At 66.3% G+C, this 55,478-nt stretch carries 45 protein-coding genes, 1 tRNA gene, 2 pseudogenes and 2 riboswitches; of the genes and pseudogenes, 16 read left to right on the top strand and 32 right to left on the bottom strand.

Features of this window, described 5'->3' with window-relative positions; genetic code table 11:
- Together A3A5_RS45100 and A3A5_RS45785 are read left to right on the top strand one after the other, a co-directional pair.
- Window positions 1–256: hypothetical protein (locus A3A5_RS45100; protein ID WP_035813556.1), on the top strand; the 256-nt coding region annotated here is incomplete at its 5' end.
- A gap of 53 nt (window positions 257–309) precedes the next feature.
- Window positions 310–1,377 (top strand): annotated as a pseudogene (locus A3A5_RS45785) (recombinase family protein); the annotation flags it as partial.
- 513 nt (window positions 1,378–1,890) lie between these two features.
- On the opposite strand, the gene A3A5_RS0123525 reads toward A3A5_RS45785, so the two are convergent.
- Window positions 1,891–1,966: transfer RNA gene (locus A3A5_RS0123525), tRNA-Arg, on the bottom strand.
- Between the two features lie 460 nt (window positions 1,967–2,426).
- On the opposite strand from A3A5_RS0123525, the gene A3A5_RS0123530 reads away from it, so the two are divergent.
- Complete coding sequence (locus A3A5_RS0123530; RefSeq protein ID WP_018312947.1) at window positions 2,427–3,320, top strand: cytochrome c5 family protein; 894 nt, start codon at window positions 2,427–2,429, stop codon at window positions 3,318–3,320.
- A gap of 73 nt (window positions 3,321–3,393) precedes the next feature.
- Here A3A5_RS0123530 and hemN read toward each other — a convergent pair whose 3' ends face one another.
- Complete coding sequence (gene hemN, locus A3A5_RS0123535; protein WP_026201044.1) at window positions 3,394–4,875, bottom strand: oxygen-independent coproporphyrinogen III oxidase; 1,482 nt, start codon at window positions 4,873–4,875, stop codon at window positions 3,394–3,396.
- Window positions 4,876–5,070: 195 nt separating this feature from the next.
- On the opposite strand from hemN, the gene A3A5_RS0123540 reads away from it, so the two are divergent.
- Window positions 5,071–6,216, top strand: a complete 1,146-nt coding sequence (locus tag A3A5_RS0123540) for an ABC transporter substrate-binding protein (RefSeq protein ID WP_018312949.1) — start codon at window positions 5,071–5,073, stop codon at window positions 6,214–6,216.
- Between the two features lie 2 nt (window positions 6,217–6,218).
- On the opposite strand, the pseudogene A3A5_RS42135 reads toward A3A5_RS0123540, so the two are convergent.
- Window positions 6,219–6,462: pseudogene (locus tag A3A5_RS42135) on the bottom strand (ATP-binding protein); the annotation flags it as partial.
- Between the two features lie 62 nt (window positions 6,463–6,524).
- On the opposite strand from A3A5_RS42135, the gene A3A5_RS0123545 reads away from it, so the two are divergent.
- Window positions 6,525–6,710 carry a hypothetical protein gene (locus A3A5_RS0123545; protein WP_018312950.1) on the top strand — a complete coding sequence of 62 codons (186 nt, stop codon included), beginning with the start codon at window positions 6,525–6,527 and terminating at the stop codon, window positions 6,708–6,710.
- Window positions 6,711–6,934: 224 nt separating this feature from the next.
- Here the strand turns inward: A3A5_RS0123545 and A3A5_RS0123550 are convergent, their stop codons facing one another.
- Entirely contained in the window at window positions 6,935–9,031 is a 2,097-nt protein-coding gene (locus tag A3A5_RS0123550) for a UvrD-helicase domain-containing protein (RefSeq protein WP_018312951.1), read from the bottom strand.
- 280 nt (window positions 9,032–9,311) lie between these two features.
- Between A3A5_RS0123550 and A3A5_RS0123555 the strand changes: the two genes are divergently transcribed.
- From A3A5_RS0123555 to A3A5_RS0123600, 10 genes are all read left to right on the top strand, one after another.
- Window positions 9,312–9,539: a glycine zipper 2TM domain-containing protein gene (locus A3A5_RS0123555; RefSeq protein ID WP_018312952.1), complete on the top strand. Its 228-nt coding sequence runs from the start codon at window positions 9,312–9,314 to the stop codon at window positions 9,537–9,539.
- A gap of 72 nt (window positions 9,540–9,611) precedes the next feature.
- A riboswitch (glycine riboswitch) is annotated at window positions 9,612–9,699 on the top strand.
- 21 nt (window positions 9,700–9,720) lie between these two features.
- Window positions 9,721–9,847, top strand: a riboswitch (glycine riboswitch).
- Between the two features lie 97 nt (window positions 9,848–9,944).
- The gene (gene gcvT / locus A3A5_RS0123560) at window positions 9,945–11,072 is read left to right on the top strand and encodes a glycine cleavage system aminomethyltransferase GcvT (RefSeq protein WP_018312953.1); all 1,128 of its coding nucleotides are present in this window, start codon (window positions 9,945–9,947) and stop codon (window positions 11,070–11,072) included.
- A gap of 100 nt (window positions 11,073–11,172) precedes the next feature.
- Entirely contained in the window at window positions 11,173–11,553 is a 381-nt protein-coding gene (gene gcvH, locus A3A5_RS0123565) for a glycine cleavage system protein GcvH (protein WP_010812169.1), read from the top strand.
- A 127-nt stretch (window positions 11,554–11,680) separates the two neighbouring features.
- Entirely contained in the window at window positions 11,681–14,593 is a 2,913-nt protein-coding gene (gene gcvP / locus A3A5_RS0123570; protein WP_018312954.1) for an aminomethyl-transferring glycine dehydrogenase, read from the top strand.
- Window positions 14,594–14,683: 90 nt separating this feature from the next.
- Window positions 14,684–15,220: a DUF421 domain-containing protein gene (locus A3A5_RS0123575; protein ID WP_018312955.1), complete on the top strand. Its 537-nt coding sequence runs from the start codon at window positions 14,684–14,686 to the stop codon at window positions 15,218–15,220.
- 63 nt (window positions 15,221–15,283) lie between these two features.
- Window positions 15,284–16,660 (top strand): L-serine ammonia-lyase, encoded by a 1,377-nt coding sequence (locus tag A3A5_RS0123580; RefSeq protein ID WP_018312956.1) that lies wholly within the window; start codon window positions 15,284–15,286, stop codon window positions 16,658–16,660.
- 72 nt (window positions 16,661–16,732) lie between these two features.
- Window positions 16,733–17,470, top strand: coding sequence for an MBL fold metallo-hydrolase (locus A3A5_RS0123585; protein ID WP_018312957.1), 738 nt, complete (start codon window positions 16,733–16,735; stop codon window positions 17,468–17,470).
- Between the two features lie 27 nt (window positions 17,471–17,497).
- Window positions 17,498–17,971 carry an OsmC family protein gene (locus A3A5_RS0123590; RefSeq protein ID WP_018312958.1) on the top strand — a complete coding sequence of 158 codons (474 nt, stop codon included), beginning with the start codon at window positions 17,498–17,500 and terminating at the stop codon, window positions 17,969–17,971.
- 10 nt (window positions 17,972–17,981) lie between these two features.
- Complete coding sequence (locus A3A5_RS0123595; protein WP_026201045.1) at window positions 17,982–18,845, top strand: alpha/beta hydrolase; 864 nt, start codon at window positions 17,982–17,984, stop codon at window positions 18,843–18,845.
- Window positions 18,846–18,983: 138 nt separating this feature from the next.
- Entirely contained in the window at window positions 18,984–19,487 is a 504-nt protein-coding gene (locus tag A3A5_RS0123600) for a YMGG-like glycine zipper-containing protein (protein WP_018312960.1), read from the top strand.
- Between the two features lie 24 nt (window positions 19,488–19,511).
- Here A3A5_RS0123600 and A3A5_RS0123605 read toward each other — a convergent pair whose 3' ends face one another.
- From A3A5_RS0123605 to A3A5_RS0123720, 25 genes are all read right to left on the bottom strand, one after another.
- Window positions 19,512–20,627: a YbdK family carboxylate-amine ligase gene (locus A3A5_RS0123605; RefSeq protein WP_018312961.1), complete on the bottom strand. Its 1,116-nt coding sequence runs from the start codon at window positions 20,625–20,627 to the stop codon at window positions 19,512–19,514.
- On the bottom strand, window positions 20,627–21,853 hold the full coding sequence (locus tag A3A5_RS0123610; RefSeq protein WP_018312962.1) for a cation:proton antiporter: 1,227 nt from the start codon (window positions 21,851–21,853) through the stop codon (window positions 20,627–20,629). The genes A3A5_RS0123605 and A3A5_RS0123610 overlap by 1 nt, the downstream gene beginning before the upstream one ends.
- Before the next feature lie 166 nt (window positions 21,854–22,019).
- Complete coding sequence (locus A3A5_RS0123615; RefSeq protein WP_018312963.1) at window positions 22,020–23,984, bottom strand: tetratricopeptide repeat protein; 1,965 nt, start codon at window positions 23,982–23,984, stop codon at window positions 22,020–22,022.
- A gap of 174 nt (window positions 23,985–24,158) precedes the next feature.
- Window positions 24,159–25,310 (bottom strand): branched-chain amino acid ABC transporter substrate-binding protein, encoded by a 1,152-nt coding sequence (locus tag A3A5_RS0123620; RefSeq protein ID WP_018312964.1) that lies wholly within the window; start codon window positions 25,308–25,310, stop codon window positions 24,159–24,161.
- Between the two features lie 156 nt (window positions 25,311–25,466).
- The gene (putA, locus tag A3A5_RS0123625; protein ID WP_018312965.1) at window positions 25,467–29,432 is read right to left on the bottom strand and encodes a trifunctional transcriptional regulator/proline dehydrogenase/L-glutamate gamma-semialdehyde dehydrogenase; all 3,966 of its coding nucleotides are present in this window, start codon (window positions 29,430–29,432) and stop codon (window positions 25,467–25,469) included.
- Window positions 29,433–29,626: 194 nt separating this feature from the next.
- Window positions 29,627–31,948, bottom strand: a complete 2,322-nt coding sequence (locus tag A3A5_RS0123630; protein WP_026201046.1) for a primosomal protein N' — start codon at window positions 31,946–31,948, stop codon at window positions 29,627–29,629.
- A 524-nt stretch (window positions 31,949–32,472) separates the two neighbouring features.
- Entirely contained in the window at window positions 32,473–33,564 is a 1,092-nt protein-coding gene (gene hemE, locus A3A5_RS0123635) for a uroporphyrinogen decarboxylase (protein ID WP_026201047.1), read from the bottom strand.
- A 52-nt stretch (window positions 33,565–33,616) separates the two neighbouring features.
- On the bottom strand, window positions 33,617–34,567 hold the full coding sequence (locus tag A3A5_RS0123640) for an alpha/beta hydrolase (protein WP_018312968.1): 951 nt from the start codon (window positions 34,565–34,567) through the stop codon (window positions 33,617–33,619).
- 50 nt (window positions 34,568–34,617) lie between these two features.
- Window positions 34,618–35,058, bottom strand: coding sequence for a CoA-binding protein (locus A3A5_RS0123645; protein WP_018312969.1), 441 nt, complete (start codon window positions 35,056–35,058; stop codon window positions 34,618–34,620).
- Between the two features lie 339 nt (window positions 35,059–35,397).
- Window positions 35,398–35,718, bottom strand: coding sequence for a hypothetical protein (locus tag A3A5_RS43570; protein ID WP_157637289.1), 321 nt, complete (start codon window positions 35,716–35,718; stop codon window positions 35,398–35,400).
- Between the two features lie 42 nt (window positions 35,719–35,760).
- Window positions 35,761–36,177, bottom strand: a complete 417-nt coding sequence (locus tag A3A5_RS0123650; RefSeq protein ID WP_010811262.1) for a F0F1 ATP synthase subunit epsilon — start codon at window positions 36,175–36,177, stop codon at window positions 35,761–35,763.
- 97 nt (window positions 36,178–36,274) lie between these two features.
- Window positions 36,275–37,678 (bottom strand): F0F1 ATP synthase subunit beta, encoded by a 1,404-nt coding sequence (gene atpD / locus A3A5_RS0123655; RefSeq protein WP_018312970.1) that lies wholly within the window; start codon window positions 37,676–37,678, stop codon window positions 36,275–36,277.
- Window positions 37,679–37,711: 33 nt separating this feature from the next.
- A complete protein-coding gene (gene atpG / locus A3A5_RS0123660) occupies window positions 37,712–38,587 on the bottom strand; it encodes a F0F1 ATP synthase subunit gamma (protein WP_018312971.1) in 876 nt (291 codons plus the stop codon).
- Between the two features lie 74 nt (window positions 38,588–38,661).
- The gene (atpA, locus tag A3A5_RS0123665; protein WP_018312972.1) at window positions 38,662–40,203 is read right to left on the bottom strand and encodes a F0F1 ATP synthase subunit alpha; all 1,542 of its coding nucleotides are present in this window, start codon (window positions 40,201–40,203) and stop codon (window positions 38,662–38,664) included.
- A gap of 38 nt (window positions 40,204–40,241) precedes the next feature.
- Entirely contained in the window at window positions 40,242–40,787 is a 546-nt protein-coding gene (locus A3A5_RS0123670; protein WP_018312973.1) for a F0F1 ATP synthase subunit delta, read from the bottom strand.
- Between the two features lie 2 nt (window positions 40,788–40,789).
- Window positions 40,790–41,260, bottom strand: coding sequence for a F0F1 ATP synthase subunit B (locus tag A3A5_RS0123675; protein ID WP_018312974.1), 471 nt, complete (start codon window positions 41,258–41,260; stop codon window positions 40,790–40,792).
- Between the two features lie 99 nt (window positions 41,261–41,359).
- A complete protein-coding gene (atpE, locus tag A3A5_RS0123680) occupies window positions 41,360–41,626 on the bottom strand; it encodes a F0F1 ATP synthase subunit C (protein WP_013958389.1) in 267 nt (88 codons plus the stop codon).
- A gap of 61 nt (window positions 41,627–41,687) precedes the next feature.
- Complete coding sequence (atpB, locus tag A3A5_RS0123685) at window positions 41,688–42,554, bottom strand: F0F1 ATP synthase subunit A (protein ID WP_026201048.1); 867 nt, start codon at window positions 42,552–42,554, stop codon at window positions 41,688–41,690.
- A 244-nt stretch (window positions 42,555–42,798) separates the two neighbouring features.
- Complete coding sequence (locus A3A5_RS0123690) at window positions 42,799–43,302, bottom strand: ATP synthase subunit I (RefSeq protein ID WP_026201049.1); 504 nt, start codon at window positions 43,300–43,302, stop codon at window positions 42,799–42,801.
- A gap of 357 nt (window positions 43,303–43,659) precedes the next feature.
- Window positions 43,660–44,562 (bottom strand): ParB/RepB/Spo0J family partition protein, encoded by a 903-nt coding sequence (locus tag A3A5_RS0123695; RefSeq protein WP_018312977.1) that lies wholly within the window; start codon window positions 44,560–44,562, stop codon window positions 43,660–43,662.
- Between the two features lie 14 nt (window positions 44,563–44,576).
- On the bottom strand, window positions 44,577–45,350 hold the full coding sequence (locus A3A5_RS0123700) for a ParA family protein (RefSeq protein ID WP_018312978.1): 774 nt from the start codon (window positions 45,348–45,350) through the stop codon (window positions 44,577–44,579).
- Window positions 45,351–45,434: 84 nt separating this feature from the next.
- Window positions 45,435–46,136, bottom strand: coding sequence for a 16S rRNA (guanine(527)-N(7))-methyltransferase RsmG (rsmG, locus tag A3A5_RS0123705; RefSeq protein WP_018312979.1), 702 nt, complete (start codon window positions 46,134–46,136; stop codon window positions 45,435–45,437).
- Window positions 46,137–46,157: 21 nt separating this feature from the next.
- Window positions 46,158–48,116, bottom strand: coding sequence for a tRNA uridine-5-carboxymethylaminomethyl(34) synthesis enzyme MnmG (gene mnmG / locus A3A5_RS0123710; protein WP_018312980.1), 1,959 nt, complete (start codon window positions 48,114–48,116; stop codon window positions 46,158–46,160).
- A 210-nt stretch (window positions 48,117–48,326) separates the two neighbouring features.
- Window positions 48,327–49,199: an N-formylglutamate amidohydrolase gene (locus tag A3A5_RS0123715; RefSeq protein WP_018312981.1), complete on the bottom strand. Its 873-nt coding sequence runs from the start codon at window positions 49,197–49,199 to the stop codon at window positions 48,327–48,329.
- 3 nt (window positions 49,200–49,202) lie between these two features.
- Window positions 49,203–50,198, bottom strand: a complete 996-nt coding sequence (locus A3A5_RS0123720) for a tripartite tricarboxylate transporter substrate binding protein BugE (protein WP_026201050.1) — start codon at window positions 50,196–50,198, stop codon at window positions 49,203–49,205.
- 153 nt (window positions 50,199–50,351) lie between these two features.
- Between A3A5_RS0123720 and A3A5_RS0123725 the strand changes: the two genes are divergently transcribed.
- Window positions 50,352–51,287 carry a LysR substrate-binding domain-containing protein gene (locus tag A3A5_RS0123725; protein ID WP_026201051.1) on the top strand — a complete coding sequence of 312 codons (936 nt, stop codon included), beginning with the start codon at window positions 50,352–50,354 and terminating at the stop codon, window positions 51,285–51,287.
- A gap of 259 nt (window positions 51,288–51,546) precedes the next feature.
- Here the strand turns inward: A3A5_RS0123725 and A3A5_RS0123730 are convergent, their stop codons facing one another.
- Genes A3A5_RS0123730 through A3A5_RS0123740 form a run of 3 tightly spaced genes read right to left on the bottom strand, consistent with a single transcriptional unit; the run spans window position 51,547 to window position 55,197 of the window.
- On the bottom strand, window positions 51,547–52,290 hold the full coding sequence (locus A3A5_RS0123730) for an ABC transporter ATP-binding protein (protein ID WP_018312984.1): 744 nt from the start codon (window positions 52,288–52,290) through the stop codon (window positions 51,547–51,549).
- Between the two features lie 9 nt (window positions 52,291–52,299).
- Window positions 52,300–54,141, bottom strand: a complete 1,842-nt coding sequence (locus A3A5_RS0123735; protein WP_018312985.1) for an ATP-binding cassette domain-containing protein — start codon at window positions 54,139–54,141, stop codon at window positions 52,300–52,302.
- Window positions 54,142–54,144: 3 nt separating this feature from the next.
- Window positions 54,145–55,197: a branched-chain amino acid ABC transporter permease gene (locus tag A3A5_RS0123740; RefSeq protein WP_018312986.1), complete on the bottom strand. Its 1,053-nt coding sequence runs from the start codon at window positions 55,195–55,197 to the stop codon at window positions 54,145–54,147.
- Between the last annotated feature and the right edge of the window lie 281 nt (window positions 55,198–55,478).

Here is a 55,478-nt window from a genome sequence, read left to right on the forward strand (position 1 = left end):
ACAATTTCACGGGTGCAGTTGGTCGAACAGCAGCATGTCCAGGCGACAAACGATCGTCTTGTCGATCAAAGGGGCCCGCGTCACGGTGCGCCTAGTCAAGGCATATATGGAGAGTCGTCTCCTTCCCGGTGAGCGGGAGATATTCATCGCTCTATTAACTCAATACTCGCGTGCACTCGAAAAGTGCGGTGACGATGTCAAACAGCCGTCAAGTGTCGAATCGACTGAATCGACTGAGGAAGTGGATGAATTGTGACTCGCCGCCTTGCGCCAGAGCACAACTACGGAAATCTCATAACGGAGACTCAAATGAAAGCCGCAGTATATGTCCGCGTTTCGACGGACCGGCAGGCGGAAGAAGGCATGTCGATCGGTGACCAGTTAGCTGCCTGCAAAAAATGGTGCAAGGAGCACGGCCATACAGTCGTAGAGATTTTTCAAGATCAAGGTTCTGCATATTCTTTCGCAAAGACGAGACCTGAATTTGAACGAATGATTAATACCGCGCTATCCGACGAGAAGCAATTTGAGCTCATTGTTGTTCTTATGCAAAGCAGATTTTATCGCCGAAATGCAGAGCGGGAGATTTTAGAGCGAGAGTTAGAAAGCCATGGCGTTCGCGTCGTAACGCTTGGCCAACAACGTCCCGACGACGACTTGGGCGCGTTTATGGTGCGAAACTTTACTGGCGTGTTCGATGAAATCTCTAGCCGCGTAAGTGGGCAGCGCGTCGCGGAATGCATGATTGCAAACGCTAAGGCAGGCTACTTCAACGGATCTCTACCACCGTTCGGATATCAAACTCAGGCGACGAACATCCCCTCGCGCAGCGGTGTAAAGAAGATACTCATCGTCAACGAAAGTGAAGCGGAGGTAGTTCGCGAGATTTTCGCACTATCCCTGTCTGGGAAAAATGGATTGGTGATGGGCCTGAAACGGATCACGGAAGACCTGAACGAACGTGGGCTTTTGCACCGGGGCGTAACCTGGACAATGGGGCACGTGGAAAAGATCCTCAAAAATACTGCTTATATCGGAAGACTAGTTACATTTCAGCGAGACACCCAAAAAGGGGGCATGCATCCGCAGTCGGAGTGGGTTACTACAAACGTTCCCCCAATTCTAAATAAAAGCATCTTTGATGAAGTTCAAAAGAAACTGGAAAGCAGAAGGCCTCCCAACACGGAGGATCGCGCCGCCCAGGTTCCCACGTTATTGACAGGTTTGCTCGTGTGCAATATCTGCAAGAAGCGCTTTGCTGTTACTACCGGCAAATCCGGGAAATACAAATACTACAAATGCCAAACAAAGGTGAAGGTCAGTCCGAATGCGTGTGCCAGCCCCAATCTCCCTAAGGAAGAAATGGACAAGCTAGTTCTCCAGGCTGTTGTTAATCACGTACTTAATCCCGAGCGCATAATACTCATTTGCGAAGAGCTAGCGCAGATCTGGAAAGAGGTTAAAAAGCCAGACCCGAAACGCGTCCAAACTCTGCAGACGCGAGCGGGCACGTTGCGAGCGGCCTTAGGCCAGTTTTACAGCGGGGTATATGAGGGCCGCCTTGCTCTCGATTCCACATGCCAGGACTTCATCCGAGCAAAACAAAAGCAGCTCGAAGGCGTCGAGGAGGAACTGCGCGCGCTGAAAGCGAGGCTGCACCTGCCTCTTCTGAAATTCGGTCCAAGCCAGATTGAAAAATTTGTCGCAGCCGCAAAGGCTGCATTCCAAGATCCGACGACCCCACTTGCGCGGCAGTTCCTTCGGACGCTAGTGACAGACATTCGAGTTGATGCCAGGAAATGCCGTATTCGTGGCAACCGAGCCCAATTGGCGTCAGCCATTTCGCACTTCAAGGGGAAGCCCGGCGAGGTGCCCAGCGACGTATCAGATTGGCGCGCCCGGCTGGGATCGAACCAGCAACCCCTGCCTTCGGAGGGCAGTACTCTATCCATTGAGCTACGGGCGCACAGGACGGTTTTGCAACCGGTTTGTGGGTACAGCGGTTGCGGCGGGCGAGTGCCGCCGCAGGAAAGTCGCATAGGATACCGCTTTTGCCCCGCGCCGTCCATGCGGGCGCGCCATGGGCTTCAGGGAACGTCTCGCAACCGCCGCTTTTTGGCACTGGCGGGGGGCCTTTGGCGCTATAATCGCCAGCTATTTGCGTCAAATCGTGCCCGCCACACCGCCGGTGCAATGAGTCGACCGGGGTCAAGGCCGAGCGGCTTGTTGTCGGCGACAATCAGGCCCGGTCCGGGAGACAGTCCGCAGCGCGCAAATAGCGACAGACCCAAGTCAGGCAAGGGCCGCAGGCAGCACGGGCGGCCCGGATGGGGCCGGACCGCGGTCAGCGAATGACCAGGCCGGGCCAGAATAAGCAAGCCGAGCGTAAGCGGCCAGAAGGTTTCCTGCAAAACTGAGAGTTCTGTATGAGCGACGTCCACAACGAACACGACGAACACGAGTCTCCCATCAAAACCCCGAAGCAGCTGATCGCAGTCGTGGTCGCGGCTTTCCTGGTGCCGATCATCGTGATCATTCTGCTGGTCAACTTTGTCGGACACGGCTCGACTGAAAGCGCCGGAGCTGCCACCACGGCGGAAGCCGTCAACGACCGCATCAAGCCGGTCGCCTCGCTCGAAATCAAGGATCCCAACGCGCCGCGCGTCTTCAAGACGGGCGAGCAGGTCTATAAGGAAATCTGCGCCGCGTGCCACGCCACCGGCGCCGCGGGTGCACCCAAGTACGCCAACGCCGGCGACTGGGGCGCGCGCATCGGACAGGGCTTTGACGGCCTGCTGAAGTCGGTGATGAACGGCAAGGGCGCGATGGCCGCGCGCGCCGGCACCACGCCGGACGACTACGCCGACTACGAACTGGCCCGTGCCGTGGTCTACATGGCCGACGCCGGCGGCGCCAAGTTCCCGGAGCCGGCTGCCCCGCCTGCCGCCGCGCCGGCGACCGCCGCGGCCCCTGAAGCCGCCGCCGCACCGGCCGCTGCCGCGCCGGCACCGGCAGCTCCGGCTGCTGCGGCCCCGGCAGCTGCTGCCGCCGCACCCGCTGCTGCGCCGGCCGCTGCTTCGGCCGACGTGGGCAAGAAGGTCTACGAGCAGGTCTGCGCCGCCTGCCACGCCGCCGGCGTGGCAGGTGCGCCCAAGTTCGGCGACAAGGCCGCCTGGGCGCCGCGCCTGAAGGAAGGCATGGACGCGGTCCACAACTTTGCGCTCAAGGGCAAGGGCGTGATGCCGCCCAAGGGTGGCTACGCCGGCCCGGACGCAGACGTGATCGCCGCCTCGGACTATATGGCCAACGCCGCCAAGTAAGTCCGCCCGCACCAAACGAAAAGCCCGCGCACATTGCGCGGGCTTTTTTTCGTCCGTAGCGCCTGCGCGGCCGCTACACCACCCGCGAATACCGCGCCCGCGGCACAAAGCGTACCGGCTGCGCGCCATCGTTGGCGGCAGCGGCCTGGGCGGCAGGATCCGGCCGCACGGCATCCTCGCGCAGGTAGCGGTCGAACACCATCGCCACGCGCCGCACCAGCAGCCGGCCCAGCGGCGTCACGGTAATGCGTTCCGGCGCGCATTGCACCAGCCCGTCCGAGCCCAGTGCGGCGAGGTCGGCCAGCTCCGGCGCAAAGGCCGTGCTGAAGCGGATGCCGTGGCGCGCTTCCAGCGCCAGGATTTCGAGCACCCCATTGCACATCAGGTCGCCGATGATCTCGCGCCGCAGATGGTCGTCGGCGTTCATCGCCACGCCGCGCGCCAGCGGCAGGCGGCCGTGGTCGAGCGCGCCGTAGTACTCGTCCAGCGTGCGCGCATTCTGCACATAGCGCCCCGCGATCGCGCCAATCGCGGAAATGCCGAGCCCGACCTGGTCGTAGCCGGCATGCGTGGAGTAGCCCTGGAAGTTGCGCTGCAGCCGCCCTTCGCGCTGGGCCACGGCGAGGTCATCGTCGGGCAGCGCGAAATGGTCCATGCCGATATAGACATAGCCCTCGGCGGTCAGCCGCTCGATGGTGGAAACCAGGATGTCGAGCTTCTCGCCGGCGGGCGGCAGGGCGTTTTCGTCGATGCGGCGTTGCGGCTTGAACACGTGCGGCAGGTGCGCGTAGCTATAGACCGAGACCCGGTCGGGACGCAGCGCCAGCACCTGCTCGATGGTGCGGCCAAAGCGTGCCGCGGTCTGGTGCGGCAGGCCGTAGATCAGGTCCAGGCTGACCGAGCGGAAACCCAGCGCGCGCGCGGCATCCACCACGGCGCGGGTCTCTTCGAAGGGCTGGATGCGATGGATGGCCTGCTGGACCTCGGGATCGAAATCCTGCACGCCCAGGCTGACGCGGTTGAAGCCCAGTTCGGCCAGCAGCGCCATGCGGGCGTGGTCGACGCGGCGCGGATCGATCTCGATCGAATGCTCGCCCTCGGCCGCGAGCTCGAAATGCTCATGCAGCAGCGCCATCACGCGGCGCATCTCGCCGGGGTCGAGGAAGGTCGGCGTGCCCCCGCCCCAGTGCGACTGCAGCACCTGGCGGCGCGGCCCGAGCCGGCCTGCCACCAGCGCCATCTCGCGGCCCAGGTAGCTGACGTAGCGGGCGCTGCGGCCATGGTCGCGCGTGATGATCTTGTTGCAGCCGCAGTAGTAGCAGATGTTCTCGCAGAACGGGATATGCAGGTACAGCGACAGCGGTGCCGGCGCGTCGGCCCGGCAGGCGGCCAGTGCGTCGTGGTACAGCGACAGGTCGGGGCCGTTGCGGAAGCGGTCGGCCGTCGGGTACGAGGTATAGCGCGGGCCGTTGCCGTCGATGCGGCCGGCCAGCGCGCGGAAGTCGGACAGCGCGCGGCGGTCGGGCGCAGGGGAAGTCATGGCGGACGGGTTCATTGGGGGCGCGGGGGTATGGGTGGGCGACGGCCCATCGTAGGACTGCCCCGCCGCTGGCGCGTTGACCACCGTCAAGCGCGGGCATTGGACCTGCCGGCGACGCGCGGCGCCGAGGGGCGGCGGGCGTCACATTGGTGTCATGTGTGGCGGATACGCTGCGCGCCACCGCCGGCCCGCGCCTCACCTGCCCCTGCAATGCCAACTCCCGACCAGACTCCGACGTACCCGCCGTACCCACCGCTGCGCAGCCACCTGGCAGCACCAGCCCGGCAACGGCGCCGCCTGCTTGCCGCCGCCGGCGCGGCGCTGGCCCTGCCCGCCTGGCCAGCGCTGCCGCAGACGACGCAGGCAGCGGCGCGCCGCACGGTCGTGGTCGGCCACCTGCTCGACCGCGGCGGCGCGCAAGCCGACCTTGCGCGCGACTACCTGGCCGGGGCCAAGGTCATGTTCGACGCCGTCAACGCCGGCAGCGGCCCGGTGCGCATCGCGCACGTCGTCCGCGACGCCGATCCCGACCCGCGCCGCGCGCTGGCGCAGGCGGTGTCGCTGGCCGATACCGACCGCGCCGAGCTGCTGTTCGGCCCGGGCGACCGGCTGTTGCCGGCGCTGGCCGCATCGGCCGAGCTGAGCCGGCGCGGCGTGCAGATCGTGGCGCCGCTGTCGGGTCTTGGGCTGGCAGCCGACAACGTCTGGTTCACCCGCGCCGACTACCAGGCCGAACTGGACGCGGCGGTACGCCAGCTGCGCAGCTATGGCCTGACCAGCATCGCGCTGGCCCTGGCGCCGGACTTCGCGGCCCCGTCGCTGGCCCGGCTGGAGGCGCAGACCGGGACGCGCGCGGTGCCGCTCGATGCCAACCCCGATGCCGCTGCCCGGCGCATCGCCGCCACCCGCCCGGGCGCGGTGATCGTGGCGGGCGATACCCTTGCCTACGCCGGCCTGGGCCGCGCGCTGGCGGTGCAGGGCTGGTACGGTTTCCTGGTCGGGCTGTCGTCGGTCAGCGCCACCGCCGCGCGCGAGATCCTCGGTGCTGGCTACAACGGGGGCATGGTGCTGACCCAGATCGCGCCCGGGCCGCAACAGGCCACGCTGCGGGTGGTAAAGGAACACGTGGCGCGCATGAAGCAATACCTGGATGAGCCGCCGTCGCCGGCCACGCTGGCCGGCTATATCGGCGCGGCGTGGCTGGCGCGCGCGCTGGCCGGCCTGCGCGGCAGCGGCGCGGCCGAGATGCGGCGGGCGCTGCAGGGGCGCGTGGACGTGGGCGACTTTCCGCTCGACTTCACGCACGGGCAGCGCGGCTCGCAATACGTCACGCTGGCGGTGTCAGCCGCGCGGTAGGACAGGCGCGCGCGCAGGCCGCCTTCGGGGCGGTTGCTCAGGGTCAGCTCGCCGCCATGGCGCGCGGCGATGTCGGCCGCGATCGACAACCCCATGCCGACCCCCGCCGGTGGCGCGGCTGCGCGAGGACTCGACGCGGTAGAACGGCTCAAGTACGCGCGGCAGCTCGTCGGGCGGGATGCCGGGGCCGTTGTCGCAGATGTCGATCAGCGCGCGCTGCGGGCAGTCGGTCAGCACGGCACGCGCGCCTGCTGCGCGAGACTGCCGACGAAACCCCCGACGCGCCGCTGCGGCCGCGCGCGCAGGCCATGGACCGGCTGCGCGATGCACTGGAGCAGGACCGCCGCGCGCTGCGCGAACGCTGGCTGGCGCTGGACGACAGCCTCGACGCAGCACAACGGCGGCGCCTGCGCGCCTCGCCCGAAGCCGCGCGCTGGCTGGGCCTGCCGCCCGCGGGCGCGCTGATGCCGCCGCCGGGCGGACCGCAGCGGTAGGTTCGCAGCCGCCGCAAAAAAACGCCCTCGCACGCTTCACGCGCCGGGGGCCGAATAACAGGGAAGTTCCGAACGAGACGTCCGGCGCAGCAGGCAGACAGGGCGGGCCTGCCGCGGCGCCACCCGCGCAAACGGCGCGAGCAGCACAGCCGCCATACTAGGCACGTCCGCATCCGGCGTCTTGTCAGCCTGGTAGGCCTTTGTATCGGGACTGTAGCGCCGGTTCAGCCCGGGGCTGTCTTGGCGCCGGTTCCCAGCAGCGCCTTGAGCGCGCCGAGCCGGTCCTTGGGGCTCATCGCCGGGGTTTCATCCACCGGCGCAGGCGCTTCCTCCAGCTTCATCTCGCCGATAAAGCGCGAAGGCTGGCACGAGTAGGTCTCGCGCGCGCGCTTGCGCTTCTTGCACCAGCTGACATGCAGGCTGCGCTGGGCGCGGGTGATGCCGACATACATCAGCCGCCGCTCTTCCTCGATCTTTTCGTCGCTCATGTCCTCGTCTTCGCGGCAGTGCGGCAAGATGCCTTCTTCCACGCCGACCAGGAACACGTGCGGATACTCCAGCCCCTTGGACGCATGCAGTGTGGACAGCCGCACCGCGTCGGGATCTTCCTCGCGGCCTTCCAGCATGCTCATCAGCGCCACGGTCTGGGTCAGCTCGAGCAGGTTCTTGCCTTCGCTGCCGAAGCCGTCGGCATTGTCGAAGCCGGTGGCTTCCTCGCCCTCGGCGCCTTCGGGCTTGGTGCCCTTGCGCTTGAGCCAGTCCAGGAATTCCAGCGTATTGGTCCAGCGCGACTGCGCCTGCCGTTCGTCGAAGCTGTCATACAGGTAGGCCTCGTAGTGGATGCCTTGCATCAGGTCGTCCAGCACCACGGTGGCCGGATCCCTGGCCGCACGGTCGGCCAGCCGCACCATCGATTCGCAGAACACGCGCAACGGCTCCAGCTGGCGCGGCTGCAGCTTGCCTTCGATGCCGCCCATCATCGCGGCCTCGAACAGCGACACCTTGGCCTGGCCAGCAAAGGTGCCCAGTGCTTCCAGCGTGGTGTTGCCCACGCCGCGGCGCGGCGTGGTGATGGCGCGGATAAAGGCGGGATCGTCGTCGGGGTTGGCAATCAGGCGCAGGTAGGCGCAGATGTCCTTGATCTCGGCCTTGTCAAAGAAGCTCTGGCCGCCCGACAGCACATAGGGAATCCGTTCGCGCCGCAGGATCTGCTCAAACAGCCGCGCCTGGTGGTTGCCGCGATACAGGATGGCGTAGTCGCGGAACTGCGCGCGGCGCTCGAACTTGTGCGCGGACAGGCGGAACACCACCGACTCGGCCTCGTGCTCCTCGTCGTTCATCGGGTGGATGGCGATGGGGTCGCCCATGCCGTGCTCGCTCCACAGTTTCTTGTCGAACAGCTTGGGGTTGTTGGCGATGACCGCGTTGGCCGCTTCCAGGATGCGCACCGTGGAGCGGTAGTTCTGCTCCAGCTTGATCACCTTCAGGTCCGGGAAATCGGTCTGCAGCCCGCGCAGGTTGTCCAGCGTGGCGCCGCGCCAGCCATAGATGGCCTGGTCGTCGTCGCCGACCGCGGTAAAGGCCGGCGCGCGCAGGTGCGAGCCGCCCGCCAGCAGCTTGAGCAACTGGTACTGGCAGGCGTTGGTGTCCTGGTATTCGTCGACCAGGAAGTAGCGCAGGCGGTTCTGCCACTTGAGTTGCACGGTTTCATTGCGCGCGAACAGCTCGGCGGGCAGGCGGATCAGGTCGTCGAAATCCACCGCCTGGTAGGCGTGCAGCGTGGCCACGTAGTTGCGGTAGACCAGCGCGGCCTGGTGCTCGTCGGCATTGGCGGCCTGCGCGATCGCTGCCTCCGGATCGACCATGCCGTTCTTCCACAGCGAGATCGTGCCCTGCACGCCGCGGATCAGCTTCTTGTCGGTGGTGCCCAGCTGCTCCTGGATCAGGCCGAAGCAGTCGTCCGAATCCATGATCGAAAACTGCGGCTTCAGGCCGACGTGTTCGGCCTCCATGCGCAGGATCTGCACCCCGAGCGAGTGGAAGGTACAGACCGTCAGCTGCTTGAGCGGGATGCGCTTGCCCTCGCGCGTTGTCTTGCCCTCCATCAGCTTGCCGATGCGCTCCTGCATCTCCTTGGCGGCCTTGTTGGTAAAGGTGACGGCGGCGATATGGCGCGGCTCGAAACCCTTGTCCTCGATCAGATGCGCAATCTTCTGCGTGATCACCCGGGTCTTGCCGGAGCCCGCCCCGGCCAGCACCAGGCAAGGGCCGTCCAGGTAGCGGACGGCTTCGGATTGGGCGGGGTTCAGGCCATGGGTCATGCGAGGGATGCGGTTGGAGGCAGCGAAATCAGCAGGAACAGCGGAAGGCCAGGCGGGACACGCCAGCACCCCAAAACGGGCGCGGCGGCAAAGCTGGCGATGTTAACACGCTGGCCGCGGCAGGTCAGTCAGCGCAAACCGCGTTGACGGGGCCGGTTGTGTCACCGGCGTAACACTTCGTAAAGGCCGGAGCCAATCGCGCAAGCCAACGCTCTAACTGATATGTCCCCGGCCTGCGCGGCGGGCTTGACATGCTTAAATCATCACATCGGAGCCAATAATGAAAACCCTGCAGACTTTGACCAAGGTGACCCTGATCGGTGTGACCGTCGCGGCCTTTGCCGGTTGCTCGGACATGACCCCGAAGCAACGTAACACCGCCATTGGCGCAGGCGCGGGTGCCGTGGGCGGCGCCATCCTCACCGAAGGCAGTGCGCTGGGTACGCTGGGTGGCGCGGCCGTGGGCGGCGTGATCGGTAACGTTGTCACTGACGACAAGAAGAAGTAAGCCAGGCCGCCGCAGGTACGGCAGGCTCCTCCTGGCTGGTTTGACAAAGGCCGGGGCCTCCCGTACATTGCGCGCATCCGACCGGGAGAGCGCGCATCGCCTGCGCCGCCGAAGGGGTATCACCCGAAAACTCTCAGGCACCACGGACCGATCGGATCGGCATGCAATATGCACACGATGCATGCCGCACTCTGGAGAGCGGCACCCGCCATTCGTGGCGAGCGTGCCCACCGAAGGGGCGCACGAGGACGGGGTCCGATCAGGATCCGCCTTGTAATCTCTCAGGTATCGAGGACAGAGGGGTCATCCGCCGCAGCGGATTGCTACGCCACATTCAGGCGCGGCGAGCGTTGCGGCGGATGGCCCTTTTTTGTTTTCGCCAACCGAGACTGCCCCGAGGATTCCATGACGCTCCAGGCCACGCCCCTCAACGCCATCCACCGCGCCCTCGGCGCCCGCATGGTTGATTTCGGCGGCTGGGACATGCCGGTCAATTACGGCTCCCAGATCGAAGAACACAATGCTGTGCGCACCGACGCCGGCATGTTCGACGTGTCGCACATGTGCGTGGTCGACCTCACCGGCGCCAATACCCGCAGCTTCCTGCGCGGCCTGCTGGCCAACAATGTCGACAAGCTGCAGACCCCGGGCAAGGCGCTCTACGCCTGCATGCTCGATGAGAAAGGCGGCGTGATCGACGACCTGATCGTCTACTTTTTTGCCGAGGACCGCTTCCGCCTGGTGGTCAATGCCAGCACCGCGCTGGGCGACATCGAATGGATCCGCGCGCGCAATGCCGCCACCGGCAGTGATGTGACCATCACGCCGCGCCGTGAAGATGTTGCGCCTGCTGGCGTGCAGCCTCTGGCCATCGTCGCCGTGCAGGGGCCCAACGCCCGCGCCAGGGTGTGGAGTACCTTCCCCTCGACCCAGCCTTCGGACACGCTCAAGCCCTTCAACGCCGCCGTGGTCCAGGACCCGGCCATCGGCGAGATCATGGTGGCCCGCACCGGCTACACCGGCGAAGACGGCTTCGAACTGGTGGTGCCGGCCGAGAACGTTGCCGCTGTCTGGGAAAAGCTGCATGCCGCCGGCGTGCGCCCGGCGGGCCTGGGCGCGCGCGACACCCTGCGCCTGGAAGCCGGCATGAACCTGTACGGCCAGGACATGGATATCAACACCTCGCCGCTGGATGCGGGCCTGGCCTGGACGGTGGACCTGCAAAGCGAGCGCGACTTCACCGGCAAGGCGGCGCTGGCCGCGGCCGGTTCGCGCCAGCAATTCCTCGGCCTGATCCTGCGCGACAAGGGCGGCGTCCTGCGCGCCCACCAGAAGGTGATCACCGCGGCCGGTGACGGTGAAATCACCAGCGGCACCTTCAGCCCGTCGCTGTCCCAGTCCATCGCCTTTGCCCGCCTGCCGAAGGGTGTCGCCGTGGGCGATACCGTGCAGGTGGAGATCCGCGACCGCAAACTCAACGCGACTGTGGTTAAACTGCCGTTTGTGCGTAATGGCAAGGCACTCGTGAGCTGAGGCTCATACCAACGGTCGCCCTCGCCTGCCGGCGCTTTTCGCTACTTGCGCCGGGCAGGCATCACCCAACAAGAAACAGATCTGTATCCGGAGAACCTTCATGAATTTCCCCGCTGACCTCAAATACACCGAGTCGCATGAGTGGGTACGCGTCGAAGCCGACGGCACGCTCACCATCGGCATCACCGACCACGCGCAGGATGCGCTGGGCGACATCGTCTTCCTGGAACTGCCCGAAGTGGGCAAGTCGGTCGGTGCCGGCGACGCGCTGGCGGTAGTGGAATCGGTGAAGGCCGCTTCCGACATCTACGCCCCGGTGGCCGGCGAAGTGATCGCGGTCAACGAGGCCGCCACGGCCGCCCCGGAGAGCGTCAACGCCGACGCCTTCGACGCGTGGCTGTTCAAGCTCAAGCCGGCCAACGGCGACGACGTCAACGGCCTGATGTCGGCCGACGCCTACAAGGCCAGCGTCGGCGCCTGACGCCGGCGGCGCCGGTCCCTGCCGCTTGGCGGCGGACCGGCCACTGCAGACAGACGCGCGCCGTCCCGGCTGACCACCGGCCGGCGCGCACCCCACGAGGTTCTTGCCAAGGAACGCCCCGCTTCCCATGAACGCCGCCCAAGTGAACCGGCCCACGCTGGCCGAACTGGAGGCGCGCGACGCCTTCGCCGCCCGCCATATCGGCCCCGATACCCCCGAACAGCAGCACATGCTGAAGGTGCTGGGCTATGACAGCCGCGCCGCGCTGATCGACGCCGTCATCCCCGCCGCCATCCGCCGCCGTGACGGCATGCCGATGGGCGAGTTCACCGAGCCGCTGAGCGAGGAAGCCGCGCTGGCAAAGCTGCGCGGCCTGGCAGGCAAGAACCGCGTGCTGAAGAGCTTTATCGGCCAGGGCTACTACAACACCGTCACGCCCGGCGTCATCCTGCGCAATATCTTCGAGAACCCGGCCTGGTACACCGCCTACACGCCTTACCAGCCGGAAATCTCGCAGGGCCGCCTGGAAGCGATGCTGAACTTCCAGCAGATGGTCACCGACCTGACCGGGCTGGATATCGCCAATGCGTCGATGCTGGATGAAGGCACTGCCGCGGCCGAAGCCATGACGCTGCTGCAGCGCGTGAACAAGCACGACTCGAACACCTTCTATGTGGCCGACGACGTGCTGCCGCAGACGCTGGAAGTGGTACGCACGCGCGCGCTGCCGATGGGCATCGAGGTCAAGGTCGGCCCCGCCGCCGATGCCGCCGCGGCCAACGCCTTCGGCGTGCTGCTGCAGTACCCGGGCGTGAACGGCGACGTCAACGACTACCGCGCCATCGCCGCCGCCGTGCACGCCGCCGGCGGCCTGGTGGTGGCTGCCGCCGACCTGCTGGCGCTGACCCTGATTGCCGCACCCGGCGAATGGGGTGCCGACGTGGCCGTGGGCAATTCGCAGCGCTTCGGCGTGCCGCTGGGCTTCGGCGGCCCGCACGCCGGCTATATGGCGGTGAAGGACGCATTCAAGCGCTCGATGCCGGGCCGCCTGGTGGGCGTGACCATCGATGCGCAGGGCAACAAGGCCTATCGCCTGGCCCTGCAGACGCGCGAGCAGCATATCCGCCGCGAGAAGGCCACCTCGAACATCTGTACCGCGCAGGTGCTGCTGGCGGTGATGGCGTCGATGTATGCCGTCTACCACGGCCCTCAGGGCCTGAAGCGCATCGCGCAGCGCGTGCACCGCCTGACCGCGACGCTGGCCGCCGGCCTGCAGGCGCTGGGCTTCGCGCGCACCAACGCCAGCTTCTTCGACACGCTGACGCTGGAGACCGGCTTCAACACCGATGCCATCCACGCTGCCGCCACCGCGCGCGGCATCAACCTGCGCCATATCAGCGCCACGCGCGTCGGCATCTCGCTGGACGAGACCGCCAGCCGCGCCGACGTGGTCGCGCTGTGGGAAGTCTTCACGCAAGGCAAGCCGCTGCCCGCCGAACTGGACTTCGACAAGCTCGAGGCCGCCGCGCAGGACGCCTTCCCGGCGGCGCTGGCACGCGCCAGCGAATACCTGACCCACCCGGTCTTCAACACGCACCACGCCGAGCACGAAATGCTGCGCTACCTGCGCATGCTGGCCGACAAGGACCTGGCGCTGGACCGCACCATGATCCCGCTGGGCTCGTGCACGATGAAGCTGAACGCCACCAGCGAGATGATCCCGGTGACCTGGCCCGAGTTCAGCCAGATCCACCCGTTCGCGCCGCTGGACCAGACCGTGGGCTACCGCGAGATGATCGATCAGCTCGAGGCCATGCTGTGCGCCGCCACCGGCTACGCCGCGGTCAGCCTGCAGCCCAACGCCGGCTCGCAGGGCGAGTACGCGGGCCTGCTGATCATCCACGCCTACCACGCCAGCCGCGGCGAGAGCCATCGCGACATCTGCCTGATCCCGTCGTCGGCGCACGGCACCAACCCGGCGTCGGCGCAGATGGCCGGCATGAAGGTGGTGGTGGTGGCCTGCGACGAGAACGGCAACGTCGACCTGCATGATCTGGCGAAGAAGGCCGGGCAGCACAGCCAGAACCTGGCGGCGATCATGATCACCTACCCGTCCACGCACGGCGTGTTCGAGCAGGGCGTGCAGCAGATCTGCGAGATCGTGCACCAGCACGGCGGCCAGGTGTATGTCGACGGCGCCAACATGAACGCGATGGTCGGCACCGCCGCGCCGGGCCAGTTCGGCGGCGACGTGTCGCACCTGAACCTGCACAAGACTTTCTGCATCCCGCACGGCGGCGGCGGCCCGGGCGTGGGCCCGGTCGCGGTCGGCGCGCACCTGGCGGACTTCCTGCCCAACCAGGACAGCGTCGGCTACCGCCGCGACGACCGCGGCATCGGCGGTGTGTCGGCGGCGCCGTTCGGCTCGGCCAGCATCCTGCCGATCTCGTGGATGTATATCGCGATGATGGGCTCGGCGGGCCTGACCGCCGCCACCGAGAACGCGATCCTGGCGGCCAACTACGTGGCCAAGCGCCTGGCGCCGTACTACCCGGTGCTGTACACGGGCCAGCACGACCTGGTCGCGCACGAGTGCATCCTGGACCTGCGCCCGCTGCAGAAGGACACCGGCATCAGCAATGAAGACGTGGCCAAGCGCCTGATGGACTACGGCTTCCATGCCCCGACCATGAGCTTCCCGGTGCCGGGCACGCTGATGATCGAGCCGACCGAGAGCGAGGCCCTGCACGAGCTGGACCGCTTTATCGACGCGATGATCGCGATCCGCCAGGAGATCGGCCGCGTCGCCGACGGCACCTTCGACCGCGACGACAACCCGCTCAAGCACGCGCCGCACACGGCAGCGGTGGTGACCGCCAACGAGTGGACCCACCAGTACACGCGCGAGGAAGCTGCGTATCCGGTGGCATCGCTGCGCATGCAGAAGTACTGGCCGCCGGTGGGCCGTGCCGACAACGTGTACGGCGACCGCAACCTGTTCTGCGCCTGCGTGCCGGTCAGCGATTACGTGGTCGACTGAGGCAGCGGCCCGGGCGGGCAGCCGGGCGCTGCACTATGCTCAAACCAGACGGCGCCGCATGATGCGGGGCCGCTTCTGAGCGGAGGCTGCATGTGGAACCTGAGCGCCCCCTGGTGGGAATTCGTGCTGCGCGCGCTGATCGTCTATGGCGCGGTGCTGATCCTGTTGCGGTTGTCGGGCAAGCGCCAGATCGGGCAGTTGACGCCGTTTGACCTGGTGCTGCTGCTGGTGATTTCCAATGCAGTGCAGAACGCCATGAATGGCGGCGACAACTCCGTCGGCGCCGGGCTGATCCTGGCGGTGACGCTGGTCGGCGCCAACGCGATGATGGGCATCCTGACCTGGCGCTTCCGCAAGCTGGAGCTGCTGGTCGAAGGACGCCCTCAGGTGCTGATCCACGACGGCAAGGTCTACCGGGACGTGATGCAGCAACAGCACATCAGCTTTGAGGACCTGAACAAGGCCTTGCGCCACGCCGGCTGCGACAGCGTCCGGCAGGTCCATTTCGCCATCCTGGAGACGGACGGCACGGTCTCGGTCAAGCGGCGCGAGCACCCGCAGGGTGAAGCCCCCGCCCCCGCTGCGCCCACGATCTGGAGCCATCCCGGCATGGACGAGCCGGTCTGATTCTTCATCCCCCATAAGACGGCCAGAGCCCTGCGCGGGCCATCGATATTCTGGAGACTTTCCGTGGCAGTCAGCGTCTTCGATCTGTTCAAGGTGGGCATCGGCCCGTCGAGCTCGCATACCGTGGGCCCGATGCGCGCGGCCCTGATGTTTGCGCAGGGGCTTGAGCGCGACGGCCTGCTGCCGCAGGTGGCAAGCGTGCGGGTCGAGCTGTACGGCTCGCTCGGCGCGACCGGCAAGGGCCACGGCACCGACAAGGGCGTGATCCTCGGCCTGATGGGCGAGGCCCCCGACACCATCGATCCCGATTCCATCGACAAGCAACTGGCCACGCTGCGCGCCAGCCGCGAGCTGTCGCTGCTGGGCAAGCACATCGTGCGCTTCGTCGAGAAGGAACACATCGCCTTCTACCGCCGCGAGGCCATGGCCGAGCACCCCAACGGCATGAAGTTCCATGCCTTCGATGCCGGCGGCGCCTCGCTGCGCGAGGCACGCTACCTGTCGGTCGGCGGCGGCTTCGTGGTCACTGCGGGGGCACCCAATAGGCAGGTGCTCAACGCCGCGCAACAATTGCCGCACCCGTTCCGCAGCGGCAAGGACATGCTCGAGATGGCCAGCGCCAGCGGCAAGAGCATCGCGCGGCTGATGATGGAAAACGAACTGACCTGGCGCAGCGAGGAAGACGTCACCAGCGGCCTGCTGCATATCTGGGATGTGATGCAGGCGTGCGTGGCGCGCGGCTGCCGCACCGATGGCGAGCTGCCGGGCCCGTTCAGGGTCAGGCGGCGCGCGCCGGAACTGTTCCGCAGCCTGACCGAGCGCGCCGAGCGCACGCTGTCGGACCCGCTCTCGGTGATGGACTGGGTCAACCTGTATGCCATCGCAGTCAACGAGGAAAACGCCGCCGGCGGGCGCGTGCTCACGGCGCCTACCAACGGCGCGGCCGGCATCATCCCCGCGGTGCTGCACTACTACGACCGCTTCGTGCCGGGCGCCAACCAGCAAGGCGTGGTCGACTTCCTGCTGACCGCGGGTGCGATCGGGCTGCTGTACAAGCTCAATGCGTCGATCTCCGGCGCCGAGGTCGGCTGCCAGGGCGAAGTCGGCGTAGCCTGCTCGATGGCCGCCGGCGCGCTGGCGGCGGTGCAGGGCGGCAGCCCGGCGCAGGTCGAGAACGCTGCCGAGATCGGCATGGAGCACAATCTCGGCCTTACCTGCGACCCCGTAGGCGGGCTGGTGCAGATCCCGTGCATCGAGCGCAACGCGATGGCCTCGGTCAAGGCAGTCAATGCGGCACGCATGGCGCTGCGTGGCGACGGCACCCACTATGTCTCGCTCGATTCGGTAATCAAGACCATGCGCGAGACCGGGGCCGACATGAAGACGAAATACAAGGAGACAGCGCGGGGTGGGTTGGCGGTGAATATCGTGGAGTGCTGACAACCTGCTGCCCGGCGGCATGGCGCGGCGTATCATGGCGGCGTTCCCCGATCGCAAAAGAAGAGGACAGCGATGCAGACCTTCCACCAGTTGTTCGACGAAACCTCGTCCACCTTCACCTACCTGCTGATCGACGCCGCCACGGGGGACGCGCTGCTGATCGACCCGGTCGACCACCAACTCGAACGCGACATGGCGCTGCTGCAAGACACCGGCGCGCACCTCGCGTGGGTCATCGAGACCCACGCCCACGCCGACCACATCACCTCGGCCGGCCACCTCGCGCTGCAGACCGGCGCGCACACGGCAGCCCCGTCCGGCTGCGATATCAAGCCCGCCCAGAAGCAGCTGATCGACGGCGATACTGTCGCCTTCGGCAAGCAGGTGCTGCGCGCCATCCATACGCCGGGGCACACCGCCGGCAGCATGAGCTACCTGTGGGAAGAGCCCACGCCCGACGGCGTCGTGCGCCGCATCTTCACCGGTGATGCCTTGCTGATCGACGGCTGCGGCCGCACCGACTTCCAGTCGGGCGACGCCGGCACGCTCTACGACAGCCTGACCAGAAAGCTCTTTGCGCTGCCCGATGACACGCAGGTCTACCCGGCCCACGACTACAAGGGCCGTACCTCGTCCACCATCGGCCAGGAGCGCGCCCACAACAGCCGCGTCGCCGGCCGCACGCGCGAAGAGTTCATCGAGATGATGCGCAACCTGAACCTGCCGCGCCCGAAGCTGATCGATGTCGCCGTGCCGGCCAACCAGCGCCTGGGCCTGCGCGACGGCGAAAGCGTGCCGCACGGCGCCTGAGGTTTTCCCAACGTTAGGAGTTCTTGCATGTCCACATACACCGCAGAGGTCCTGTGGCAACGCGACGGGCAGGATTTCGCCGGCAACCGCTACAGCCGCAGGCATGTGCTGCGCTTTGACGGCGGCGCGGAAGTACCGGGATCGTCGTCGCCCCAAGTGGTGCCATTGCCGATGTCGGATGCGAGCGCGGTCGATCCCGAGGAGATGTTCATCGCCTCGCTGTCCAGCTGCCACATGCTGTGGTTCCTGTCGCTGGCGGCGAAGCAACGCTTCGTTGTCGACCGCTACCTCGATGCGGCCACGGGTGTGATGGCAAGAAACGCGGACGGGCAGATGGCGATGACCTTGGTGACGCTGCGGCCGCAGGTGACGTTTGGCGGCGAGCGGGAGCCCTCGCGCGAAGCGCTCGATGCCCTGCACCACGCCGCGCATGACGCCTGCTTTATCGCCAACTCGGTCAGGACCGAGGTGCGCTGCGAACCGGTGTTCGCCGGCGCCTGAGCGCGTTGCCATGCCTGCCATCGTCCCGGCACCGGCGCCAGCGCATCTGGTGTCGCCGCGAACTCAATCGGTTCGCCGCAGGGTGCTGCGCTGGCTCGGTGCGGGACTAGTCCTGCTTGGCGGAATCAGCATGCTGCAGGATCACTTCCTCTACTTCCCGGATAAGGCGTCGGTCGATGACATGGTCTCGCCCGGGCTGCGCGCCTGGCCGGGGCCGCAGGACTTTCGCGGACTGGTCGCCGAGCCGGCCGGGCCGGCGCGCGCCACCGCCATGGTCTTTCACGGCAACGCGGGGCACGCCGGGCATCGCGACTACTACGCCAGCGCGCTGACGAAGCTGGGCATTCGCGTGATCCTGGCCGAGTACCCCGCCTACGGCCCGCGCACCGGCGCGCTGGGTGAGCGCAGCTTCGTGGCAGACGCAGAACAATCCATTGCGCTGGCCCGGCGCCAGTTCGGCGGCCCGCTGCTGCTGATCGGCGAGTCGCTGGGCGCGGGCGTGGCCGCAGCGGCCGCGGCGCGCCAGCGAGAGCGCGTCGCCGGCGTGCTGCTGATCACGCCGTGGGACAAGCTTGCGCATCTTGCCTCGCATCACTATCCCTGGCTGCCGGCCGGCTGGGTGCTGCGCGACCGCTACGACAGCGCGGCCAACCTGGAAGGCTTCGGCCGCCCGGTGATGGTCGCGGTCGCCGAACGCGACACCATCGTACCGGCACGCTTCGGCCAGGCGCTCTATGCGTCGCTGGGCGAACCCCGGCGGCTGGCGGTGATCGACGGCGCCGGGCATAACGACTGGACCGGGCATGTCGATACGGCCTGGTGGCAGGAAGCGGTCGCGTTCCTGCTGTCCCCGCCACCCACCACAAACAAATAACATCAGGCCGTCAAAACGCTGATTTGACTTACCCCTGCGGGCCGCAAATACTGGCTTTCACAGAACGGCTCGCCACTTGCGCACCGGTCGGTGCGTCCAGCGTCGCGTAGCCGACACCACCCGTGGGGGAACATCATCATGAAGCAATGCCAGGATCGCAAGCTGTGCCGTGGCCTCGGCGTACTGGCCGCGGCCGTCGCGCTAACGCCGGCGCTATTCCCGGCCCACGCCATGGCGCAGAACAAGCCGATGGCCTATCCGGCCAAGGGCCAGAGCCAGCAACAGCAGGCCAGCGACGACGGCGCGTGCTACAGCTGGGCCAAGCAGCAGACCGGCGTGGATCCGGCACAGGCCGCCAACGCCCCGCCGCCGGCCCAGGCGCAGAGCGGCCAGCGGGTGCGGGGTGCGGCGGGCGGCGCCGCGACGGGTGCCGTGGTGGGCGCGATGGCAGGCGATGCCGGCAAGGGTGCGGCGGTCGGCGCTGCAGCGGGTACGGTGGGAGGCGGCGTAGCGCACCGCCAGTCGCGCCGCCAGGCGAACGCGGCCAACCAGCAGGCGGCGGCCAATACCAGCCAGGCGATGGGCTCGTACTACCAGGCCTGGGGCGCCTGCATGCAGGGGCGCGGCTACAGCGTCAAATAAGACAGAGGGCAGCTCGCCGCCGGCTCAGGAAGCCCACCGGTCACACGCCTTGCGCACCGTTTCACGCTGGCTGCGCGCATCGGCATCGACCTGGCGCAGCCACTCGGCATCGCCGTCGCGGCGCTCGGCCAGCGCGCGGATATTGGCCAGCGCCTCCAGCGAGCCGAGTGCCTCGGCGTGTGGCACCAGCGCGTCGCAGATCGACAGGATATGGTCGGCGATCGGCATGCGCGTCAGTTCGTTGGGATGCACGTACTCCCCCTCCAGCCCGAAACGGCAGGCCTGGAAGCGGTTGAAGGTGTACACCAGGTAATCGTCTTCCTGCGGCATGAAGGGGCGCGACAGCAACAGGTAGCGCGCCAGCATCTGGATATAGGCGGCGATATCGCAGGCGCGCTGCACCGTCAGCGGCGTGTCCATGACGCGGACCTCGATGGTGCCGAACTCCGGCTTGGGCCGGATATCCCAGTAGAAGTCCTTCATGCTCTCGATCACGCCGGTATTGCGCATCTTCTCGAAATACGCGGTGAAGGCGTCCCACGTCAGCAGGAACGGCGCACGCCCGCTCATCGGGAAGGCCGCGACCGAGTTCAGCCGCGCCGAGGCAAAGCCGGTATCCACGCCCTGCACATAGGGCGAGGATGCCGCCAACGCGACAAAGTGCGGCACATAGCGGCCGATGGCATGCAGCAGGAACAGCGATTCGTCGGCGCTGGGGCAGCCGATGTGCACGTGCTGGCCGAACACCGTGAACTGCTTGGCCAGGTAGCCGTACAGCTCCGAGATGTACTGGTAACGCGGTGAATCCGAGATGGTACGGTCAGCCCATTGCTGGAACGGGTGGGTGCCGCCGCCGGCAATGCCCAGGTTCAGCGGGCGCGACGCCGCCACCATCAGGTCGCGCATCACGGTCAGTTCTTCCAGCGCCTGCTGGTAGCTGTGGCAGATCCCCGTGCTGATCTCGATCATCGACGGGCTGATCTCCGGCTTGATATCGCCGGCATGTTCGGCGCCCTTGAGCGCGCGCAGCAGGTCGGGCGCGAATGGCGCCAGGTCATAGTCATGCCGGTTGACCAGCTGCAGCTCCAGCTCCACGCCAAAGGTCAGTGCCTCTGAGTGCTTGAACGGTTCGAGCGACATTAGCGCCCTCCTCCATTGGCTCGCTGGTCAACGCGGACTTCGCCCGCGTAGCGCAGCGCCCAGGCCGCGATCACCGGCCCGAAAAGTTGTTCGATCGCCAGCGCGCACAGGATGATGGCGGCCAGCGGCTGGCCGGTTCCCGGGTAGAGGCGCGCGACGTCGTGCATCAGCAAGTAGGCCAGGCCCGACATCGGCGCCAGCGCCAGCCCCAGCGCCATGCACTGGCGCAGGCTCAGGCCCGAGAACGAGCCCAGCGACACCACCCCGGCCAGCTTGGCGGCATGGCGCAGCAGCACCAGCACGATGGCGTAGACACCACCCACGGCCCAGTCCTGCGCCGTCAGCGGCAGGCCCAGTGACACCACCATCACGATGATCAGCAGGCTGCCCGCGCTGCCGAAGTGCGGCGGCCACACATGTGGCTGGTTGTCCTGGTGCTTGAACACCACGCCGGCCAGCATCAGCGTCAGCGGCATCGACAATTTTAGTACCCGGGTCAGCGCCAGCGTGAACAGCACCAGGCCCACCAGCACCAGGAAGCTGTAGTGGTCGTCGGCCGACATGCGGTCATAGATGGCATGGCCGAGCTTGCCCACCACCCACGCCAGCAGGCAGGAGCCCACCAGCAGATACAACGGGTGCAGCAGCGCGGCGCCCAGGTTGCCGTATTCCGAGTGTAGCCAGCCGGTGGCCACCTGCACGATCGTCGCGGCGTAGATGCTGTTGAGGGCTGCCATCGCCAGCAGGCGTTCGGTGACCTGTCCTTCGGCGCGCAGTTCGTTCTTGAGCTGCAGCACGATGGTCGGCGAGGTGCTGACCGCAATGCCGCCGGCCAGGATCGCCACGCCGGGCGAGGCCCCGATCCACTGCAGCACCGCCGCTACCAGGCCCCAGGTCAGCAAGCTTTCAAAGGCGCTGGTCAGCAGCAGCCAGGGATTGGCGCGCAGCCAGGTCAGCGAGAGGCGATGCCCGAGTTCGAACAAGGCCAGCGCCAGCGCCATATCGATCAGGATACGGGTCTGGTTGATCATGTTCTCGTCGACGATGCCGCGCCCCAGCATGCCGGCGCAAAGCCCCGCCGCGGCATACCCGACGATGCGCGGGCAGCGCAGCCAGCGCCGGCTCAGCTCACCGGCCAGGCCGGCGCCGACCAGCGCCAGCCCGACCCAGAACAGGCCGCCGGGCGCGAGCGGGAGGCTTGGAAAAAGTTGGCTCAGTCCATTCATGGCGACATGGTAATGTAAGCACTTCACAATCCATGTCAGTGATTGTCCGACACCGCACAAAACACGCGCGCAACTTCTGTCATCTGCATGTAAAAAACGCCATCTCCAGATGGCGTTTTTTACATCCCTTACACAATCAGATCGTTCGCGGGTCCGGAGCGACGTTTCAGACGCCCCAGACTTTCCACATCGGCCGGGTTGCCTTCAGTGCGGTCTCCACTTGTGCATATAAAGTGCGCGTCGAGCCCTGTGCGGCCCCATGTGCACGGGCCTTCTCGAAATACCCGAGCGCGGTTTCACGCTGGTCCAGGCCAAGCGCCGACTGCACGACGCGCAAGTACACCTCGGCATCCCAGTCGTCCCGCACCGCGAAGGCGGCGACAAAGTCGGCCAGCGCGGCATCGTGGCGCCGCGCTGCGTTGTGGACCAGCCCGCGCTGCACGCGCGGGCCAGCCTGGTCCAGCGGATCGCCCTCGGTCAGCGCCACGGCCTGCTCGAACAGCGGCAGCGCGCGCTCAGGCTCGCCCACGTCGCGCCAGACCTGGCCGAAGCGGTTGTACAGCCAGGCGTCCTCCACCAGCAGCGCGCGGCGCTGCTGGGCCTCGATCTCGGCCAGGGCATCGGTGCGGTCGTGCTCGTCCATGCCGGCCACCTGCGCCTGCAGCAGCGCGGCAAAGTGCGCGCGCGCATGCGCCATCGGGTGCGCGGCCTCGCTGCGGGCTTCCACCGGCAGCGCGTCCAGTCGGGCATCCATATGCATCATCGCGGCACGCGCGGCCTCGGTCGGCTCGGCGCCGCCCATGGCCTTCCAGGCCGCGATCATGCGGCTGAAGGCCCAGGTCACGTCGGCCGGGTTGCGCTCCAGCGGGTAGCGGTTGAGCACCTCGCCGGCCAGCTCGGCCACCTTCTGGTGCTGGCCCCCGTCGGCGTGGCAGTCGAGCAGGTCGATCCAGTGGTCGATGAACTCGCTGGCGGCCATGCCCTGCTGGTGCAGCGCGATGCGCTCGTCCACGTGCGCGGCGTCGGCCGGCAGGCTGCGCGACAGCAGCCGGCACAGCAGCGAATAGACGTGCGGGTCGGCGTTGCCGCCGTGCCCCGCGGCATCGCCCTGGCCGGTGGCGAAGTACTGGTCGAAGCGCGCCACGCCGGCACGGCCGGCCTGCACCAGCACCGGCCGCAACGCGGCCTCGGCGGCCGGCACCTCGTCGATGAACTCGCCCAGCGCCATGGCGGCGCGGTAGTAGCCGGCACCGTCGTCGGACTGGTCAGTCAGCGTGAAGCGCAGCCACGGCTCGCGATCGGCCGGCTGGGTGCTGTCGGCGCGCTGCGCCAGCTGGTGGCGCCAGGCCAGTTCGCGTACCTGGCTCTGCGGGTCGGGCACCTGGCGCAGGTAGACCTCCAGGTCGTCCAGTGCCCCCTGGACGTCGCCCACGCCGTGGCGCAACGGTGCGCGCAGGCGGCGCGCCTCGGGGTGGTCAGGATGCTCGGCCAGCACATGGGCGGCCTGGTCGGCGGCTACGGTGTCACCGGCTGCGGGATCGAGCGCCAGCAGATGCGGGTTGTCCAGCGCCACGCGGCCCAGGCAGACGCGCATCATCGGCTCCACCGGCACGCCGGCGGCCTCGGCCCGGGCGATGTAGTCCGTCACCAGCGGTGCGATGTCGTCGGCGCCCAGGTCGGGATTGCGGACCATCAGGTCATGCCAGTAACGCGCCGCGGCGGCCATGTCGCCCATGCGCAGGGCGGCCAGGCCGGCATGGAAATGCGCGGCCCATTCGCCCGTCAGCAGGCCGCTGCGTTGCGCGGCCTCATGCAGCCACGGGCGCGCCTCGGCATCGCGGCCCAGGCTCATCAGCATGGCGCCGTAGCGGTGCGCGATCACCCCGCGCGAGGCCCAGCGGTGCGGCGGCTGCAGCGGCTGCGTGTCAAGCCGCGCCAGCGCCTCGTCCAGCACCGCCAGCGCGGCGTTGGCATCACCATTGTCAAAGTGCAGCCGCGCCCGCAGCGTGACGAAATCAACCACCTCGGGGCGGGCCTGCGACAGCTGGCCGGCAATCTGCAGGGCTTCGGTGAAGCGCCCCTGGTTGGCTAGCCCGATGGCGTGGTCGTAGCTGGCTTCCTGCTCGGACACGTACTGCTCCTATGGATTGAAAAAATGTGCGAGTGCGGGATTATGCGCCAATGGGGGAGATAAGGATTTGTTTGGCTCCGCCAAGCACAACAACCAACCGCATAGCGCCGAGCCCCAAAGGAAAAACGCCACCCAAAAGGCGGCGTTCTCCCATAACCAGCAACAGCAAGCAACTTACTTCCCGCCAACCGTCTCCAGCACCGTCCACTTGCCGCCAACCACCTTATAGACAGTGATACCACCATCCTTCAGGTCGCCACGCGCGTCATACGCCAGCGTCTTGGTGGTCACGCCCTGCATATTGGTAGCAGCCAGCACCGGCAGGTAACGCACCGGATCGGTCGACCCGGCCTTGACCATGGCGGACATCATCGCGGTGGCGCCGTCATAGGCGTACGGCGAGTAGGTCTGCACCTTCGAGCCGAAGCGCTTCTCGTATTTCTTCTCGTAGTTGGCGCCGCCGGGCATCTGGTCCAGCGGCAGGCCGGCCAGCGACACCACCGTGCCTTCCGCAGCCGGGCCGGCGAGCTTCAGGAAGTTGTCGGTCTTGGACATTTCGCCCGACACCAGCGGGGCCTTCATGCCCAGCTCCTTGACCTGCTTGGCCATCGGCGCGGACTGGGTCTCGGCGCCGCCGTAGAAGATGATGTCCGGGTTGCTGCGCTTGATGTTGGTCAGCACGGCCTTGAAGTCCACCGCCTTGTCGTTGGTGAACTCGCGGCGCACGACCTTGCCGCCGGCGGCCTTGGCGGCCTTCTCGAACTCGTCGGCCAGGCCCTGGCCGTAGGCGGTGCGGTCATCGACGATGGCGATGTTCTTCGCGCCCAGCTTCTTCACCACGAAGGCGCCGATCACCGAACCCTGCTGGGTGTCGGAGGTCATCATGCGGAAGGTGGTCTTGAAGCCTTGCTTGGTGTATTCCGGCGCGGTCGCCATGGCGATCTGCGGAATGCCGGCGCGGTTGTAGACCATCGACGCCGGGATGGTGGTGCCCGAGTTGAAATGGCCAAGCATGCCCTGGATGCCGTTATCCACCAGCTTCTGCGCCACCACCGAACCGGTCTTCGGGTCAGCCTGGTCGTCTTCGGAGACCAGCACGAACTTGACTTCCTTGCCGCCGATCTTGGGCTTGGTGGCGTTCATGTCCTCGATTGCGAGGACGATGCCGTTCTGCATGTCCTTGCCGTACTGCGCCTGGCCACCGGTCATCGGGCCGGCAAAGCCCAGCTTGATTTCCTGCGCCTGCGCGAACGCGGCGGAGGCGGCGGTCAGGCCGGCCAGGGTCAGGGCAACGGTCATTGCCGTCTTGTGGAATGTCGAGTTCATCAGATCTCCTTGGGTCCCAAATGGTGCCGATGTGGTGCCGTTGCCGGCAGTTATATTGGCGCGGCCTGGCAGTGCCGCGCCTTGCTTCCTGTGCGCAACGGTGCGGGATCGCCGCCACCGCTGCGCGCTTCGACATGACGACGTCCGAGGGTTGCCTCAGCCGATCGTCATCAAACTGGCATTGCCGCCCGCGGCCGCGGTGTTGACCGAGAGTGAGCGCTCGATCAGCAAACGGTCGAGCGCGATATTCGGTTCACCTTGCGCCAGGCCCTGCACGCCGATGATCGGGCCGGGGCGCACAGCCACCTGTTCGCACACTGTGCGCAGCTGGTCGGAGTCGCCGTGGTGCAGCACCGCATCGATAGCGTGGTCCGCCGCGGTCCAGTCGGCCACCATGCGGACGCGCGATTGTACGCCCTTAGGCAGGCGCGCAAACAGCTCCCGGCTGACAGGGTTTTCCGGCCATACGGCGTCGGCGCCGACGGTCAGCACGGCGCCCAGCTGCAGGGCCAGGTCGGCCTCCTGCGCGGCCAGGCACAGCACGCGCCCACGAGGCAGCAGGGTGTAGGTGTTGCGCTCGCCGGTGGGGCCGGGCAGCGTCACGTTCAGGCCCGAGGGCGATGCCTCGGCCAGGCGCTCGCACGCGGCGGCCGCCGCCGGCAGCTCGGCCCTGGCCCAGGCCTGGAAGGCCGCCGCGGCCTCGTCGCGCAGCGCGGCTGCCTCGGCGCCGCCGGCCGCGTCCGACGCGCGCAGGCTGCGTACCACCGCATCCTGCGGGCAGACCGACAGCAGGCGGTGCAGGTACAGCGGGCCGCCCGCCTTCGGGCCGGTGCCCGACAGCCCTTCGCCGCCGAAGGGCTGCACGCCCACCACGGCGCCGACGATATTGCGGTTGACATACAGGTTGCCCACATGGGCACGGCTGACGATGTACGAGATGGTCTCGTCGATGCGGGTATGGATGCCCAGCGTCAGGCCGTAGCCGGTGGCGTTGATCTGGCTGACCATGGTGTCCAGCGCCGCGCGCGGGAAGCGCACCACGTGCAGCACCGGGCCGAACACCTCGCGCTTGAGTTCTTCGATGCTGTCCAGTTCGATCAGCGTCGGCGGCACGAAGGTGCCGTTGCGGCAGCTGGCACCCTGCGCGGCGTTGGGGTCGGCCTGGTGGACACGGCGGCCCTTGGCGCGCATGGCGTCGACATGGCGCACGATATTGCCGCGCGCTTCTTCGTCGATCACCGGGCCGACGTCGGTCGACAGCCGGTCCGGGTTGGCCATGTTCAGTTCCTGCATGGCGCCCTTGAGCATTTCCAGCACGCGGTCGGCGACGTCTTCCTGCAGGCACAGCACGCGCAGCGCCGAGCAGCGCTGGCCGGCCGAATCGAAAGCAGAGCTGAGGACATCGCCCACCACCTGCTCAGCCAGCGCCGACGAGTCGACGATCATCGCGTTCTGCCCGCCGGTCTCTGCGATCAGCGGGATCGGGCGGCCGGCGGCGTCCAGGCGGCCGGCGACATTGCGTTGCAGGATGCGCGCGACTTCGGTCGAGCCGGTGAACATCACACCCTTGACGCGGGCATCGCCCACCAGCGCGGCGCCCACCGTCTCGCCGCGGCCCGGCAGCAGCTGCACCGCGCCGGCCGGAACGCCGGCTTCGCGCAGCAGGCGCACGGCGGCGGCAGCGATCAGCGGGGTCTGCTCGGCGGGCTTGGCCAGCACCGGGTTGCCGGCGGCCAGCGCCGCGGCCACCTGGCCGGTGAAGATCGCCAGCGGGAAGTTCCACGGGCTGATGCAGACCACCGGGCCCAGCGGGCGGTGGGTCTCGTTGTCGAAGCTGCGGCGCACCTCGGCGGCGTAGTAGCGCAGGAAGTCCACGGCTTCGCGCACTTCGGCGATGGCGTTGGAGAAGGTCTTGCCGGCCTCGCGCATGATGATGCCCATCAGCGACTGCATCTGGGCTTCCATCAGGTCGGCGGCGCGTTCCAGCGCGGCCGCGCGCACGTCCGGCGGCGTCGCCTGCCAGATCGGCGCGGCATTGATGGCGGCCTGCAGCGCGGCGTCGACCTCGGCCTGGCCGGCCTCGGTGACATGGCCCACCACGTCGCGGTGGTCGGCCGGGTTCAGCACCGGCGCGGTCATGGCGTCGGCAGCGCGCGGCACCTCGGCGCCCAGCAGCGGCTCGGCTACGGCGCGTTCGCTGGTGCCGGCGAGCAGCGCCGACGACAGCGAGGCCAGCCGGTGTTCATTCGCGAGATCGATGCCGGCCGAGTTGGGACGGCTCTTGCCATACAGCGTGCGTGGCGACGGGATGCGCGGGTGCGGCAGGCCCAGCACGCCTTCATCGCGGTGCATGGCCTCAACCACGGCGACCGGGTCGGCCACCAGCTCGTCCAGCGAGATGGTGTCGTCGGCGATGCGGTTCACGAACGAGGTATTGGCGCCGTTCTCCAGCAGGCGGCGCACCAGGTAGGCCAGCAGCGTTTCATGCGTGCCGACCGGCGCGTAGATGCGGCACGGGCGGTTGAACTTGCCGTCCGCAGTGGCGCCAACCACCTGGTCGTACAGCGGCTCGCCCATGCCGTGCAGGCACTGGAACTCATACTGGCCGGGATAGTAGCTGTGGCCGGCGATCTGGTAGATGGCCGACAGCGTATGCGCATTGTGCGTGGCGAACTGCGGGTAGATCGCGTCCGGCACCGACAGCAGCTTGCGCGCGCAGGCGATGTACGACACGTCGGTGTAGACCTTGCGCGTGTAGACCGGGTAGCCTTCCAGGCCGTCGACCTGGGCGCGCTTGATCTCGCTGTCCCAGTACGCGCCCTTGACCAGGCGGATCATCAGGCGGTGGCGGCTGCGGCGGGCCAGGTCGATCAGGTAGTCGATCACGAACGGGCAGCGCTTCTGGTAGCCCTGCACCACGAAGCCGATGCCGTTCCAGCCAGCCAGCTCGGGCTCGAAGCACAGGCGTTCCAGCAGATCCAGCGAGATCTCCAGGCGGTCGGCTTCCTCGGCGTCGATATTGATGCCAATGTCGTACTGGCGTGCCAGCAGCGTCAGCGACTTCAGGCGCTCATACAGCTCGCCCACCACGCGCTCATGCTGCGCGCGGCTGTAGCGCGGGTGCAGCGCCGACAGCTTGATCGAGATGCCCGGGCCTTCATAGATGCCGCGCCCGCGCGAGGCCTGGCCGATGGCGTGGATGGCCTGCTCGTAAGAGGCCAGGTAGCGCTGCGCGTCGGCCTCGGTCATGGCGGCCTCGCCCAGCATGTCGTAGGAGTAGCGGAAGCCTTCGGCCTCGTACTTGCGCGCGTTGGCCAACGCCTCGGAGATGGTTTCGCCGGTGACGAACTGCTCGCCCATCAGGCGCATGGCCATGTCCACGCCCTTGCGGATCAGCGGCTCGCCGCCCTTGCCGATGATGCGCGTGAGCGCCTTGGTGAGGCCCGATTCGGTGTGGGTGGCGACCAGCTTGCCGGTCAGCAGCAGGCCCCAGGTGGCGGCGTTGACGAACAGCGACGGGCTCTGGCCCAGGTGCGACTGCCAGTTGGCGCCGCTGATCTTGTCGCGGATCAGTGCATCGCGGGTGGCCTTGTCGGGAATGCGCAGCAGCGCCTCGGCCAGGCACATCAGCGCCACGCCTTCCTGCGACGACAGCGAGAACTCCTGGATCAGGCCCTGCACCAAGCCTTCGCGGCCGGTGCCGACCTTCTGCTCGCGCAGCCGCGTGGCCAGGGTCTTGGCCATCTTGATGGCAGCCTCGCCTTGCTGCAGCGGCAGGCGCGCCTGCTCCAGCAGCACCGGCACGCAATCGGTTTCCGGGCGCCGATAGGCAGAGGTAATGGCGGCACGCAGCACTGATTGCGGCTGGATGCTTTGGGCGAACTCCAGGAATGGCTGCGGCGCATCGCCATGGACCAGCTCGGCGCCGTCGGCGCCATCCGCGTCGGCGCTACCGGCGGCGCCGGTCTCGTGCGGCAGGTGGCCGCGCTCGATCTGCTCGAGGTAGGTGAAGATGGCCTGCTTGATCAGCCAGTGCGGCGTGCGGTCAATGGATTGGGCAGCGCGCTTGAGGCGGTCGCGCGAGGCGTCGTCGAGCTTGACGCCGAGAGTGGTAGTGGCCATGCGGGCAATTCTCCGAAAGACTGGAGCCGCCGCCGGTGCTACCTCGTCCATGCCGGCAGGCACGGGCGCGCGACCGGCCGCAGCCTGTGAGCTGGCGCGATCTTACTCCCGAAAATCACCAAGGTGCAACCTAGTGCAACCCTATCGAAAACCCTAATGCCAGGGTTGCACCTTTTGCCGCCACGCCAGCCGGCTCAGATCCGCAACGGATCGATCTCAAGCTGCCAGCGCACCCCTTTTGCCTCCGTCCCCACATCTGCGAAAGTCTGTACCCACTCAGCCACGAAGCGTTGCAGGACCGGCCGCGAGGTGGCCTCCACCAGCATCTGCGCACGCTCCCGGTTGAAGATGCGCACCATCGACATCGGCACCGGGTCGTGCAGTTGCACCTCGGCTGCCAGTTCGCAGGTTTCGGCGTGCCGGCGCGCCACTTCCAGGAACTGCAGCGCCCGTTCCAGCTGGCCATGTTCGGCGGTTACCAGCACCTGGTAGCAGAACGGGGGCAACCCGGCCTGGCGTCGCTCGCGCAACTGGCTGGCCGCGAATCCATCATAGTCGTGGCGCGTCAGCGCCTGCAATGCCGGGGTGTCCGGGTAGCGTGTCTGGATTAGCACCTCGCCCGGCAGGCCGGCCCGCCCTGCCCGCCCGGCCACCTGCATCAGCGAGGCGAACAGGTGCTCGGCGGCGCGGAAGTCGTGGCTGAACATGGCCGCGTCCGGATGGACGATGCCGACCAGGGTCACGCGCTGGAAGTCGTGCCCCTTGGCCACCATCTGCGTGCCCACCAGGATGTCGACATCGCCGGCGTGGACCTCGTCGAACATGGCCTGCGCGCTGCCCTTGCGGCGCGTGGAATCTGCGTCGATGCGGGCGATGCGGGCCTGCGGGAAGCGCGCCGCCAATGCCTCTTCGATACGCTGCGTGCCGCGCCCCAGCGGCGCGATGTCGACATTGCCGCAGTCCGGGCAGTGGTGCGGCACCGGCGCCTCCAGGCCACAGTGGTGGCAGCGCAGGCGCCGCTCGGGGCGGTGCAGCACCAGGTACGCCGAGCAGCGCGGGCAGCCCGACAGCCAGCCGCAGCTGTCGCAGGCAATCACGGGCGCGTACCCGCGGCGGTTCAGGAACAGCAGGCTCTGCTCGCCGCGCGCCAGGCGCGCGTCGATGGCGTCCAGCAGCGGCACCGACAACCCTTCGAACAGCGCGCGCTGGCGCTGGCGCTCGTGGTTCAGGTCGACCAGGCGCACCGTTGGCAGGGTCGCTTCGGCCTGGGCGCGCTCGCGTAGCAACAGCTTGCGGTATGTGCCCTGCCCGGCCCGCCACCAGGTCTCCATCGACGGCGTGGCCGAACCCAGCACCACGGCAATGCCGCGCTGCTTGGCGCGCCACACCGCCAGGTCGCGCGCGGAGTAGCGCAGCCCTTCCTGCTGCTTGTAGGAAGTGTCGTGTTCCTCGTCGACCACGATCAGCGCCAGCGCCGGCAGCGACGCCATCACGGCCATGCGCGTGCCCAGCACGATGCGGGCCTCGCCGCGGTGCGCGGCCAGCCACTGCAGGCTGCGCTCCTGGTCGGCCAGGCCGCTGTGCAGCACCGCCAGCGGCAGGTGTGGGAAGCGCGCGGCGATGCGGGCCTGCAACTGCGGGGTCAGGTTGATTTCAGGCACCAGCATCAGCACCTGGGCCTGGGGGTCGCGTTCGAGCACAGCCTGCATCGCATGCAGGTAGACCTCCGTCTTGCCGCTGCCGGTCACCCCGTGCAGCAGGAACGGCGCAAAGCCTTCGGCCTCGGCAATGGCCTGCACCGCGGCGCGCTGCTCGTCGTGCAGCGGCGGCGCGGCCGATGGCGGCTGCGCGGGGTCGGTCAGCAGCAGGGTGCGCGCGGTGCGGCTGGCCCTGACCCAGCCGGCGGCCTGCCATTCGGCCAGCCGCGCCGGTGCCGCCGCGCACAACAAGCGGGCGTCGGCCAGCGTCAGCGGCTCGGTCGCGGGGGCGCGCTCGGCCAGCGCCTGCGCCAGGGCGCGCACGCTGCGTGCGCGTGGCGGCACGGCAGCCAGCAGGGCCTCCGCATGCTCGTGCAACAGGCGGTATTCGTCGGTGCGGGCACGCTGGGCCAGGCCTGGCCAACTCTCGGCCTCACGCAAGGCCGGCGGCAAGGCCGGCAGCATCACTTCGCCCAGGCGGCGCTGGTAGTAGCGCGCGGCAAAGGCGGCCAGCTCGATCCAGTCGGGCTGCAGCGGCGGCATCCAGTCCAGGCGCTGCGCCACCGGGCGCAGCCGCTCGGCGGGCACATCGGAGTTGTCGGCGTACGCCACCGCCACACCGACCATGCTGCGGCGGCCGAACGGCACCACCACCAGGTCACCCGGGGCGACCTCAGGCGTGGCGAGATAGTCGAAACTGTCGTCGGCGGGGGTGTCCAGCGCGACCCGGATGACTGGCCGGGCGGCGGCGGACGGCATCACGGCGCCTACCGCCGTGCTGTCCTCAAACAATGGGAGCGCGCCGCTAGCTGGCGCCATGCGGCCCTTCCTGGTGCATCGCCTTTGCGCAACCTTTGTGCAACGGGAGGCGGGCGTACTGAGGGTGGAAATCTAGTGTGCGGCGCAACATCAACTTAAAGTAAAACTTCAAATGTGGCCCTAAGTCGATGATAGATGACTGGTTTTCCACTATTTCCATCGCCCCTGTGGATAACTTTGTTGAAAAGTCGCACTGGCTGGCCGGAAAGCCCCGAGTAACAAGGGATCCACCGGCATCGGACCTTCCTTTGCAAATCTTCCAAATCCTTAAAAATCAAGGGCTTGCAAACCTCCCCCAGATAGGTTAGGGAATAACCCTGTCCCGCACTGCGGCAAACCTATCGGTGTGCATAAGTCAAGTGCCGCCAGTCAAGCCCGAGCACCTTTTTGGCGAATGCTGGCGAAAAAGTTAACTTGACAGGGTCCAGCGGCGCGGCTCCCGCAGCACTGGGTACGCTCGCGCGCCGGTGCGCTGCAGCGCAGGGCGCTGCAGCAGCAGGCAGGGCGGCCGCATACTGTCACCATCACTTCTGCACAGCGCGCAGCTGGCGGCTGTGGCGATGCACTTCGTCCACCAGCACCGAAACGTTCTCAGGCGGCGTGAACTGCGAAATGCCGTGGCCCAGGTTGAACACGTGGCCATCACTGCCCCCGGCCGCGGCATAGCTGTCCAGCACGCCGCGCACCTGCTCGCGAATCGCGGCCTCGGGGGCGAACAGCACAGTCGGGTCGATATTGCCCTGGAGCGCCACGCGCCCGCCGGTGCGCCGGCGCGCTTCGGCCAGGTTGACGGTCCAGTCCAGCCCGATCGCGTCGGCGCCGGTGTCAGCCAGCGCCTCGAGCCACAGGCCGCCGCCCTTGGTAAAGACGATCGCGGGCACCTGCTGGCCATCGTGCTCGCGCTTCAGGCCGGCCAGCACGCGGCGCATATAGGACAGCGAGAACGCCTGGTACATGCCGTCGGCGAGCGCCCCGCCCCAGGTGTCGAAAATCATCACGGCCTGCGCGCCGGCTTCGATCTGGGCATTCAGGTACGCCGTCACCGCCTGGGCGTTGATCTCGAGAATGCGGTGCATCAGGTCCGGGCGGCCATACATCATCGCCTTGACCGTGCGGAAGTCGTCCGAGCCGCCGCCTTCGACCATGTAGCACGCCAGCGTCCAGGGGCTGCCGGAAAAGCCGATCAGCGGCACGCGCTGGCGGCCATCCTGGACCAGTGCGCGGCGGATCTCGCTCACGGCGTCAAACACATATTGCAGCGACGCCATGTCCGGCACGGCGAGGTTCTGCACGTCGGCTTCGGTGCGCAGCGGATGCGCAAAGCGCGGGCCCTCGCCCTGCGCGAACGACAGGCCCAGGCCCATCGCGTCGGGCACGGTCAGGATGTCGGAAAAGAGAATGGCCGCGTCCAGCGGATAGCGGTCCAGCGGCTGCAGTGTCACCTCCGTGGCGTAGGCCGGATTCTTGGCCAGCCCGAGGAAGCTGCCAGCGCGGGCGCGCGTGGCGTTGTACTCGGGCAGGTAGCGGCCCGCCTGGCGCATCAGCCACAGCGGCGTGTATTCGGTCGGCTGGCGGCGCAGCGCGCGCAGGAAGGTATCGTTCTGCAGTGCGGTCATGGTCATCCTCGTAAGACCGCCATTCTAAGGGATCGCTGCGAGTGGATGCCGCTCAGACGTCGTCGATCATTCCGGCGAAGGCCGATGCGGCACGCCGCATCCATTCGCGCGCGCGTTCGGCATCGGGCTGCAGCCGCGCGAAGCCGTGGGTCATGCCGCTGGCCTCGATGGTAATCACCGGGGCGTCGTGGCGCACCAGGAAGTCGGCATAGGCCAGGCCGTCGTCGCGCAGCACATCGTGCGCGGCCACCATCAGCACGGTGGCGGGCGGGCGCACCGGCGGCGCGGCCATCAGGTGCACGCGGGGGTCGGGGTGGGCGGCGCCCTGCGCCAGGGCTTCGGCGCCGATGAAGTGGGTCCAGAACCAGGCCATCTCGTCACGCGTCAGGCCAGGACCATCGGCAAAGGCGCGGTAGCTTTCGGTGCTGAGCACCGGCGCCGTCACCGGATAGATCAGCAGCTGCGCATCGACCCGCACCGCGCTGCCGCCGTTGAGCTGCTGCGCTGCCTGCGCCGCCAGGTGGGCGCCGGCGCTGTCGCCCGCCACGGCCAGGATGTCGGTCGCCAGCCCGAGTGCCAGGCGTTGCCCGGCGAACCACACCACGGCCTCGGCGGCATCGTCGCAGGGTGCCGGAAACGCGTGTTCGGGGGCCAGGCGGTAGTCGACGCTGGCCACCGCGCAGCCCGTGTCGGCCGCCAGCAAGGCGGCAACCGTATGGTGCGTCTGCGGCGAGCCAATCACCCAGCCGCCACCGTGGAAGTAGACCACCAGCCGCGGGGCTGCCTCGCCGGCGGGGCGGAACAGCCTGGCGCCCAGCGTGCGGCCGGCGAGCGCAAGCTCCAGGTCCTGCACCGAGATGCCGGCCGGATCCGGCAACAGCGACGCGGCCGCGATCTCGGCAAAGCGGGTCCGCTGTGCGGGAATGTCGGCCGGCGTGGGCGCATTGGCGTAGCGCTCCGCCAGGCGGCGGTAATAGGCAAGCAGTTGCGGATCGATGGCCATGGTTGGCGGCTGATGGGAAAGCGGAAAGTAGAAGCGGCGCCGGGCGGGAATCAGTCCAGCCCGAGCTGGTGCGTCAGCTCGACCTTGCTGCAGCAATCCTGCACCGCCAGCAGGCCGGCATCCGATGCGCGGCGCACGGCCTGGTCGTTGACGATGCCCAGCTGCAGCCAGACACCTTGTGCGCCAATGGCGATGGCCTCATCGACCACGCCGGGCGTTTCCCCGGCACGGCGGAAGATGTCGACCCACGCGATGGGGCTGCCTGCTGCCGCGGCAGCGTCGGCGGCTTCGCGCAGCGTGGCGTGGCAGGTCTCGCCCAGAATGCGTTCGCCGGCATGGCGCGGATTGACCGGCACGATCCGGAAGCCGTGGTCCTGCAGGAACTCCGCAACCTCATGGCTGGGACGCTCCGCACGGTCGGACAGACCGACCACGGCAACGGTCTTCATCGCCAGCATGGCTTGTATGGCTTGCTGCATCTCAGGGCGCATCGCGTCTCCGGTGGATAAGGGCGGGCCCGCGGACATGCAAGAACGCAACGCGAAAGCCACAGGCGTTCCGAATCGTAACCGGAATTGTCACGCAGGGATTGGTGGGGGAGCGAACACGGAAATCGCGTCATCAAAGATAAGGCAACGGCACGTTTCTGCGGCTAACGTGATGCGAACGCGTGCAGATATGCCGAACACGCCAGATCCCGACGCCTCAGGCTTTCAACTTCTTGCAAAACGATACATTTTGTTACTGCGATGCCGGGGAGTTTCCCCCACAATGCATTGACACACCCGCTGTCCGGCGTGTGGCGCCCCAGTGAATAACGCTGTGCAGACTTAAAGGGGCGTGGTGAAGAAAGCCTTTTTGAAACGTTTCTGGCAGTAACCCGATTGTCCGATCCGGCAGATCGCCGCTGGACCGGAGTACCAGGCAGACCTTTGCAGCGCGTGGCCTTTGCGGCCTCTGGTCGGATATTGGATATCCGTTGCGCCTTGATTGTCGGCCTGGACCGAACCCGTTCCTTCGAATTGACCCCTCGAAGGGATTTTCCCGTCCGCGCGGAGCCTCCCCGGCCCGCGCGCTTTTTTTTGTCCAGGCAGGACAAAAGCATATCGCCACGCCCAAAAAAAGGCAGCCATGTGGCTGCCTTTTTTCATTGTCGCGCCAGAAAAACAACAGCGCGACACCCCACTAATTGCTTACTTCTTACGACGCAGGCGGGCGATGGCAGCCAGTTGGGCAGCCGCCACGGCGAGCTCGCTCTGAGCGCGTGCCAGATCCAGATCGCTGCTCTGGTTCTGCATCAGCTCTTCGGCAGCACGCTTGGCTTCCTGCGCCTTGGCTTCGTCCAGGTCGCCACCGCGGATAGCGGTGTCGGCCAGCACGGTGACGTGCTTGGGCTGGACTTCGAGAATACCGCCGGCAACGAACACGAACTCTTCGCTGCCGTCTTCTTTCTCGATCCGCACCGCACCCGGCTGGATGCGCGTGATCAGCGGCGTGTGGCCCGGCAGAATGCCCAGCTCACCCGACTCGCCCGGCAGCGCCACGAACTTCGCCTGGCCGGAGAAGATCGACGCTTCCGCGCTGACGACGTCTACAAGAATGGTTGCCATGTGAAATCCTTTGTCCAATCGCTTCGCTTCAGACGGCCGGACGCGCGACGCGGCCGGCCGTCACCCCCACCGCGAGGCGGGAGTGACAAAGCCAGGCTTACTGGAGCTTCTTGGCCTTTTCGAAGGCTTCGTCGATCGAGCCGACCATGTAGAACGCCTGCTCGGGCAGGTGATCGCACTCGCCCTCGACCAGCATCTTGAAGCCGCGGATGGTTTCCTTCAGCGGCACGTACTTGCCCGGCGAACCCGTGAACACTTCTGCCACGTGGAACGGCTGCGACAGGAAACGCTGGATCTTACGAGCGCGGTTCACTGCCAGCTTGTCTTCCGGCGACAGCTCGTCCATGCCCAGAATTGCGATGATGTCGCGCAGTTCCTTGTAGCGCTGCAGGGTCTGCTGAACGCCTCGCGCCACGTCGTAGTGCTCCTGGCCAACGACTTGCGGGTCCATCTGACGCGAGGTCGAGTCGAGCGGGTCCACGGCAGGGTAGATACCGAGAGCGGCGATGTCACGCGACAGCACCAGGGTCGAGTCCAGGTGCAGGAAGGTGGTGGCCGGCGACGGGTCGGTCAGGTCATCCGCGGGTACGTACACGGCCTGGATCGAGGTGATCGAGCCAGTCTTGGTCGAAGTGATGCGCTCCTGCAGCTTGCCCATTTCTTCAGCAAGCGTCGGCTGGTAGCCGACCGCGGAAGGCATACGGCCCAGCAGTGCCGACACTTCGGTACCAGCCAGCGTGTAGCGGTAGATGTTGTCGACGAAGAACAGGATGTCGCGGCCCTCGTCGCGGAACTTCTCGGCCATGGTCAGGCCGGAAAGTGCCACGCGCAGACGGTTGCCCGGCGGCTCGTTCATCTGGCCGAATACCATGGCCACCTTGTCGAGCACGTTCGAGTCCTTCATTTCGTGGTAGAAGTCGTTCCCTTCACGGGTACGCTCGCCCACGCCGGCGAACACCGACAGACCGCTGTGCTGCTTGGCGATGTTGTTGATGAGCTCCATCATGTTGACGGTCTTGCCCACGCCGGCGCCACCGAACAGGCCCACCTTGCCGCCCTTGGCGAACGGGCAAATCAGGTCAATCACCTTGATGCCGGTTTCGAGCAGGTCAGTGGAAGGCGACAGTTCGTCGAACTTCGGTGCCTTCTGGTGAATCGCGCGCCTCTCGTCGGAAGCGATCGGGCCAGCTTCGTCGATGGGGCGGCCCAGGACGTCCATGATGCGGCCCAACGTGCCTTGACCCACCGGCACCGAGATCGGCGCGCCGGTGCTCTTCACCGCCATGCCGCGGCGCAGGCCGTCCGACGAACCGAGGGCAATGGTACGCACCACGCCGTCGCCCAGCTGTTGCTGTACTTCGAAGGTCAGACCCTTCTCGGCGAACGAGGCGTCGTTGCTGTCTTCCAGCACGAGCGCGTCATACACCTTCGGCATTGCGTCGCGGGGGAACTCGATGTCCACCACGGCGCCAATACACTGCACAATATTTCCGATACTCATTTCGTATCTCCGATAGCTTGAATTCTTGACGCCTTAGACCGCAGCTGCACCGCTGACGATTTCCGACAGTTCCTTCGTAATCGCGGCCTGACGGGTCTTGTTGTAGACCAGTTGCAGTTCGCCGATCACGTTCTTGGCATTGTCAGACGCAGCCTTCATGGCCACCATGCGCGCCGATTGCTCGGACGCCATGTTCTCGGCCACGGCCTGGAACACCAGCGCCTCGACGTAGCGGACGAGCAGCTCTTCCACTACAGTCTGAGCGTCGGGCTCGTAGATGTAATCCCACGAGTAGGCGCGCTTTTCATCTTCGGTCTGGACCAGCTTGTCGGCGGCGAGCGGCAGCAGCTGCTCAACCATCGGTTCCTGCTTCATCGTATTGATGAACTTGGTGTACGCCAGGTACACCGCATCGACTTCGCCATTGGTGAAAGCGTCGAGCTGGACCTTGATCGCGCCGATCAGCTTTTCCAGATGCGGGGTGTCACCGAGGTGCACCACGTGCGAAACCACCTTGGCGCCGATCCGGCCCAGGAACTGCATGCCCTTGGTGCCGATGGCAGTGGCTTGCACTTCGACGCCGCGGCCTTGCAGGGACTTCAGTTCATGGGTAACCGAGCGCAACACGTTCGTGTTCATGCCGCCGCACAGCCCCTTGTCGGTCGAGACCACGATCATGCCGACGCGCTTGACGTCGCGTTCCTGCATGAACGGGTGCTTGAACTCGGGGTTGGCCGTAGCCAGGTGCGCCGCAATGTTGCGCACCTTCTCGGCATAGGGACGGGCATTGCGCATCCGCTCCTGCGCCTTGCGCATCTTGGACGCGGCGACCATCTCCATCGCCTTGGTGATCTTGCGCGTGTTCTGCACGCTCTTGATCTTGGTTCGAATTTCTTTCGTTCCGGCCATATCTTCCTCTCCATCCGAACCAGCGCCGCGCCGGCGTGAGCCGGGCGCGGCGGCGGTGTCGTGGAATCACGCGGTTAGAACGCGGCGGACTTCTTGAAATCCTCGACGGCGGCACGCAGGACGGGTTCATCTTCCTTCGAGAGCAGCTTGGTCTCTTCGATGCGGTTGATGAGGTCGGCGTACTTGGTCTTCAGATGGTCGTGCAGGCCCTTCTCGAACGGCAGAATGTCCTTCACTTCCACGTTGTCGAGGAAGCCGTTGTTGGCGGCGAACAGCGACGCGGCCAGCTGCCACACCTGCTGCGGCTGGTATTGCGGCTGCTTGAGCAGTTCGGTCACGCGGCGGCCGCGCTCGAGCTGCTTGCGGGTGGCGTCGTCCAGGTCCGAGGCGAACTGCGCGAACGCAGCCAGTTCACGGTACTGGGCCAGGTCGGTACGGATACCGCCGGACAGGTTCTTCACCACCTTGGTCTGTGCAGCACCACCCACGCGCGACACCGAGATACCGGCGTTGATAGCGGGGCGGATACCGGCGTTGAACAGGTCGGTTTCCAGGAAGATCTGGCCGTCCGTGATCGAGATCACGTTGGTCGGCACGAACGCGGACACGTCGCCGGCCTGCGTTTCGATCACCGGCAGCGCAGTCAGCGAACCGGTCTTGCCCTTGACGGCACCGTTGGTGAACTTCTCGACGTAGTCTTCGTTCACGCGGGCAGCACGCTCCAGCAGGCGCGAGTGCAGGTAGAACACGTCGCCCGGGTAGGCTTCGCGGCCCGGCGGGCGGCGCAGCAGCAGCGACACCTGGCGGTAGGCCCAGGCTTGCTTGGTCAGGTCGTCATAGACGATCAGCGCGTCTTCGCCGCGGTCGCGGAAGTACTCGCCCATGGTGCAGCCGGCGTAGGCAGCCAGGTACTGCATGGCGGCCGAGTCCGAAGCGGCGGCGGCCACGACGACGGTGTATTCCATCGCGCCGTGCTCTTCCAGCTTGCGCACTACGTTGGCGATCGTCGAAGCCTTCTGGCCGATTGCCACGTACACGCAGAAGACGCCCTTGCCCTTCTGGTTGATGATGGCGTCGACAGCCACGGCGGTCTTGCCGGTCTGACGGTCGCCAATGATCAGCTCACGCTGGCCACGGCCGATCGGCACCATCGAGTCGATCGACTTCAGGCCGGTCTGCACCGGCTGGCTCACCGACTGACGTGCGATCACGCCCGGGGCCACCTTCTCGATCACGTCGAATTCCTTCGCGTTGATCGGGCCCTTGCCGTCGATCGGCTGGCCCAGCGTGTTGACCACGCGGCCCAGCAGTTCCTTGCCCACCGGCACCTGCAGAATGCGGCCGGTGCACTTGACCGTATCGCCTTCCGAGATGTGTTCGTACTCGCCCAGCACCACGGCGCCGACCGAGTCGCGCTCGAGGTTCAGCGCGAGGCCGAAGGTGTTGCCGGGGAATTCCAGCATCTCGCCCTGCATCACGCCGGACAGGCCATGCACGCGGCAGATGCCATCGGTCACGGAGATCACCGTGCCGGTATTGCGCACTTCAGCTTCAGCGCCAAGGCCCGAGATGCGGGTCTTGATCAGCTCGCTGATTTCTGAGGGGTTCAGTTGCATCACAATGCTCCTAATTCTTCAATCCGTCGGACGGCCGCTCAGGCGGCGGTCAGCGCGGTTTGCATGGCTGCCAGGCGCGCACGCACGGAGGTGTCGAGCACTTCGTCGCCAACCTTGACGCTGACGCCGCCGATCAGGGACGGGTCCACCGCCACCTGCGCGTACAGCTTGCGGCCGAACTTGCGTTCGAGTGCGGCGACGAGGTCGTTCAGCTGACCATCTTCCAGCGGGAAAGCGCTGGTGATCTCAACATCGGACGAGCCTTCGCGGGCGTTCTTGAGCGCATGGAACTGTTCGGCGATGTCGGGCATCACCGACAGGCGGCCGTTATCCACCAGCAGCTGCACGAAGCGGCGCGCTTCGTCGCTGACCGGGGACTTCAGCACCGACAGGAACAGTTCAGCCAGCTTTGCGCCGGGAACGTTCGGATCGTCGGCGACCGCCTTCATGTCGGGATTGGCAGCAACCTGCCCCATCTCCGACACCAGCTCGGACCATGCACCCAGATTGCCTGCGCTCGATTCGCTGGCGACGCGGAACAGCGCCTCAGCGTAGGGACGGGCAATGGTTGCGGTTTCAGCCATGATTAGAGCTCAGCCTTGAGTTGATTGAGCAGGTCGGCGTGGACCTGCGCGTTCACTTCACGCTTGAGGATCTGCTCGGCACCCTTGACGGCCAGCACGGCAACCTGGTCACGCAGATCTTCGCGTGCACGGGTAACCTGCTGGTCTGCTTCGGCCTTGGCCTGGGCAATGATGCGGGCGGCTTCTGCCTGGGCGTTTTGCTTGATCTCGTCCGCCGTCAGCTGGGCGCGCTTCTCGGCGTCAGCGACGCGTTGAGCACCCTCGGTGCGGGCTTCGGCCATAGCCTGGTCCACACGCTTGTTGGCGAGTTCGAGCTCGGCCTTGCCCTTCTCGGCAGCGGCGAGGCCATCGGCGATCTTCTTTGCGCGTTCGTCGAGCGCCTTCACCAGCGGCGGCCAAATGAATTTGGCAACAACCCACCACAGGATGAAGAACACGACCATCTGCGCAAAAAACGTTGCGTTCAGATTCATGGTGTGTTCCTTTCGGTAATCAAACTACAGATAAATGCGCAAGGGCGGCCAGGCTAAGTGGCCCGCGCCGCCCGTCAGCATCATGCAGACCGAAAAGAATTACTTGATGACAGCCAGCAGCGGGTTGGCGAAGGCGAACAGCATTGCAACACCCACGCCGATCAGGAATGCAGCGTCGATCAGGCCAGCCAGCAGGAACATCTTGGTTTGCAGCGGGTTCATCAGCTCAGGCTGACGTGCGCAGGCTTCGATGTACTTGCCACCCATCAGGGCGATACCCAGGCAGGCGCCGATAGCGCCCAGGCCGATGATGATGCCGATACCGATGGCGGTCAGACCCTGGATGTTGGCGAGAAATGCTTGCATGATGACTCCTTTAATTTAGAGAGACTTAGAACCAAAAAACCAAAAAACCAAAAACCGAAAATCAGTGGTGATCGTGAGCCTGGCCGATGTACACCAGCGTCAGCATCATGAAAATGAAGGCCTGGAGCAGGACGATCAGGATGTGGAAGATCGCCCATACCGTGCCAGCCACCACGTGGCCGACAAAGCCCAGCGCGGACAGGTCGGCGCTGAACGTCCAGATGGAGCCCAGCAGCGCGATCAGCAGGAACACGAGTTCGCCGGCGTACATGTTGCCGAACAACCGCATGCCGAGCGAAACCGCCTTGGCCAGGAATTCGATCAGGTTCAGGACCAGGTTGAACGGGGCCAGGTACCACTTGGCGCCGAACGGGGCCGAGAACAGTTCGTGCATGAAGCCGCCCGTGCCCTTGATCTTGAAGCTGTAGTAGATCATCAGCACCAGCACCGAGCACGACATGCCCAGCGTGCCGTTCAGGTCGGCCGTGGCCACTGCGCGGTGGTGGGGAAGATGAATGTGGAAGACGCCCAGCAGGCTGTTCAGGCCGGTGACCCAGTCGACCGGAATCAGGTCGATCGCGTTCATCATGGTGATCCAGCAGAACACCATCAGCGCCAGCGGCGCAATCCACGAACGGTCGCCGTGGATGATGCCCTTGGCCTGGTCGTCGACCATCTCGACGATCATCTCGACGAAGGCCTGGAAGCGGCCCGGCACGCCGGCAGTGACGCGGCGCGCGGCAACGTACAGGAACAGCACGGCGATGGCGCCGCACAGCACGGACCAGAACACCGTGTCGTAGTTGAGCACGGAGAAATCGACCACCGACGCTTGCTTGCCGCCGACCGAGTTCAAGTTCTGCAAGTGTTCGGCGATATAGCCGGAGGGTGTCAGCGCGTGTTCGGCGCCTTGGGTAGCATCAGACATGTCGATACGAACGGTATATTGCGAAATCTTCAGGCCGCGCGTCGCCACTATCTGGCAAACGCCCGGTACGCGTCTTGCATTGCCTTCGGCGGATTCGCCGGTCACCGCAATGCAAGCGGGGTCCAACCTTGGCCGTGTCCGGTGTCACTGCCATGAAATCCGCGGTGAAACCGTCACGAAAAACTCTTGATATTCCGTTTCGGTGCCCCACCTCCGGATGAAGCACCGTTTTCAAGCGGCTGGCCTAGCGCATCGCCAGGGCCACCACCCAATATGTCTTGAGCGCCAGCAGGAACGTGACCAGCATCGGCACCCAGCGCAGATCCCGGTACAGCACCACGACCAGCACCAGCAATGCCACCGTGCCGAAGACCTTGATCGCCTCGCCCAGCACCAGTCCGCCGACCGAAGCCCGGTCGCGCGCCAGCCACAGCCGCAAGGCGAAGAATCCGCTCGGCACGAAGCACACCATGCCGCCGAACAGCGCCGACCACCCATACGGCCCGGCCTCTTTCGCAAACAGCGCCCAGCACAGTGCCGACAGCAGGGAAACCACCACCTGCGCCAGGACAATCTTGCCCGGGGTCATCCGCGAAGGGCGCAACGCGCGCTCGCCAAACAGCGTCACCGCCTCGGCGTGCGACAACGGATCGACAGCCTCTTCCTCACGGTCTGCGCCTTCTTTCCAGTCGTCCCAGTCATCTTCCTGACGGGACCCGGCGCCTCGCTGCTGACGGTCTTGAACCACTACCTGCCTGCCTCATTCCAGGCCGGAACTTTTCGGCCCGACCAGAATTCAAACCGCACGATTTTAAGGGGAACTACTGATTCGCGTCAATCTGCTTACATTTGGCTTGCAGTGCGTTGCGCACAACGGTTGCCATCACGATGCCATGATGGCTTCACGAAAATTGCGCAGCAATAATGTTTGACGTAATTGGATTGCGCAGCGAACCCTGCGCATGATGAGGGATTACCGGGCACGCCGTACGCATGCCGGCCCTTGAACCGGCCACTGCAGCGTACACGCAACAGTCATCGCGGCAATGGCCGTTAATCGCACCGAATTGCGCACGCGACGTTACGTGCGCCTTCGCATCTTGCCTCAGGCGACCTTCTGCTTTTCAGTGGATTCGCGCAGGCGCACGAGCACGCCTTCAAGCGCGTCGTTGTCGCTGAAGTGGATGGTGAGCTGGCCCTTGCCGCGCGCGCCCAGCCTGATCTGCACCGCCAGGCCCAGCGCATCTGACAATTCTTCTTCCAGCCGTGCCACGTCGCGCACGTTGTTGGCGCCCTTCTGCTTGAGCGACTTCAGGTCGAACGGCTTGAGCGTGGACGCCACCAGCTTCTCGGTCTCGCGCACCGACAGCCGCTTGTTCACGATCTGGTTGGCCAGCGTGATCTGGTTGGCGCCGTCCACCGCCAGCAGCGCGCGCGCGTGGCCCATGTCGAGGTCGCCCGCCATCAGCATGGTCTGCACCGGCGCGGCCAGGTTCAGCAGGCGCAACAGGTTCGACACCGCGCTGCGCGAACGGCCGACTGACTCGGCCGCCTGCTCATGCGTGAAACTGAACTCGCGGATCAGGCGCATGATGCCTTGCGCTTCTTCCAGCGGGTTCAGGTCTTCGCGCTGGATGTTCTCGATCAGCGCCATCGCGGCCGCGGCTTCATCGGCCACGTCCTTGACCAGCACCGGCACCTTGTCCAGACCAGCGAGCTTGGACGCACGGAAGCGCCGCTCGCCCGCGATGATTTCATAGCGGTCAGGCTCGGCCACGCGGCGCACCAGGATCGGCTGCATCAGGCCCTGCGCGCGGATGCTGGCGGCGAGCTCCTGCAGCGCACCTTCATCCATGCGCGTGCGCGGCTGGTACTTGCCCGGCTGCAACTGGGTCAGGCGCAGCACGGTGGGCGCCCCCTCCTGCTTCACCGATTCAACGATTTCGGCCGGCCCGCCCAGCAGCGCCTCGAGACCGCGGCCCAGGCCTTTTTTCTTTGCAGTGCTCATGCTTGCCCTCTCCTTCAGCCCAGCTGCCTGACGCGCGCGATCATCTCTGCGCCGAAATCCAGGTACGCTTTTGCGCCCTTCGATGACGGATCGAACGCCACGCCCGGCATGCCATAGGACGGCGCCTCTGCCAGCCGCACATTGCGCGGGATCAGGGTCTTGAAGACCTTTTCACCGAAGTGCGATTCCAGCTGCGCCGACACCTGCTGCTGAAGCGTGACGCGCGGATCGAACATGACGCGCAGCAGGCCGATCACCTGCAGGTCGCGGTTCAGGTTGGCGTGCACCTGCTTGATGGTATTGACCAGGTCTGACAGCCCTTCCAGCGCGAAGTACTCGCACTGCATCGGCACGATCACGCCGTGCGCGGCGCACAGGCCGTTCAGCGTCAGCAGCGACAACGACGGCGGGCAGTCGATCAGCACGAAGTCATATTCGTCGTTGACCTCTTCGATGGCCTGCCTGAGGCGGCGTTCGCGCTGGTCCAGCTCGACCAGTTCCACTTCCGCGCCGGCCAGTTCGCGGTTGGCGGGCAGCACGTCGTACCTGCCGGTCTCGGAACGCTGGCGCGCCAGCTTGATGCTGGCCAGGCCGACCAGCACCTGGTACACGCTGTGCTCCAGCGCCTGCTTGTCGATGCCCGAACCCATCGAGGCATTGCCCTGCGGGTCCAGGTCGACCAGCAGCACGCGCTGGTCCTGCGCGGCCAGGCCGGCGGCGAGGTTCACCGTGGTGGTGGTCTTGCCTACCCCGCCCTTCTGGTTTGCAATCACGAATACCTTGGCCATAAGCTACTGAGGCTCCTGCTTCAATTCATCCGGCCAGCGCGGGGCTGGCAGTTCGCGGCGCTGCGTGCAGCGCCGCGGCGTACGTCATGCGTGGGCGCTTGCGCGCCGCGACAGCACCACCAGGTGGCGCTCGGCATCCAGCCCGGGCACGGTGATGCGGGGCACCGCATCGACCTGCCATTGCGCCATCAGCCCGGCAGCTTCCATGCGGTCCAACTCGGCCTGAGGATAAACACCCTTCATGGCGATCAGCTTGCCGTGCGGTGCAAGAAGCTGGCCCGACAGGTTCACGAAGTCGGTCAGCTCGGCAAACGCGCGCGAGGTGATCACGGCAAAGCCATCGTTATCGTCCAGCTTTTCCACCGGCCCCCAATGTGCCGCGGCATTGGAGAGCCCGAGTTGCGCACGGCACTGGGTCAGAAAGGCGGTCTTCTTCTGCACAATGTCCACCATCAGCACCGACACGTCGGGACAGGCGATGGCCAGCGGCAGGCCGGGCATGCCGCCGCCCGAGCCCACGTCCAGTACCCTGCCCTGCGCCGGCGTCCCTACCTCTGCGGCGCGCGCGGCTTCGGCCAGTGCCGGCACGGCGGCGAGCGAGTCCAGCATGTGATGCGTAAGCATCTCATCGGGGTGGCGGATTGCGGTCAGGTTGTAGACGCCGTTCCACTTGCGCAGCAGCGCCAGGTAGGCAAACAAGGTGTCGATCTGGGCCGGCGCCAGCGCCAGCCCGATCTCGGCCAGACCGGCTTCAAGGCGACGGCGCTGCGTCGCGTCGTCGGTCATGGTGTGTCGCGGAGCGGGCACTCAGGCGGCCTCTTCGGAGTTGCCGGAAGGTGCGCCCGATTCTGCGCGCGCGCGCCCCAGCCCCTTCTTCTTCAGGTGCACCAGCAGCAGCGAGATCGCGGCCGGCGTCACGCCGGAAATGCGCGAGGCCTGGCCCAGCGTTTCCGGACGATGCTGGTTCAGCTTCTGGCTGACCTCGAAGCCCAGGCCACGCACTTCGGTGTAGTCCAGCCCTTCCGGCAGGCGCGTCGACTCATTGGCTTCCAGCTTGTCGACCTCCGCTGCCTGGCGAGCGATATAGCCGTGGTACTTGATGCCGATCTCGATCTGCTCGCGGATTTGCTCTGCCAGCATCGGCTCGGCGTCCAGCGGCGTTCCCGGGGCATGTCGGCCGCCCTGCAGCGCCATCAGTGCTTCATAGCGGACTTCTGGCCGGCGCAGCAGATCGGCCAGGCTGTACTCGCGCTCGATCGGCTTGCCCAGCAGCGGCACGGCATCTTCCGCTGGCAGCATGGCCGGGTTGACCCATGTGCTCTTCAGGCGCTCTGTTTCACGTGAAACAGCGTCGCGCTTGCGATTGAAGGCATCCCAGCGTGCGTCGTCGACCACGCCCAGTTCACGGCCGACCTCAGTCAGGCGCATATCGGCATTGTCTTCCCGCAGGCTCAGGCGAAATTCCGCGCGGCTGGTGAACATGCGGTACGGCTCAGTCACACCGCGGGTAATCAGGTCGTCGACCAGCACGCCCAGGTAGGCCTGGTCGCGGCGCGGCGTCCACGCATCGCGTTCGCGCACATAACAGCCAGCGTTGATGCCGGCCAGCAGGCCCTGCGCGGCGGCTTCTTCATAGCCGGTGGTGCCGTTAATCTGTCCCGCAAAGAACAGACCGCGGATGGCCTTGCTCTCCAGCGATGCCTTCAGCCCGCGTGGGTCGAAGTAGTCATACTCGATCGCATAGCCGGGGCGCAGGATATGCGCGTTCTCCATCCCGCGGATCGAGTGCACCAGTTCCAGCTGCACGTCGAACGGCAGGCTGGTCGAGATCCCGTTGGGGTAGAACTCGTTGGTGGTCAGGCCTTCGGGCTCCAGGAAGATCTGGTGACTTTCCTTGCTGGCAAAGCGATGGATCTTGTCCTCGATGCTGGGGCAGTAACGCGGCCCTACCCCTTCAATCACGCCGGTGTACATCGGCGAGCGGTCCAGCCCGCCACGGATGATGTCGTGGGTACGGCTGTTGGTATGGGTGATCCAGCACGGCAGCTGTTGCGGGTGCTGCTCCGGACGGCCCAGGAAGGAGAACACCGGCACCGGATTCAGGTCGCCAGGCTGCTCTTCCATCACCGAGAAATCGATGGTGCGCCCGTCAATACGCGGCGGCGTTCCGGTCTTCAGGCGGCCTTGCGGCAGCTTCAGGTCCTTCAGGCGCGCCGACAGCGACACGGCTGCCGGGTCGCCGGCACGGCCGCCGGTGTAGTTATCCAGCCCGACGTGGATCTTGCCGTCCAGGAAGGTACCGGCGGTCAGCACCACTGCGCGGGCGCGGAAGGCGATGCCCACCTGCGTCATCGCGCCGACTACGCGGTCGCCCTCCACCATCAGGTCGTCCACCGCCTGCTGGAATAGCATCAGGTTCGGCTGGTTCTCCAGCCTTGTGCGGATCGCCTTGCGGTACAGCACGCGATCCGCCTGGGCGCGCGTGGCGCGTACAGCCGGGCCCTTGCTGGAGTTCAGGATGCGGAACTGGATGCCGGACTCGTCCGTCGCGGCGGCCATGGCACCGCCCATGGCGTCCACTTCCTTGACCAGGTGCCCCTTGCCGATGCCCCCGATGGACGGGTTGCAGCTCATCTGGCCCAGCGTCTCGATGTTGTGAGTCAGCAGCAGCGTCTGGCAGCCCATACGGGCCGCGGCAAGTGCAGCTTCAGTGCCGGCATGGCCACCGCCGACGACGATGACATCGAATTCTTTTGGGTAAAGCATGGGACACCTCCTCCGGGAGGCTGGCGGGAAATACGGGAATGCGAAATTATAGCGGCAATCGACTAGCCGCTTTCCGACGGTAACCATGTTTCACGTGAAACATGGCGTTGACGATACCTGGCAAGTCGCTCGAAAGCGACGTTATGTTCCACGTGAAACAAAAAGGCCGGGCACATGGCCCGGCTGGATGTTTCACGTGGAACAAGCGCCTCAGAGCTGCGCGCGGATATAGCCGGCAACCTGCTCGGTCAGCTTGCCAAGATCGCGCTGCAAGGTGGCGAACCCGGCATTGCGCTCGCGGCTCACCTCGTCCATATACAGCGGCCGCCGGATCTCGATCTGCAGGCTATTGCGCCGCTCGGCCGGCCGGCCGATCTGCGCGATCAGCTGCACGCCCTTGTACGGGTCGTTGCGCGCCACCGTGTAACCCATGTCGCGCAGTTCCCGTTCGACCAGGTCGACCAGCCCCGGCTCGCAGGTGGTGCCATCCCGGTCGCCCAGCACAAAGTCCGCCAGCGGGTGCGGGCTGGCGATCTTGAGCCGCTCGTAGGCATTGTTGGGCATGGAGTGCAGGTTCAGGTGCCAGAGCGCGCCAAAGCGCTGGTGGGCACCCTCCACAGCCTCGGCCAGCGCCGCATGGTACGGCCGGTAGTAGCGGTCGATGCGGGCCTGCACTTCCGCCACGGACAGGCGGCGGTCATAGATCGGCGTGCTGGCGTCGACCCGGCTCCAGATCAGGCCGTAGCCCAGCTGCGTCTTCGGCCCCGGGACTAGCGCCGTCGGCCAGGTGCCGTCGAGCTGGGCCGGATCGATGTCGTCGGGCATCCGGTTCGGGTCGATATAGACCCGTGGGAAGGTGGCCGCCAGCAGCGTACCGCCTGCTGCGGGCACGGCCTCCCACAAGGCATCGACGTGGGTATCCTCGCCGCCACGCAGGCGCGCGGCCGGGATCGCCGCACCGAAGTCAGCCGGGTACGCGGTACCGCTGTGCGGCGAGTCGCATACCAGCGGCAGCGCCTCCCCTTCCGGCAGCCGCACGATCACCGGCGGCAATGCAGCGCCTTGGTTGATTGCTTCCGCCATGCCTCAGTCCAGCTTGATATCGGCAGCCTTGGCCACGCGGGCGTAGCGCGCCATCGCCTGCTGGATCTGCGCCTTGAACTGCTCCGGCGTAGTCGGCACCAGCGTGCCGCCGGATTCTTCCACCTTGCGCTTGAACTCGGGGTTCTGCATGGCCTTGTGGATCGCCTGGTTCAGCCTGGCGACGATGGCGGGCGGCGTGTTCGCAGGCGCGACAATGCCGAACCAGCCGCCATCGCCCATGTCCTTGAAGCCCAGTTCGGAATAGGTCGGCACGTTGGGCAACTGCGCCGAGCGCCCCCCGCCCAGCACCGCCAGCGCGCGCAGCCTGCCCGCTTTCACGTGGGGCAGCGTCGACGAGAGGTTGTCGGTGATGGCATTGACCTGCCCTGCCACGGCGTCGTTCAGCGCCAGCCCGGCGCCCTTGTATGGCACGTGCAGCAGGTCGATCTTGGCCAGCATCATGAAGTTCTCGATGTTGACGTGGCCCAGCGACCCGGCCCCCGGCGAGGCAAAGCTGTACTTGCCCGGGTTGGCCCTGGCCAGCGCGATGAACTCCTGCATGGTCTTGGCCGGCACGCTGGGGTGCACCGCGAACACGCTGGGAATCGCCACCACGTTGGTGACCGGGGCAAAGTCCTTGATCGGGTCGTATTTGAGCTTGGGGTATACGGCGGGGTTGGACCCGTGCGTGCTGACCGTGGCCATGCCGATGGTGTAGCCATCGGGCGCGGCGCTGGCCACCTGCTCCATGCCCAGCGAGCCGCCGGCGCCACCCTTGTTCTCGACCACGATCGACTGACCCAGCTCGCGGCCGGCAAACTCTGACACCAGGCGCGCCGACAGATCGGTGGAGCCGCCCGCCGCGAACGGCACGATCAGGCGGATCGGGCGCGTCGGGTAGTTGGCTTGCGCGAAAGCGCTGCCGGCAAAGGCCAGCGTGGCAGCGGCGGCGGCACCGGACAGCAGCAACTGGCGGCGGGACATCCTGGCTCGGATCATGGGTTTTCTCCTGTTGGTTTTGTGCATGAACCGGGCGAGTGTCAGCCGTTTACCGGGCGGGCACAAACGACTATATTGCACGTTCGCATTACCAAAGATCATCCTGCAGCGGCCGCTCCGGCAGCCGCCCCGCCCTTCCTCCCCTCCCCCGCCATGCGGCTGCATTCCCCATCGATGTCCGAGTTGCACGCCTTTGCCACCGTGGCACGGCTGGGCAGCTTTACGCGTGCAGCGGACGAACTGTGCGTGACACAGGGTGCCATCAGCCGCGCCATCGCGCGGCTGGAAGCGCATTTCGGGCAGCCGCTGCTACAGCGCAATGCCCACCGGCTGCTGCTGACCGATGCCGGCCGGCAATTGCTTGACGCCGTGGCCGAGCCGCTGGCCGCGATCGAGCACGCCAGCGCCGCCCTGCGCGCCGGCGACCGCCGGCACCACCTGACACTGTCCGTCGTGCCCACGCTGGCCAGCGTCTGGCTGGTGCCGCGCCTGCCGGACTTCCATCGCCGCCATCCGGAAATACGGCTGGACTTCGTCCCGTACCAGCGCGACGAGGATCTCTCCGGCCCCTCCCCCGACGCCGCCATCCTGGCAGGTGAAGCCGGCAAGTGGCCCGCCCTGCAGGCCGACTATGTGGTGGGACGAGAAATGGTGCCGGTCTGCCATCCGGACCGCGCCCGGGCACGGCGCGAGGCCGGCCGCTGGCAGTCTCCCGCGGAGCTGCTGGACGAGCCCCTGCTCTACCACACCACCGCGCCGGCGAACTGGCAAAACTGGCTGCAGGCGGCCGGCGTACCCAACGCTGCGCCAAGGTTATCCACAGCGTTCGACCAGGTCTCGATCCTGATCCAGGCGGTGCGCGCCGACATTGGCGTCGCCGTGCTGCAGCGCTGCCTGGTGCGCGACGAAATTGCCGCCGGACGCGTAACGGCGCCGTTTGACCTGCCAATTACGCTGCAACGGGGCTATTTCCTGTGTGCGCCGAAGGAACGGCGCGACCATCCGGCGCTGAACTGCTTCCGGGATTGGCTGCTGGAGACCGCAGCGAAGGATATGGGCAGCGCTATCAACACTTTATTCACGGCATAACTTACACAACCTGAATTTTGCAGATGCAAATTCACCTGATACATAATATCGCGCAGATTATTATTGGAATGGATGTTATCCGTTAGGCTTGATAGCCACCAATCACTCCCATGGATATTTGCGTACCTACATCAGCGCACCGGTAGCGATATCAGTCCAAAGCGCCTCTGAATTGGGTTATCCCCAAAGTTATTCACACCACCAATAGAAAAGGGCCTGCATCCGCAGGCCCTCATTCCTCTGGCGAAAACCGAGCGGATCAAGCCGCCTTTTTTGCCAGTCCAAGATAGGTTTCGATCACCTTCGGATTCGCCGCCAGCTCGTCGGCCGGACCTTCCATTGCCATATCCCCGGTCTCGATCACATAGCCGTAGTCCGCCACCTGCAGCGCGGCGCGTGCGTTCTGCTCGATCAGCAGCGTGGCCACGCCGGTCTGGCGCAGGTTGCTGATGATGTGGAAGATCTCCTTCACGATCAGCGGTGCCAGGCCAAGGCTGGGCTCGTCCAGCATCAGCAACTGCGGCTTGGCCATCAGCGCGCGGCCCACCGCCAGCATCTGGCGCTCGCCCCCGGAGAGCGTGCCGGCGTCCTGGCGGGCGCGCTCGCGCAGGCGCGGGAACAGGTCGTAGACCACGTCCATCTGGTCCAGGTAGTTCTTCTCGCCGGCGCGCTTGCGGCGGAATGCGCCCAGCTGCAGGTTGTCCTCTACCGTCATCGACGCAAACAGCTCGCGCTTTTCCGGCACCAGGCACATGCCGCGCGCAACGCGCCCCTCCACCGGGATGCCGGCCATGTCGTGGCCAAGGTAGCTCACCGAGCCGCTCGACGACCCCGTCACCGGCAGCGCACCCATGATCGCATTGAGCATGGTCGACTTGCCGGCGCCGTTGGGGCCGATTACCGTGACGATCTTGCCGGCCTCCACCTTCAGGTTGGCGCCGTGCACCGCTTCCACCTTGCCGTAGCGGACGTGGAGGTCCTTCACTTCGAGAATCAGGCTCATGTCCGGTCCTTACTCCACGCCACCCAGATAGGCTTCCAGCACCGCGGGGTTCTTCTGCACTTCCTCGGGCACACCCTCTGCAATGCGCGTGCCGAATTCCATCACCACCAGCCGGTCGGTCAGGTTCATCACGAAGTCCATGTCGTGCTCGACCAGCAGCACGCTCATGCCCTCGCCCTTTAGCTTGCGCAGCAGCTCGGCCAGCGCCTGCTTCTCCTTGTAGCGCAGGCCCGCTGCCGGCTCGTCGAGCAAGAGCAGCGCCGGGTCGCAGCAAAGTGCACGCGCGATTTCAAGAATCCGCTGCTGGCCCAGCGCGAGGCTGCCGGCTTCCATGTACATGCAATCGGCCAGGCCCACGCGCTCAAGCTGGCGCTTCGCTTCGAACAGCAGCTTCTCTTCCTCGGCCTTGTTCATGCGCAGGATCGCGGCCGAGACGCCGCCCTGGGCGCGGAAATCGCCGCGCAGGTGCGCGCCGATGGCCACGTTCTCCAGCACCGTCATGGTCGGCAGCAGGTGCACGTGCTGGAAGGTGCGGCCGATGCCGCGCTTGACGATCTCGCGCGACGGCAGGCCCGAGATCACCTCGCCGCGGTAGCGCACCTCGCCACGCGTGACCGGCAGCACGCCCGTCACGAGGTTGAAGGTCGTGGACTTGCCCGCGCCGTTGGGACCGATCAGCCCGATGATCTCGCCCGCGCGCACGTGGAAGCTGACGTCGTTGACCGCCACCAGCCCGCCGAACTCCTTGCGTGCCGCGCGCACATCCAGGATCAGGTCGCCGGCCTCCGGCTTCTGGCGCACGGCCAGGGCCTCGGCCTGCGCCGGTGCCAGTACCGGCGGGCCCGAAGGAACCAGACGCCGCAGGAACGGCCAGATGCCATCGCGCGCATATTGCAGCAGCAATACCAGCAGCACGCCGAAGACGATGATCTCGAAGTTGCCGTTGGCACCGAGCAGCCTGGGCAGCACGCCCTGCAGCACATCCTTCAGGATGGTCAGGATGCCCGCGCCCAGCACCGCGCCCCACACATGGCCCACGCCGCCGACCACGGCCATGAACAGGTACTCGATGCCGTAGTTCAGGCCAAACGGCGTCGGATTCACCGCGCGCTGCAGGTGCGCGTACAGGAAGCCCGACACGCACGCCAGGACCGCCGCCACCACGAAGATCACCACCTTCATCCACGCGGTGTTCACACCCATGGCCTCGGCCATCACGCCGCCGCCCTTGAGCGCGCGGATGGCGCGGCCAGGGCGCGAGTTCAGCAGGTTCTGCATCGCCAGCACCGCCAGCAGCACCACCGCCCAGATCAGGTAGAACATCGAGCGGCCGGACTGCAGCTCGATGCCGAACAACGACAGCACCGGGATCCCGTTCAGGCCGTCATACTTGCCCAGGAACTCCAGGTTGCCGAACAGGAAGAACAGCGACAGGCCCCAGGCAATGGTCGCCAGCGGCAGGTAGTGGCCGGACATTCGCATCGTGATCAGCCCGATCACATAGGCCGATGCCATCGTGATCACCAGCCCCACCAGCAGCCCGAACCAGGGCGACAGCCCGAACTGCGTGGTCAGGTACGCGGTGCTGTACGCGCCCAGCCCCACGAACGCGGCCTGCCCGAACGAGGTCATGCCGCCCACCCCGGTCAGCAGCACCAGCCCGATCGCCACGATGCTGTACAGGCCGATGTAGTTGCCCAGCGTGATCCAGAATTCCGGCGTCGGCAGCGCCGGCAGCAACACCAGCACCACAATGAAAGCCAGCACCAATACCCGGTTGCGGTTCAGCCGCGCACGGCTGCCTGCCTCGGCACTGGTCACCGCCGCCTGCTTGTCGGTCAGCATGGTCATGGCTTATTCCTCCTCCTCGACATGCTTGCTCGTCAGCGAGCGCCACAGCAGCACCGGAATGATCAGTGTGAAGACGATGACCTCCTTGAACGCGCTGGCCCAGAAGGACGAATAGGATTCGAGCAGCCCCACCAGCAGCGCACCCAGCGCCGCCACGGGGTAGCTCACCAGCCCGCCGACGATGGCGCCGACAAAGCCCTTCAGGCCCACCAGGAAGCCCGACTCGTAGTACACGGTCGTCAGCGGCGCGATCAGGATGCCGCACAGCGCACCCATCGCTGCGGCCAGCGTGAACGACAGGCGCCCCGCCTGCGTGGTGCCGATACCGACCAGGCGCGCGCCCAGCCGGTTCACCGCGGTCGCGCGCAGCGCCTTGCCCTGCAGCGTGCGCTCGAAATAGAAGTACAGCGCGGCGATCAGCAGCGCCGACGCGCCCACGATCCACAGGCTCTGGCCCGAGATGCTGAGCGCCCCCACGTCGAAGCGCGCATCCGAGAACGCATTGGTGCGCGAGCCCTCCGCGCCGAACATCACCAGGCCCAGCCCCACCAGCGCAAAGTGCACGCCGACCGAGACGATCAGCAGCACCAGCGTGCTGGCTTCGGCGAGCGGCTGGTAGGCCAGCCGGTACAGCATCGGCCCCAGCGGGATGATGATCAGCAGCGTCAGCGCGATCTGCGCCAGCATCGGCAGCGGCTGCGCGCCGTACTGCTGCGCCAGCCAGTGCACCGCGAGCGGGAATACCAGGTACTTGCCGGCCAGCACCGCCAGCCGCTGGCCCAGTGTGCGGCGCAACTCGGCGCTGCGCAGCACCGTGACGGTTTCATAGAGGAAGGTCAGCGCCCCCATCGCCAGCAGCAGCCAGCTGGTCTGCGGCGCGTGCCCGGCCTGCATCGCCGCCAGCGTCAGCGCACCGTAGGCAACAAACTCCCCTTGCGGGATGAAGATGACCCGGGTCACCGAGAACACCAGCACCAGGGCCAGTGCCAGCAGCGCGTAGATCGCGCCCGAGGTGATGCCGTCCTGGGCCAGGATGGCGGCGATTGATAAGTCCATTGTCTCCCCGTCTTTTGGAAATACCTGCCTGCGTCATATGGGGGCCGACAGGGTGCTATGTGCTTTGGGATTTACGCAATAGTAAACGGATTGCTTAATGTGGAAATACAGGCAAGCCCTAACGGGAGGCGTATGGTTTGGGGGTGGGTGATTCGCTTTGTTGCTATGCGGTTGGTTGTCGGGCTTGGCGGGCGTGGGCTGTTTCGCCGGCGTAGCCGGCGAGTCACTTTTTGTCCGAGCGACAAAAAGTAACCAAAAAACGCGTCGCCTGAGCGGCTGGC

The organism is Cupriavidus sp. UYPR2.512, from assembly GCF_000379565.1.
Classification (GTDB): domain Bacteria; phylum Pseudomonadota; class Gammaproteobacteria; order Burkholderiales; family Burkholderiaceae; genus Cupriavidus.

What these genes read in the sequence shown, in the direction of transcription:
- A3A5_RS0123530 (WP_018312947.1), top strand. Translation starts at nt 2,427, where the DNA reads ATGAGCGACGTCCACAACGAACACGACGAACACGAGTCTCCCATCAAA.
- atpE (WP_013958389.1), bottom strand. Translation starts at nt 41,626, where the DNA reads ATGCAAGCATTTCTCGCCAACATCCAGGGTCTGACCGCCATCGGTATC.
- A3A5_RS0123600 (WP_018312960.1), top strand. Translation starts at nt 18,984, where the DNA reads ATGAAGCAATGCCAGGATCGCAAGCTGTGCCGTGGCCTCGGCGTACTG.
- A3A5_RS0123725 (WP_026201051.1), top strand. Translation starts at nt 50,352, where the DNA reads ATGCGGCTGCATTCCCCATCGATGTCCGAGTTGCACGCCTTTGCCACC.
- putA (WP_018312965.1), bottom strand. Translation starts at nt 29,432, where the DNA reads ATGGCCACTACCACTCTCGGCGTCAAGCTCGACGACGCCTCGCGCGAC.
- atpB (WP_026201048.1), bottom strand. Translation starts at nt 42,554, where the DNA reads ATGTCTGATGCTACCCAAGGCGCCGAACACGCGCTGACACCCTCCGGC.
- gcvT (WP_018312953.1), top strand. Translation starts at nt 9,945, where the DNA reads ATGACGCTCCAGGCCACGCCCCTCAACGCCATCCACCGCGCCCTCGGC.
- A3A5_RS0123585 (WP_018312957.1), top strand. Translation starts at nt 16,733, where the DNA reads ATGCAGACCTTCCACCAGTTGTTCGACGAAACCTCGTCCACCTTCACC.
- mnmG (WP_018312980.1), bottom strand. Translation starts at nt 48,116, where the DNA reads ATGCTTTACCCAAAAGAATTCGATGTCATCGTCGTCGGCGGTGGCCAT.
- A3A5_RS0123620 (WP_018312964.1), bottom strand. Translation starts at nt 25,310, where the DNA reads ATGAACTCGACATTCCACAAGACGGCAATGACCGTTGCCCTGACCCTG.
- A3A5_RS0123640 (WP_018312968.1), bottom strand. Translation starts at nt 34,567, where the DNA reads ATGGCCATCGATCCGCAACTGCTTGCCTATTACCGCCGCCTGGCGGAG.
- A3A5_RS43570 (WP_157637289.1), bottom strand. Translation starts at nt 35,718, where the DNA reads ATGAAAAAAGGCAGCCACATGGCTGCCTTTTTTTGGGCGTGGCGATAT.
- A3A5_RS0123590 (WP_018312958.1), top strand. Translation starts at nt 17,498, where the DNA reads ATGTCCACATACACCGCAGAGGTCCTGTGGCAACGCGACGGGCAGGAT.
- gcvP (WP_018312954.1), top strand. Translation starts at nt 11,681, where the DNA reads ATGAACGCCGCCCAAGTGAACCGGCCCACGCTGGCCGAACTGGAGGCG.
- A3A5_RS0123610 (WP_018312962.1), bottom strand. Translation starts at nt 21,853, where the DNA reads ATGAATGGACTGAGCCAACTTTTTCCAAGCCTCCCGCTCGCGCCCGGC.
- hemN (WP_026201044.1), bottom strand. Translation starts at nt 4,875, where the DNA reads ATGAACCCGTCCGCCATGACTTCCCCTGCGCCCGACCGCCGCGCGCTG.
- A3A5_RS0123740 (WP_018312986.1), bottom strand. Translation starts at nt 55,197, where the DNA reads ATGGACTTATCAATCGCCGCCATCCTGGCCCAGGACGGCATCACCTCG.
- A3A5_RS0123700 (WP_018312978.1), bottom strand. Translation starts at nt 45,350, where the DNA reads ATGGCCAAGGTATTCGTGATTGCAAACCAGAAGGGCGGGGTAGGCAAG.
- A3A5_RS0123645 (WP_018312969.1), bottom strand. Translation starts at nt 35,058, where the DNA reads ATGCGCCCTGAGATGCAGCAAGCCATACAAGCCATGCTGGCGATGAAG.
- A3A5_RS0123735 (WP_018312985.1), bottom strand. Translation starts at nt 54,141, where the DNA reads ATGACCATGCTGACCGACAAGCAGGCGGCGGTGACCAGTGCCGAGGCA.
- A3A5_RS0123650 (WP_010811262.1), bottom strand. Translation starts at nt 36,177, where the DNA reads ATGGCAACCATTCTTGTAGACGTCGTCAGCGCGGAAGCGTCGATCTTC.
- A3A5_RS0123715 (WP_018312981.1), bottom strand. Translation starts at nt 49,199, where the DNA reads ATGGCGGAAGCAATCAACCAAGGCGCTGCATTGCCGCCGGTGATCGTG.
- A3A5_RS0123555 (WP_018312952.1), top strand. Translation starts at nt 9,312, where the DNA reads ATGAAAACCCTGCAGACTTTGACCAAGGTGACCCTGATCGGTGTGACC.
- A3A5_RS0123545 (WP_018312950.1), top strand. Translation starts at nt 6,525, where the DNA reads ATGGACCGGCTGCGCGATGCACTGGAGCAGGACCGCCGCGCGCTGCGC.
- A3A5_RS0123730 (WP_018312984.1), bottom strand. Translation starts at nt 52,290, where the DNA reads ATGAGCCTGATTCTCGAAGTGAAGGACCTCCACGTCCGCTACGGCAAG.
- A3A5_RS0123605 (WP_018312961.1), bottom strand. Translation starts at nt 20,627, where the DNA reads ATGTCGCTCGAACCGTTCAAGCACTCAGAGGCACTGACCTTTGGCGTG.
- A3A5_RS0123575 (WP_018312955.1), top strand. Translation starts at nt 14,684, where the DNA reads ATGTGGAACCTGAGCGCCCCCTGGTGGGAATTCGTGCTGCGCGCGCTG.
- A3A5_RS0123595 (WP_026201045.1), top strand. Translation starts at nt 17,982, where the DNA reads ATGCCTGCCATCGTCCCGGCACCGGCGCCAGCGCATCTGGTGTCGCCG.
- atpA (WP_018312972.1), bottom strand. Translation starts at nt 40,203, where the DNA reads ATGCAACTGAACCCCTCAGAAATCAGCGAGCTGATCAAGACCCGCATC.
- A3A5_RS0123540 (WP_018312949.1), top strand. Translation starts at nt 5,071, where the DNA reads ATGCCAACTCCCGACCAGACTCCGACGTACCCGCCGTACCCACCGCTG.
- hemE (WP_026201047.1), bottom strand. Translation starts at nt 33,564, where the DNA reads ATGACCGCACTGCAGAACGATACCTTCCTGCGCGCGCTGCGCCGCCAG.
- atpG (WP_018312971.1), bottom strand. Translation starts at nt 38,587, where the DNA reads ATGGCCGGAACGAAAGAAATTCGAACCAAGATCAAGAGCGTGCAGAAC.
- atpD (WP_018312970.1), bottom strand. Translation starts at nt 37,678, where the DNA reads ATGAGTATCGGAAATATTGTGCAGTGTATTGGCGCCGTGGTGGACATC.
- A3A5_RS0123720 (WP_026201050.1), bottom strand. Translation starts at nt 50,198, where the DNA reads ATGATCCGAGCCAGGATGTCCCGCCGCCAGTTGCTGCTGTCCGGTGCC.
- rsmG (WP_018312979.1), bottom strand. Translation starts at nt 46,136, where the DNA reads ATGACCGACGACGCGACGCAGCGCCGTCGCCTTGAAGCCGGTCTGGCC.
- A3A5_RS0123670 (WP_018312973.1), bottom strand. Translation starts at nt 40,787, where the DNA reads ATGGCTGAAACCGCAACCATTGCCCGTCCCTACGCTGAGGCGCTGTTC.
- gcvH (WP_010812169.1), top strand. Translation starts at nt 11,173, where the DNA reads ATGAATTTCCCCGCTGACCTCAAATACACCGAGTCGCATGAGTGGGTA.
- A3A5_RS0123675 (WP_018312974.1), bottom strand. Translation starts at nt 41,260, where the DNA reads ATGAATCTGAACGCAACGTTTTTTGCGCAGATGGTCGTGTTCTTCATC.
- A3A5_RS0123630 (WP_026201046.1), bottom strand. Translation starts at nt 31,948, where the DNA reads ATGGCGCCAGCTAGCGGCGCGCTCCCATTGTTTGAGGACAGCACGGCG.
- A3A5_RS0123695 (WP_018312977.1), bottom strand. Translation starts at nt 44,562, where the DNA reads ATGAGCACTGCAAAGAAAAAAGGCCTGGGCCGCGGTCTCGAGGCGCTG.
- A3A5_RS0123550 (WP_018312951.1), bottom strand. Translation starts at nt 9,031, where the DNA reads ATGACCCATGGCCTGAACCCCGCCCAATCCGAAGCCGTCCGCTACCTG.